This is a genomic window from Chryseobacterium gotjawalense, assembly GCF_030012525.1.
In the GTDB taxonomy this organism is placed as follows: Bacteria; Bacteroidota; Bacteroidia; order Flavobacteriales; family Weeksellaceae; genus Kaistella; species Kaistella gotjawalense.
The window spans coordinates 3,056,239-3,113,909 of record NZ_CP124855.1 but is presented as its reverse complement, the minus strand read 5'-3'; the positions used below and the strand labels follow the sequence as shown (position 1 = coordinate 3,113,909).

The 57,671-nt window shown below is 37.7% G+C and carries 45 protein-coding genes and 1 CRISPR repeat array (2 of these 46 only partly in view); of the genes, 28 read left to right on the top strand and 17 right to left on the bottom strand.

Annotation, left to right across the window (positions count from 1 at the left end; all coding sequences use genetic code 11):
* Both asnB and QGN23_RS14145 read right to left on the bottom strand, forming a co-directional pair.
* Window positions 1–1,091, bottom strand: partial view of an asparagine synthase B gene (gene asnB, locus QGN23_RS14150; RefSeq protein WP_282904888.1) — the 5' portion only. The gene continues 580 nt to the left of window position 1, outside the view; the window shows 1,091 of its 1,671 coding nt (coding positions 1–1,091); its start codon is at window positions 1,089–1,091; its stop codon lies beyond the left edge, outside the window.
* A 408-nt stretch (window positions 1,092–1,499) separates the two neighbouring features.
* Entirely contained in the window at window positions 1,500–2,705 is a 1,206-nt protein-coding gene (locus tag QGN23_RS14145) for an RsmB/NOP family class I SAM-dependent RNA methyltransferase (RefSeq protein ID WP_282904887.1), read from the bottom strand.
* A 363-nt stretch (window positions 2,706–3,068) separates the two neighbouring features.
* On the opposite strand from QGN23_RS14145, the gene QGN23_RS14140 reads away from it, so the two are divergent.
* From QGN23_RS14140 to QGN23_RS14110, 7 genes are all read left to right on the top strand, one after another.
* Window positions 3,069–4,535: an MFS transporter gene (locus QGN23_RS14140; protein ID WP_282904886.1), complete on the top strand. Its 1,467-nt coding sequence runs from the start codon at window positions 3,069–3,071 to the stop codon at window positions 4,533–4,535.
* A 119-nt stretch (window positions 4,536–4,654) separates the two neighbouring features.
* On the top strand, window positions 4,655–5,530 hold the full coding sequence (locus tag QGN23_RS14135; protein WP_282904885.1) for a pirin family protein: 876 nt from the start codon (window positions 4,655–4,657) through the stop codon (window positions 5,528–5,530).
* 89 nt (window positions 5,531–5,619) lie between these two features.
* On the top strand, window positions 5,620–6,276 hold the full coding sequence (locus tag QGN23_RS14130) for an NAD(P)-dependent oxidoreductase (protein ID WP_282904884.1): 657 nt from the start codon (window positions 5,620–5,622) through the stop codon (window positions 6,274–6,276).
* Between the two features lie 89 nt (window positions 6,277–6,365).
* Window positions 6,366–7,274 carry a pirin family protein gene (locus tag QGN23_RS14125; protein ID WP_282904883.1) on the top strand — a complete coding sequence of 303 codons (909 nt, stop codon included), beginning with the start codon at window positions 6,366–6,368 and terminating at the stop codon, window positions 7,272–7,274.
* A gap of 380 nt (window positions 7,275–7,654) precedes the next feature.
* Window positions 7,655–9,163, top strand: a complete 1,509-nt coding sequence (locus QGN23_RS14120) for a catalase (protein WP_282904882.1) — start codon at window positions 7,655–7,657, stop codon at window positions 9,161–9,163.
* An 87-nt stretch (window positions 9,164–9,250) separates the two neighbouring features.
* A complete protein-coding gene (locus tag QGN23_RS14115; RefSeq protein WP_282906411.1) occupies window positions 9,251–9,823 on the top strand; it encodes a TMEM175 family protein in 573 nt (190 codons plus the stop codon).
* A 6-nt stretch (window positions 9,824–9,829) separates the two neighbouring features.
* Window positions 9,830–10,123, top strand: a complete 294-nt coding sequence (locus QGN23_RS14110) for a GNAT family N-acetyltransferase (RefSeq protein WP_282904881.1) — start codon at window positions 9,830–9,832, stop codon at window positions 10,121–10,123.
* A gap of 289 nt (window positions 10,124–10,412) precedes the next feature.
* On the opposite strand, the gene QGN23_RS14105 is transcribed toward QGN23_RS14110, so the two are convergent.
* Window positions 10,413–10,559 (bottom strand): hypothetical protein, encoded by a 147-nt coding sequence (locus QGN23_RS14105; RefSeq protein ID WP_282904880.1) that lies wholly within the window; start codon window positions 10,557–10,559, stop codon window positions 10,413–10,415.
* 159 nt (window positions 10,560–10,718) lie between these two features.
* Between QGN23_RS14105 and QGN23_RS14100 the strand changes: the two genes are divergently transcribed.
* The 8 genes from QGN23_RS14100 to QGN23_RS14070 all read left to right on the top strand — a co-directional run bounded on the left by QGN23_RS14100 (window position 10,719) and on the right by QGN23_RS14070 (window position 16,769).
* Window positions 10,719–12,155 carry a sodium:solute symporter gene (locus QGN23_RS14100; RefSeq protein WP_282904879.1) on the top strand — a complete coding sequence of 479 codons (1,437 nt, stop codon included), beginning with the start codon at window positions 10,719–10,721 and terminating at the stop codon, window positions 12,153–12,155.
* A 69-nt stretch (window positions 12,156–12,224) separates the two neighbouring features.
* Window positions 12,225–12,542, top strand: a complete 318-nt coding sequence (locus tag QGN23_RS14875) for a hypothetical protein (RefSeq protein ID WP_317622308.1) — start codon at window positions 12,225–12,227, stop codon at window positions 12,540–12,542.
* Window positions 12,467–13,282, top strand: a complete 816-nt coding sequence (locus QGN23_RS14095) for a restriction endonuclease (protein ID WP_317622307.1) — start codon at window positions 12,467–12,469, stop codon at window positions 13,280–13,282. Before QGN23_RS14875 ends, QGN23_RS14095 begins: the two co-directional genes overlap by 76 nt.
* Before the next feature lie 79 nt (window positions 13,283–13,361).
* Window positions 13,362–13,598: a type II toxin-antitoxin system HicA family toxin gene (locus QGN23_RS14090; RefSeq protein ID WP_282904878.1), complete on the top strand. Its 237-nt coding sequence runs from the start codon at window positions 13,362–13,364 to the stop codon at window positions 13,596–13,598.
* Window positions 13,599–13,612: 14 nt separating this feature from the next.
* Window positions 13,613–14,005 carry a type II toxin-antitoxin system HicB family antitoxin gene (locus QGN23_RS14085; protein WP_282904877.1) on the top strand — a complete coding sequence of 131 codons (393 nt, stop codon included), beginning with the start codon at window positions 13,613–13,615 and terminating at the stop codon, window positions 14,003–14,005.
* An 85-nt stretch (window positions 14,006–14,090) separates the two neighbouring features.
* On the top strand, window positions 14,091–14,942 hold the full coding sequence (locus QGN23_RS14080) for a transketolase (RefSeq protein ID WP_282904876.1): 852 nt from the start codon (window positions 14,091–14,093) through the stop codon (window positions 14,940–14,942).
* 164 nt (window positions 14,943–15,106) lie between these two features.
* Complete coding sequence (locus QGN23_RS14075) at window positions 15,107–16,054, top strand: transketolase family protein (protein WP_282904875.1); 948 nt, start codon at window positions 15,107–15,109, stop codon at window positions 16,052–16,054.
* A 250-nt stretch (window positions 16,055–16,304) separates the two neighbouring features.
* A complete protein-coding gene (locus QGN23_RS14070; RefSeq protein ID WP_282904874.1) occupies window positions 16,305–16,769 on the top strand; it encodes an acyl-CoA thioesterase in 465 nt (154 codons plus the stop codon).
* 57 nt (window positions 16,770–16,826) lie between these two features.
* Window positions 16,827–30,812: a CRISPR direct-repeat array (repeat unit 47 nt; unit sequence GTTGTGAATTGCTTTCAAATTTCATTATCTTCGTGACGAGGAACAAC).
* A gap of 188 nt (window positions 30,813–31,000) precedes the next feature.
* Here QGN23_RS14070 and QGN23_RS14065 read toward each other — a convergent pair.
* From QGN23_RS14065 to cas9, 6 genes are all read right to left on the bottom strand, one after another.
* On the bottom strand, window positions 31,001–31,291 hold the full coding sequence (locus QGN23_RS14065) for an HU family DNA-binding protein (RefSeq protein ID WP_282904873.1): 291 nt from the start codon (window positions 31,289–31,291) through the stop codon (window positions 31,001–31,003).
* 237 nt (window positions 31,292–31,528) lie between these two features.
* Window positions 31,529–31,741 carry a hypothetical protein gene (locus QGN23_RS14060; RefSeq protein ID WP_282904872.1) on the bottom strand — a complete coding sequence of 71 codons (213 nt, stop codon included), beginning with the start codon at window positions 31,739–31,741 and terminating at the stop codon, window positions 31,529–31,531.
* A 96-nt stretch (window positions 31,742–31,837) separates the two neighbouring features.
* Window positions 31,838–32,176: a CRISPR-associated endonuclease Cas2 gene (gene cas2 / locus QGN23_RS14055; RefSeq protein ID WP_282904871.1), complete on the bottom strand. Its 339-nt coding sequence runs from the start codon at window positions 32,174–32,176 to the stop codon at window positions 31,838–31,840.
* Window positions 32,173–33,066: a type II CRISPR-associated endonuclease Cas1 gene (gene cas1, locus QGN23_RS14050; protein WP_282904870.1), complete on the bottom strand. Its 894-nt coding sequence runs from the start codon at window positions 33,064–33,066 to the stop codon at window positions 32,173–32,175. The genes cas2 and cas1 overlap by 4 nt, the downstream gene beginning before the upstream one ends.
* Window positions 33,067–33,074: 8 nt before the next feature.
* The gene (locus QGN23_RS14045; protein WP_282904869.1) at window positions 33,075–33,542 is read right to left on the bottom strand and encodes an HIRAN domain-containing protein; all 468 of its coding nucleotides are present in this window, start codon (window positions 33,540–33,542) and stop codon (window positions 33,075–33,077) included.
* 3 nt (window positions 33,543–33,545) lie between these two features.
* Window positions 33,546–37,910, bottom strand: a complete 4,365-nt coding sequence (gene cas9, locus QGN23_RS14040) for a type II CRISPR RNA-guided endonuclease Cas9 (RefSeq protein WP_282904868.1) — start codon at window positions 37,908–37,910, stop codon at window positions 33,546–33,548.
* A 102-nt stretch (window positions 37,911–38,012) separates the two neighbouring features.
* On the opposite strand from cas9, the gene QGN23_RS14035 reads away from it, so the two are divergent.
* The 3 genes from QGN23_RS14035 to QGN23_RS14025 all read left to right on the top strand — a co-directional run bounded on the left by QGN23_RS14035 (window position 38,013) and on the right by QGN23_RS14025 (window position 41,061).
* Window positions 38,013–38,381 carry a hypothetical protein gene (locus QGN23_RS14035; RefSeq protein ID WP_282904867.1) on the top strand — a complete coding sequence of 123 codons (369 nt, stop codon included), beginning with the start codon at window positions 38,013–38,015 and terminating at the stop codon, window positions 38,379–38,381.
* Window positions 38,382–38,818: 437 nt separating this feature from the next.
* Window positions 38,819–39,859, top strand: a complete 1,041-nt coding sequence (locus QGN23_RS14030) for an IS110 family RNA-guided transposase (RefSeq protein WP_282904866.1) — start codon at window positions 38,819–38,821, stop codon at window positions 39,857–39,859.
* A 353-nt stretch (window positions 39,860–40,212) separates the two neighbouring features.
* The gene (locus QGN23_RS14025; protein ID WP_282904865.1) at window positions 40,213–41,061 is read left to right on the top strand and encodes a transposase; all 849 of its coding nucleotides are present in this window, start codon (window positions 40,213–40,215) and stop codon (window positions 41,059–41,061) included.
* Between the two features lie 426 nt (window positions 41,062–41,487).
* Here the strand turns inward: QGN23_RS14025 and rny are convergent, their stop codons facing one another.
* The 6 genes from rny to QGN23_RS13995 form a co-directional block, all read right to left on the bottom strand.
* Window positions 41,488–43,062 (bottom strand): ribonuclease Y, encoded by a 1,575-nt coding sequence (rny, locus tag QGN23_RS14020; RefSeq protein ID WP_282904864.1) that lies wholly within the window; start codon window positions 43,060–43,062, stop codon window positions 41,488–41,490.
* A 288-nt stretch (window positions 43,063–43,350) separates the two neighbouring features.
* Complete coding sequence (locus tag QGN23_RS14015; RefSeq protein WP_282904863.1) at window positions 43,351–43,638, bottom strand: cell division protein ZapA; 288 nt, start codon at window positions 43,636–43,638, stop codon at window positions 43,351–43,353.
* Window positions 43,638–43,940, bottom strand: a complete 303-nt coding sequence (locus QGN23_RS14010) for a V-type ATPase subunit a family protein (RefSeq protein ID WP_282904862.1) — start codon at window positions 43,938–43,940, stop codon at window positions 43,638–43,640. Before QGN23_RS14010 ends, QGN23_RS14015 begins: the two co-directional genes overlap by 1 nt.
* 151 nt (window positions 43,941–44,091) lie before the next feature.
* A complete protein-coding gene (porT, locus tag QGN23_RS14005; protein ID WP_282904861.1) occupies window positions 44,092–44,877 on the bottom strand; it encodes a type IX secretion/gliding motility protein PorT/SprT in 786 nt (261 codons plus the stop codon).
* A gap of 4 nt (window positions 44,878–44,881) precedes the next feature.
* Complete coding sequence (gene ubiE / locus QGN23_RS14000; RefSeq protein WP_282906410.1) at window positions 44,882–45,544, bottom strand: bifunctional demethylmenaquinone methyltransferase/2-methoxy-6-polyprenyl-1,4-benzoquinol methylase UbiE; 663 nt, start codon at window positions 45,542–45,544, stop codon at window positions 44,882–44,884.
* A gap of 63 nt (window positions 45,545–45,607) precedes the next feature.
* Window positions 45,608–46,180, bottom strand: coding sequence for a hypothetical protein (locus QGN23_RS13995; protein WP_282904860.1), 573 nt, complete (start codon window positions 46,178–46,180; stop codon window positions 45,608–45,610).
* A gap of 105 nt (window positions 46,181–46,285) precedes the next feature.
* Between QGN23_RS13995 and QGN23_RS13990 the strand changes: the two genes are divergently transcribed.
* The 4 genes from QGN23_RS13990 to QGN23_RS13975 all read left to right on the top strand — a co-directional run bounded on the left by QGN23_RS13990 (window position 46,286) and on the right by QGN23_RS13975 (window position 49,474).
* Window positions 46,286–47,353 (top strand): 3-oxoacyl-ACP synthase III family protein, encoded by a 1,068-nt coding sequence (locus tag QGN23_RS13990; protein ID WP_282904859.1) that lies wholly within the window; start codon window positions 46,286–46,288, stop codon window positions 47,351–47,353.
* A 66-nt stretch (window positions 47,354–47,419) separates the two neighbouring features.
* The gene (locus QGN23_RS13985) at window positions 47,420–48,625 is read left to right on the top strand and encodes a metallophosphoesterase (RefSeq protein ID WP_282904858.1); all 1,206 of its coding nucleotides are present in this window, start codon (window positions 47,420–47,422) and stop codon (window positions 48,623–48,625) included.
* 19 nt (window positions 48,626–48,644) lie between these two features.
* A complete protein-coding gene (locus QGN23_RS13980) occupies window positions 48,645–49,139 on the top strand; it encodes a GNAT family N-acetyltransferase (protein WP_282904857.1) in 495 nt (164 codons plus the stop codon).
* 92 nt (window positions 49,140–49,231) lie between these two features.
* Window positions 49,232–49,474: a hypothetical protein gene (locus QGN23_RS13975; protein WP_282904856.1), complete on the top strand. Its 243-nt coding sequence runs from the start codon at window positions 49,232–49,234 to the stop codon at window positions 49,472–49,474.
* 77 nt (window positions 49,475–49,551) lie between these two features.
* On the opposite strand, the gene alaS is transcribed toward QGN23_RS13975, so the two are convergent.
* Window positions 49,552–52,209 (bottom strand): alanine--tRNA ligase, encoded by a 2,658-nt coding sequence (alaS, locus tag QGN23_RS13970; protein WP_282904855.1) that lies wholly within the window; start codon window positions 52,207–52,209, stop codon window positions 49,552–49,554.
* A gap of 482 nt (window positions 52,210–52,691) precedes the next feature.
* Window positions 52,692–52,916: a hypothetical protein gene (locus QGN23_RS13965; RefSeq protein ID WP_282904854.1), complete on the bottom strand. Its 225-nt coding sequence runs from the start codon at window positions 52,914–52,916 to the stop codon at window positions 52,692–52,694.
* Between the two features lie 185 nt (window positions 52,917–53,101).
* On the opposite strand from QGN23_RS13965, the gene ureA reads away from it, so the two are divergent.
* From ureA to ureG, 6 genes are all read left to right on the top strand, one after another.
* Window positions 53,102–53,404, top strand: a complete 303-nt coding sequence (gene ureA / locus QGN23_RS13960; protein ID WP_282904853.1) for an urease subunit gamma — start codon at window positions 53,102–53,104, stop codon at window positions 53,402–53,404.
* Window positions 53,405–53,423: 19 nt separating this feature from the next.
* The gene (ureB, locus tag QGN23_RS13955; RefSeq protein ID WP_282904852.1) at window positions 53,424–53,792 is read left to right on the top strand and encodes an urease subunit beta; all 369 of its coding nucleotides are present in this window, start codon (window positions 53,424–53,426) and stop codon (window positions 53,790–53,792) included.
* 1 nt (window position 53,793) lies between these two features.
* Complete coding sequence (gene ureC, locus QGN23_RS13950) at window positions 53,794–55,515, top strand: urease subunit alpha (RefSeq protein ID WP_282904851.1); 1,722 nt, start codon at window positions 53,794–53,796, stop codon at window positions 55,513–55,515.
* A 482-nt stretch (window positions 55,516–55,997) separates the two neighbouring features.
* The gene (gene ureE, locus QGN23_RS13945; RefSeq protein ID WP_282904850.1) at window positions 55,998–56,513 is read left to right on the top strand and encodes an urease accessory protein UreE; all 516 of its coding nucleotides are present in this window, start codon (window positions 55,998–56,000) and stop codon (window positions 56,511–56,513) included.
* Window positions 56,506–57,195 (top strand): urease accessory protein UreF, encoded by a 690-nt coding sequence (locus tag QGN23_RS13940; RefSeq protein WP_282906409.1) that lies wholly within the window; start codon window positions 56,506–56,508, stop codon window positions 57,193–57,195. Before ureE ends, QGN23_RS13940 begins: the two co-directional genes overlap by 8 nt.
* Before the next feature lie 15 nt (window positions 57,196–57,210).
* A protein-coding gene (gene ureG / locus QGN23_RS13935) for an urease accessory protein UreG (RefSeq protein ID WP_282904849.1) crosses the window boundary here: on the top strand, window positions 57,211–57,671 show its 5' portion. The gene runs 178 nt beyond the window's last position; only the first 461 of its 639 coding nucleotides appear in the window; its start codon is at window positions 57,211–57,213; the stop codon falls past the right edge of the window.

Below are 57,671 nucleotides of genomic sequence, written 5' to 3'. Positions count from 1 at the left end.
GCTTTGTGGAAATAAAGATAACCGCCAAAAATCTCATCACTTCCCTCTCCGGAAAGCACCATTTTAATGCCCATCGATTTAATCACTCTTGCCAGCAAATACATCGGTGTAGAAGCACGAATCGTGGTAACATCATAAGTTTCCAAATGATAGATCACATCGCGAACGGCATCTAAACCTTCCTGAATGGTGAAATGAACTTCATGGTGAATGGAACCGATATGTTCAGCCGCTTTTTGAGCTGCAATTAAATCCGGACTTCCTTCCAAACCTACCGCAAAACTGTGCAAGCGTGGATACCAGGCTTCCTGAGTATCGCCACTTTCGATTCTGTTTCTCGCATATTTTGCGGTAACGGCCGAAATGATGGAGGAATCCAAACCACCAGAAAGTAAAACTCCGTACGGCACATCACTCATCAATTGGCGGTGAACGGCATCTTCAAGTGCTTTCCGCAAACCGGCAATATCGGTAGAATTGTCTTTTACGTTTTCATAATCTTCCCAATCTCTTCCGTACCATTGTTGCAGTTCGTAGCCTTCCGGGCTGAAAAGAAAATGCCCCGGCAAAAAAGTTTCAATCGTTTTGCAAACGCCTTCCAAGGCTTTCAGTTCGGAAGCCACATAATAACTTCCGTGCTGATCCCAACCCTGATAAAGCGGGCAGATTCCCATGTGGTCTCTCGCGATTAAATAAATATCGTTTTCAATATCATAAATTGCGAAAGCAAAAATTCCGTTCAGTTTGTCGACAAAAGTTTTTCCGTATTTTTGAAATAAAGGAATAATCACTTCACAATCAGATTCTGTCTGAAAATCATATTCCGGAAATTCTTTTCTTAATTCCCGGTGGTTATAAATTTCCCCATTAACGGCTAAAACAATTTTTCCATCTTTTGAAAACAAAGGCTGTTTCCCGGAAGTAGGATCTACGATCGCCAAACGCTCGTGCGAAAAAATCACTTTTTCATTCTGAAAGATACCGCTCCAGTCCGGACCGCGGTGACGGATTTTTTTCGACATTTCTAAGAGTTGCGGTCTTAAGATTTCGGTTTTTTGTTTTGCGTCAAATAGGCATACAATTCCACACATGATTCTTATATTTATTCGTTTTGTAACTTTTAATTAAAATTCTACTGCAAACATATAATAACTGTTTACAAAAAGAAACAAAAAATTTTAAGATCAGAATTATTTACTATTATTAAAATTTATATAGAAAAAAATTAAGTTTTAGTGGAAATTGTTCGGTCTGTGGTTGAAAAAAATCATTCCTCGCGAGAAACAAAATAGGTTAGGCATATCCGTTTTTTAATTGTAAGTTTAAATTACTATGCTGAATTAGCAAAGATTTAAATTTCCAAACGTCCACTTTTTGCGTTTATAAAGGTCATAACCGGAGATTCCTTTAAAAAAAATGGCAATAGCAATTCACTTCGTCGAATCGAGAAAAAATATGATACAAAAAAAAGGAGCAAAAATTTTGCTCCTTTTAATTTCTTACGCTTTTCTCTCGATCAGCGCCATATAGAATCCGTCGTAGCCTTCGCTCGGCATCACTTTTTCTTCTTTTAATAAAGTAAATCCTTCATTGTTTTTAAGGAATTTTGCGACTTGTTCATCATTTTCACTTGGCAAAATAGAACAGGTTGCGTAAATCATTTTTCCTCCTTTCTTCAAGATTTTAGAATAATCCTGTAGAATTTTCTCCTGCTCTTTTTTGATTCTGTCGATAAATTCCTGGTCGATTTTCCATTTGGAATCGGGGTTTCTTTTCAGAACTCCCAAACCGGAACAAGGGGAATCGATCAACAAACGGTCTGCTTTTTCATGCAGTCTTTTGATCACTTTATTATCGTCGATATATCTCGTTTCGATATTGTGAGCGCCGGCTCTTTTGGCCCGACGTTTCAGTTCTGCTAATTTCCATTCGTAAATATCGAGGGCGATAATCTGACCTTTATTTTTCATTAAAGCCGCCAAATGCAAGGTTTTCCCACCTGCTCCGGCGCAAACATCCACCACACGCATTCCTTCTTTTACGTCCAAAAGTTCACCAATTTTTTGGGAACTTGCATCCTGAACTTCAAATAAACCATCTTTAAAGGCCGAGGTTAAAAAAACGTTTTTCTTTAACTCTAATTGTACGGCATCCGGATAATTCGGAATCAGGAAACTTTCTACATTCTCGTCCCGCAAGTCAGAAACCAATTCTTTAGCGGTGGTTTTCAAAGTATTGGCACGAAGAATGGTAGGAGCCTGCTCGTTCAGCGCCACCATTTCTCTTTCCCAGCTGTTGCCGAGTTCTTTTTCCAAAGTTTCTGCCAACCAGTCGGGGATTGAATATTCAATCGCTTTGGTAGGAACGGTATGTTTCTTTAGTTTAATAAGAATATCAGCGTTTTTCACGCCATCAAATTCTTCAAATTTTTTATAGTGCGTTTTGGTCCAGAGACAATACGCCAAAATCATTTTGTAAATATTGTTCGGTTTCACACCTTCGCCCATGTAATATTCAAGGCGTTTTTTCCAACGGATGATATCGTAAAAAATCTGCGCAACTACTTTTCGGTCTTCGCTGCCCCATTGTTTATGTGATTTCAAAAGCCGTTCGATTACTTTATCAGCATATTTTCGGTCTTCGAAAAAGGTTTCCTGCAGTGCGTCGTGAATTCCTATGAGTAAGTTTCTGTGTATGAGTTCCATTTCGGATATTTTTTAGGTTCAATTCAATCTCGAATCTTCGGATTAAATTTTTGCAAAAATAAGGTTTTTAAACCAAAAAGCAGCAGGAATATTTTGGGCGCACATTTCCGTCTTCCACTCCCAAAACAGGACTGCGTTTCAGCGGATCAAATAAAAAATCATAGAGTCAATCTTTTTTAGCCAGCGCTTTTTCCACCGGAAACAAAGGATTTCCTTTCCGGCTGGGGCGCAGATTTTTGCGGAAAACACGATCAGTGATCCCATTACAAATGATCCGTTTTTAGAATAAAGAGTTTTTCGCTACCTTTATTTTTCTCCCGGCGGAGCGTCTGTAAGTTTCTGATCACTCAATAGGGAGAATCTATGATAGATTTTTATAAAGTTTCTAATGGGATGGCAGAACCTTTGCTGCAATCAATTTTAATTTATGTCATGCCTATGAACCAGGACACTTCTGTTAAAAAATTCCTTCCCTTAATTTTGGCAACGGCCATTTTTATGCAGATGTTGGATTCCACCATTCTGAATACTTCATTACCTTCCATCGCAAAAGACTTACACGAATCTCCTTTGAACATGCAGAATGCGATTATCAGTTATGTGTTAACGCTGGCTTTGTTCATGCCTGTAAGTGGATTTTTGGCCGACAAATTTGGAACGCGGAAAGTCTTCATCACTTCTTTGATAATTTTCAGTTTGGGTTCGTTGCTTTGCGCCCTTTCTCAAAACCTCAACCATTTGGTACTTTCGAGAGTTATTCAAGGCGTTGGTGGAAGTTTGATGACGCCAGTCGGCCGCTTAGCTTTAATTAAGACCTTTAAAAAAAATGAACTGATGAAGGCGATGAATTATGCGATTATTCCAGCGCTGATCGGCCCTATCCTTGGTCCACTTGTCGGTGGATATATGGTCGATTATTTATCCTGGCACTGGATTTTCCTCATTAATCTTCCCATTGGACTCCTTGGACTTTTGCTCAGTTTAAAATACATGCCTGATTACCGGTCCCAAACGATTACGTTTGATTTAAAGGGTTTTTTAATATTTGCCTCGGCTTCGCTGCTACTTTCCATTTCGCTGGAAATGTTTGGCTCCGCAAAGCCCACGACTTTAATTTTGCTCATTTTCACGTTGGGATTTTTAATGATTTATTATTATTACGTTCACGCCAAAAAAACAGAAAACCCTATTTTTCCTTTAAATTTATTTCAGGTAAGAACGTTTCGCGTAGGGATTTTAGGAAACTTAGCAACCCGATTGGGAATCAGTTCTATTCCACTTTTAGTGCCACTGATGATCCAAATTGCTTACGGACAATCCGCTGTAATTTCCGGTTGGATTGTCGCACCAATGGCTTTAACAGCCATGCTGGGAAAATCTTTTGTCATTAAAATTCTCGACCGGTTCGGCTACCGAAGAACCTTGATGATCAATACGTTTATCATCGGCTTCTTAATTGCCTGTTTAGGTTTGCCCGGAATTAACACTTCCCTATTTTGGTTTGTTCCCATCATCGCGATTCTCGGATTTTTCAACTCCATTCAGTTTACATCGATGAACACCATTGCAATTGCAGATTTACGGGATTCTCATACGAGCAGTGGAAATTCACTCTTAGCAGTCAATCAGCAACTTGCCGTAGGATTTGGTATTGCGATTGGCTTAATCATCTTAAAACTATTTGAAGACAGCCCAGCCATAACCTCTGGAAAAATACACGTTGCATTCCGGTACACCTTTTTTCTGGTCGGGATTCTGACCATAATTACGGGATTCGTTTTCAGAAGGCTTCATTCTACAGATGGCAACAATATGAAATCACAGGTATAATTTTAGTGTAAATTAAGAAAAACGGGGTTTAATAAATTCCATATTTTTTTAACTTATCCTATATCAATGTATTTGCTTTTTTTCTGGTGTACATTTGTATCTGTAAATAAGAAAAGAAAATGGCAACTAAAAAAGTAGAAATAATCGTTTCGCCAAGACCGGCACATTTTGTGGGTGACGGTTTTAGAGTGCATAATTTTATTCCAAGCGGACTCCGTTTGGATATGAAAAGAATGGATCCATTCATTATGTTGGATTATAATTCTAAATATAATTTTGGCCCGACTAATGTTCCAAGAGGGGTTGGCGTTCATCCTCACCGCGGTTTTGAAACGGTGACCATTGCGTATCAGGGAAAAGTGGAGCATCATGATTCCGCAGGTGGCGGTGGTATTATTGGCGAAGGCGATGTACAGTGGATGACGGCAGCTTCCGGCGTTTTGCATAAAGAATTCCACGAATCTGAATGGTCAAAAAAAGGCGGTATTTTTCAGATGGTTCAACTTTGGGTGAATCTTCCGGCGAAATACAAAATGAGTACACCACAATATCAAGCGATTGCTAATTCAGATATGTCAAAAATAGATTTGGCTGAAAACGGATTTATTGAATTGATTGCGGGTGATTATCAGGGTCAGACAGGTCCGGCAACTACTTTCAGTCCGGTTCATATGATGAACGCCAAATTGAAAAAAGGTGGAAAAGCAGAATTTAATTTCCCCGCCCATTTCAATACTGCAGCTTTGGTAATTGAGGGAAATATTATCGTCAATGGCGAAGATAAAGTTGCTACCGATCATTTTGTATTATTCAAAAATGAAGGAGAAACCTTTACCATAGAAGCCATCGAAGACAGCATTATTTTAATCGTAAGCGGTGAACCTTTAAATGAACCTATTGCGCCTCACGGCCCTTTCGTAATGAATACCCGCGAAGAAATCCTTCAGGCTTTCGATGATTATAATAATGGAAAATTTGGGTACCTGGAAGATTAGATTTCCGGTAAAACTTTGCCTTATTTTTAAAAACAGATTTACATCATCCTAAAGATTCACTCAGTTATTAATTTATAATTCTAAAAAAAATGAAAATCTCACTTATCGGCGCTACAGGCTATGTAGGAAATGCCATTCTCAAAGAACTTCTAGGAAGAAATCATCAGGTAACCGCCATCGCAAGAAATACGGATAAACTGACTATTGAACACGAAAATCTTCAAAAAAAGAATATCGATATCTTCAACCCAACCGATTTATCGCAGGCTATAAAAGGCAGTGATGCCGTCATCAGCGCTTATAATCCGGGCTGGGCCAATCCCAATATTCATGAGGAGTATCTGAAAGGAGCGACATCTATTCAGAATACGGTAGAAATTTCCGGTGTAAAAAAACTCATCGTGATTGGTGGCGCAGGAACTTTGAAAATTGATGGCAATTATATTGTTGACGGACCGGATTTTCCGAAGCAACTGTACCCCGCCTCAAGCGCCGTAAAAAAATATTTCGCAGAAAATCTAAGTAAGAATAAAACCCTCGACTGGGAATTTTTCAGTCCGGCAATCGAAATGAGCAGTGAGAGTGACGCTCAAATAAAAACAGGGAAATACCGTCTCGGAACAGAATCACCGGTTTTTGACCAAGATGGCCGCTCCAGACTTTCCGTTCAGGATTTAGCGCTAGCCATCGCTGATGAACTTGAAAACAAAAAATTCAACCATCAGATTTTCACCGCCGCTTATTAATGTCAAAATATCTTGAATTCTTAAAACCCTTTTGAAAGTAGATGAGGTAGATCATTAAATATTAATTTCATAAGCTAACCTAAAAAATCATGTCAAACATCGGAATAATTATTGAAGAAAAAGCTGCCGATATCGGGAACTTTTTAGTGGGAAGACTGCTTCCGTTTCGTGAAAAACGGGCAGTCGGTCCTTTCGTTTTCATCGATCATATGGGTCCTATTGCTTTAAAAGATTATCAAAACTTCGACGTGCCGCCCCATCCGCATATTGGGATTTCCACGCTGACTTATCTTTTGGAAGGTTCTATTCAGCACAAAGACAGTTTGGGCAGCGACATTGAAATAAAACCCGGCGCGGTGAACTGGATGACCGCCGGAAAAGGCGTTGTCCATTCTGAAAGAACGCCGGACTATTTAAGACATAGCGAAAAACATCTTCACGGATTTCAAATCTGGGTCGGTTTGCCGAAAAATTTAGAACAAAGCGAACCTGCTTTTCATCATACCGAAGCAGATGAAATCCCCGTTTGGAATGATGGCGATCTACAGTTTAAATTAATTGCCGGTGAACTTTTCGGAAGAAAATCCCCGGTTCCGGTTCACTCTCCATTATTTTTTATCGAAATCAAAAGCAAAACCGCACGGAAACTCAGCATCGGAAAGGATTTATTTGGCGAAGTAGCGATGTATATTCTGGAAGGAAATGTGAACATCGAAGGAAATACTTTCGGCGGAAAACAATTACTGGTTGCAAAAAATGCCACCTTATGTGAATTCGAAACCGGTGAAAACGCCACCCTGTATCTTTTTGGCGGTGAACCTTTCGGGGAAGAGCGGTTTATCTTCTGGAATTTTGTCAACTCTGACAAAGAAGTCATCGAGCAGGCAAAACTCAATTGGCATGAGCAAAACCACGAGGCTTTCCCACTGGTTATCGGCGATGAAAATGATTTCGTTCCCCTTCCGAAAGCAGTTCTGAACGGGAAATTATCAAAGTAAATTTACACGGTAATTTCCTTAAAGCAAATCATGGATTCAATTTATCTTAAATGAGCCCCTGCTGTTTTCTTCCGGCAGAAGAACATCTCAGTGGGAAAATAACAGATTTTCAATTTTTTTCAAATAATTAATTCTGTATTTAAAAATAAAAAACGCCTTAAACTCAAACAATCTTTTATTATTTACAGAAGAAAAAATTCAGTTTAAAAGAACAGTCAACCGGATGGCTGTTCTTTTTATTTCGCATCATTTAAATAATTTAGATATAGAATTAATAAAAATTAATACTGAAAATTAAAACAAATAACCGTTTTAGATAAAATAAATGATGACCGTGGGTATTAATCCTTAACTTTATTCCTTCAAAAAACAATTCAATCATGGAAGAAAAGAAAAAACTCACGAGACAAACGGGAGCGCCGGTTCCTGACAATCAGAATGTGCAAACCGCAGGGCCAAGAGGTCCGATGCTGATGCAGGATTTTTGGTATTTAGAAAAGATGGCCAACTTCGACAGAGAAGTAATCCCCGAAAGACGAATGCACGCGAAAGGTTCCGGTGCTTTTGGAACGTTTACCGCAACCCACGATATTTCGCAATATACCAAAGCCAATATTTTCAATGAAATCGGAAAAAAAACAGAAATGTTTGCGCGATTTTCTACGGTCGCAGGAGAACGTGGTGCCGCCGACGCAGAAAGAGACATTCGGGGTTTTGCCCTGAAATTTTATACCGATGAAGGCATCTGGGATTTGGTGGGCAACAATACGCCTGTTTTCTTTTTCCGCGATCCGATGAAATTTCCTGATCTGAATCATGCCGTAAAACGCGATCCGAAAACCAATATGCGAAGTGCCCAAAACAACTGGGATTTCTGGACTTTGCTGCCGGAAGCGCTGCATCAGATAACCATTATCATGAGTGACCGTGGAATCCCAAACGGTTTCCGTCACATGCATGGTTTTGGAAGCCACACTTACAGTTTCATCAACAAAGATAATGTTCGCCATTGGGTAAAATTCCATTTCAGAACCCAGCAGGGAATCGATAATTTAACCGATGAGGAAGCAGCAAAAATAGTAGGAATGGATCGCGAATCTTCGCAGCGCGACTTATTCGACAATATCGAGAAAGGCAATTTCCCGAAATGGAAACTGTTTATTCAGATTATGACTGAAGAGGAAGCCAAAACCTACCGTTTTCATCCGTTTGATTTAACGAAAGTCTGGTCGAAAAAAGACTTCCCTTTAATTGAAGTAGGAGAATTTGAACTGAACAAAAATGCAGAAAATTACTTTGCAGATGTAGAACAAGCCGCCTTTAATCCAACGAATATTGTTCCGGGAATTGGCTTCTCACCCGACAAAATGCTTCAGGGAAGATTATTTTCTTACGGTGATGCACAGCGTTACCGATTGGGCGTGAATCATTATCAGATTCCGGTGAATAAACCGAGATGTCCGTATCATGCTTATCACCGCGATGGTCAAATGCGCGTTGACGGGAATTATGGCGGCACGAAACATTATGAACCAAACAGCTACGGTGAATGGCAGGAACAGCCGTCCGCCAAAGAGCCGCCTCTGGAATTGTACGGCGATGCGTACGCGTATAACTTCCGTGATGACGATGAAGATTATTTTACCCAGCCCGGTAATTTATTCCGCATTATTAAAGCAGAGGGAAAAGCCGAAGTGCTGTTTAAAAATACCGCAGCACAGGTTGGCGGCGCAGAAAAGTTCGTTCAGATCCGCCACATCAGAAATTGCGGGAAAGCCGATCCGGAATACGGACAAGGCGTTGCAAATGCTCTGGGAATGAGTATGGATGAAGTCAACAGTTTTGATATGAGCCCTTATGACCAATGGGCTCCCTCGAAAACGAAATAGCATTAAATGAAATAAGACTGGAAAGTGGAATGTTTTTATAAAACGTTCCATTTTTTGTCTGTAAATTTATTCTTTAAAATAAAAACCGTGACCAAAGGCAGATTAGAAGCGTTCAGCGATGGTGTTCTCGCCATTATCATCACCATTATGGTATTAGGATTACAAATACCTGATGGGAATACTTTCGACGCATTGAAACCTCTGCTTTTCAAATTTCTGTCTTATCTTTTCAGTTTTATTTATGTTGGAATTTACTGGAATAACCATCATCATTTATTTCAAGCGGTTAATCATGTGAACGGTAAAGTTCTTTGGGCCAATCTTCATCTGCTGTTCTGGCTTTCGATACTGCCTTTTGCCACTGCCTGGATGGGAGAAAATAATTTTACCGAAAATCCCGTTGCCCTATATGGATTTATTTTGCTGATGTGCGCACTGGCTTTTAACATTTTAGAAAAATTCTGCCTGGATATCGAAGGTAAAGATTCCGCCATTGCAAAAGCGCTGAAATCTACTTTAAAGGAAAAACTTTCAGCAGGACTTTATATTTCAGGAATTATACTTTCCTTTTTTTACCCTATTATTTCTGTTATTTTATATTATACTGTGGCATTATTATGGATCATTCCTGATGTAAGAATTGAAAAAACTTTAAAATAAAATAAGATGATATCACCACATTACGATATGATCAATATCGAACAAAACGACAAAACTTTCGACCTTTTTTACGACGCAGAAAAAGCCGGATTCATGGAGTATAACGTGAACGGAAATATTTTGGAAATCATCCACACCGAAGTATTCAAAGAATTTGGCGGAAAAGATTTGGGACTGGAGCTGGTAAAAGCTGCGGTGGAATTGGCAGAAAAAAATAATTACAAAATCGTTGCTTCGTGTCCTTATGCTAAGAAAATCATTGATGCGACGCCCGAATTTAAAGTTTTATTGGCGAAGTGATTTTTCACTGTTTTAAACATTGTTTATCTTTATTGTAAACAATAATAAAATCTTTTTTTCACCATCAAGATCAATTTTCCTTAATTGCTGAATGACTGTATTTTTTTACCATTAAGATCAGGAATAAATTAAGGAAAAGTCTTAATAATAAGGCGAAACTAAAATTTTTTTTTATCATGAAGAAATTAAGAAGCAGTAAGAAATAACGAAAGATTGTATTAAGGTGAAAGAAATTTGAGAAATAAGCTTTTAAGTCATCTTTGATGAATCTTAATTTTCCTTAATCGCTTCATGACCTTAATGTTTGAATTTTCAGATTTTCAAAGATTTTGACAAACTCTACATTTGACTCAAAAACCTTTTGGCGAAAAACTAAAAGGTTTTTTTTATCCAAAATTTCAGGAGCAACGAAAATTTCATCCCCGATTTTTCTCATTATTTCCTGTTTTTATTTGAATAGGTGAACCGTCATGCGGTTTGAACGGAGTTTCTTTTCGCAAAACAAAGTGTCGTAAAAAAAGCGGTAACGGGAGACGGATAAAGCGCCCAAATCATAACAAAAAACTATATTTGTGAAAATTTTAATTCAAATTCTATGAATCCGATTGTGTTGCTGTTGATTATCATTGCGTATTTTGGACTTTTACTTTGGGTCGCCTACCGAACAGGAAAAGGCAGTAACAACGAAAGTTTTTTTATCGGAAACCGAAAAAGCAACTGGATGCTCGTAGCGTTTGGCATGATCGGAACCTCGCTTTCGGGCGTGACTTTTGTGTCGGTTCCAGGCGCAGTTGGCGCAGATAAATTCCATTATTTGCAGATTACCATTGGATATCTGATTGGGTATATTGTCATCGCTTACGTTCTTCTCCCACTCTATTACCGCCTGAAACTCACCTCGATTTACGGATATCTTCAGCAGCGGATGGGAAATCTTTCTTATAAATCCGGCGCCTGGATTTTCATCGTTTCAAGATTAGTTGGCGCAACGGCAAGGTTATATTTGGTCGTGAATATTTTGCAGATGACGATTCTCGACAGTTTAGGCGTGCCTTTTATCGTGACGACTTTGATCATCTTGATCATGATTATCCTTTATACCTACGAAGGAGGCGTGAAGACGATTGTGTGGACCGATACTTTGCAAACGACGTGTATGCTTTTGGGACTGATTATCTGTTCGGTTTACATGATGAATCACCTGGATTTAAACTTTACAGAAAGTATTTCTCAAATGAATAAACTCGGGTATACAGAAGTGTTCAACACGGATACAAACAGCAAAGCTTTCTTTTTTAAACAAATTTTAGCAGGTGCTTTTATCACGATTACCATGACGGGAATTGATCAGGAAATGATGCAGAAATCACTTTCGGTAACCCGATTGAAAGATTCGCAAAAAAACATGGTCGTTCTTGGAATTATTTTAGTGGGTGTGATTTCGTTATTTTTATTCATGGGCGGACTTTTGCATCTGTACGGGAATACGGAACATGTCTTAAGTTCGGGCGACCAACTTTTCCCGGATATTGCTCTGAATCATATGCCACCGTTTATTTCGATCATCTTTATTGTCGCTCTCATTTCGGCGCTTTTCCCGAGTGCAGACGGTGCGATGACGGCTTTAACATCATCATTGTGTATTGATATTTTTGGCCTGAGAGAAAAACCGATTTCCCAAAAAGAACAGGAAAAATTCCGGAAAAGAGTTCACCTGATTGTAGCGTTTGCATTTTTGGTAATGGTCATTATTTTTAAATTAATCAATGACAATTCGATGATCGGTTTGATTCTAAAAATGGCAGGATTTACTTACGGGCCGTTGTTGGGACTCTTCGCCTTCGGAATCTTCACTAAGTTTAAGGTGATCGACAAATGGGTTCCTTACGTTTGTGTCGCCGCTCCGGTTATTTCATTTTTGATTGACAAATACCAGGAAAACTTTTTCGGCGATTTCAAAATCGGTCTGGAGCTGTTGATTATTAATGGATTGATCACGTTCTTTGGATTGTGGCTGATTCGGAAGAAATAGAGACTTTACAATGTAAATAACAAAGAATGTACATTTCTTTTGCTACATTTGTTTTAAACACCAAATAAAATGATGGATTTAAAAATCAAATTACAGCAATTGTATGAAAGAGTAGATTCTTTAAAGGATCAAATTAATACAGAAGAAGCAACAAAAAACGCTTTCGTTTTACCATTTATTCAGATTTTAGGCTACGATATCTTTAACCCAACTGAAGTTATTCCAGAATTCATTTGTGATATTGGAACAAAGAAAGGAGAAAAAGTGGACTATGTCATCAAGAACAATGATCATCCGATTCTAATTATTGAATGCAAAACGCAGATGCACATAACTCACAACTTCATCGGTATTATCATGTTGCCAAAGCAAGATTCGGCGTTTTAACGAACGGCCATATTTATAATTTCTACACCGATTTAGAGCAGCCAAATATTATGGACGAAAAGCCATTTTTCACTTTAAATCTAAATGACATCAAGGATTCTTCAGTTAAAATTTTAGGAAAATTTACCAAAACTGATTATAATTTAGAAAGCATTCTTGATTCTGCAGAAGCTTTAAAATACATTAAAGCAATAAGAAAAGAATTCGAGAAGGAAGTTGCAGAAGCATCAGATGAATTTGTAAAACTGTTAGTTAATAAGTTTTTTGACAAGCCTTTGACCGCCTCCAGAATGGTTACCTTTAGAGAATACACTAAAAAAGCAGTCAGTAATTCGATCAATGATTCTATCAGTTTACGGTTAAAATCAGCTTTAAACATTAATGAAAATATTACAAAAGATAAAATCCCTGCAATAGAGAATCCAATAGACTTAAACAATGAAATTCCCAAATATATAACCACCGACGAAGAACTTGAAGGTTTTCAAATTGTAAAAGCCATTTTAAGAGAAAAAATCGCTACCGAAAGAATTGCATTCAGAGATACACAATCCTATTTTGGGATTCTATTAGATGACAATAACCGAAAGCCATTAGCAAGGTTACATTTTAATTCTTCAAATAAATACATTGAATTATTTCACAATGGGAAAGACTTGGGAGAAAAAATCCTTTTAAATTCTCTTGATGGCATTTATAATTACCGCGAACAACTGCATACCACTTTTGAAAATTACTAAAATATCATCCGGGCCAAAAACCCGGATTTTTCATTTCCAAAACGCAACATTCTTATAAACAGTTTTTAAAAAATTTTATTTGATAGTATTTTCACTATCTTTGATTCATCATTTGCGATATATAAAACGATTAAAAGTCGGCGAAATTATTAAAATGCTGGAGAAAGACAATTGGTTTCTCCACCGGCAAAAGGGAAGTCACAGACAATACAAACATCCCGATAAAAAAGGAACAGTAACTGTAAATGGCAAGCCGGGTGAAGTTTTATCACAAATGCTTTTAAACAGTATTTTCAAACAAGCTGGCTGGAAATAATTTAAGATATAGAAATGAAAAAGATAAAAGTAATTATAGACTGGGACCAAAATTTTGGCGCAGTCTCCGATTTAGTTGATGGTTGTGTTGCAACCGGAAAAACTTTTGAGCAGGTAAAAGAAAATTATGCATCTGCTTTGGAATTTCATTTAGAAGATTTAGCAAAAGAAGAAATCCCAAAAGAACTTTTAGGGAAATACGAACTGGAGTTCGAGCTTACAGCTCAGGCATTACTGCACCGTTTTGATAAAATCCTTACGCGCGCTGCACTATCCCGCATCACAGGAATTAATGAAAGACAACTGGGGCATTATGTTTCGGGATACCGAAATCCAAAATCAGAACAAAGAAAAAAAATCGTGGAGGCTTTCCATCGGTTGGGAGAAGAATTTCTTTCAGTGTCATAAATTAAATCCCTCACAAAAACCCGGATTTTTTCATTTCCAAAACCAATCAAAAATTTGTAAATTCGCCTGCAAATAAATCTATATAATGAGTAAATCGATTGAAGAGCTGAAATCTCTTACCACACAAATTAGAAGAGACATTTTGAGAATGGTTCACGCTGTAAATTCCGGTCACCCCGGCGGAAGTTTGGGTTGCACCGAATACTTTACCGCATTGTACGGAAAAGTAATGAACTATAAATTCCCTTTCACCATGGAAGGAAAAAACGAAGATCTTTTCTTCCTTTCCAACGGACACATTTCACCCGTCTTCTACTCCACTTTAGCAAGATTCGATTTTTTCCCGGTTGCAGAACTGGCGACTTTCAGAAAACTGGGAACCAGATTACAGGGGCATCCAACCACGCATGACGGACTTCCCGGAATCAGAATCGCTTCCGGTTCTTTGGGCCAAGGTCTTTCCGTGGCAATCGGTGCTGCTTTAGCTAAAAAATTAGACGGTGACAAAAGCTTAGTATACGTTTTACAGGGCGATGGCGAATTACAGGAAGGCCAGAACTGGGAAGCATTCATGTATGCGGCCGCAAAAAAAGTAGATAATATCATTACCACCATCGACTATAATGGAAGACAGATCGATGGCGATACCGAAGATGTTTTAGACCTCGGAGATTTACACGCAAAAATGGAAGCTTTCGGTTGGACCGTTCTGAACGAAAAAAACGGTAATGATCTTGAAGCCGTAATCGCAATTCTTGAAAAAGCAAAATCGGAGACAGGCAAAGGAAAACCGGTTTGTATTCTGCTGCATACCGAAATGGGATACGGCGTTGATTTCATGACAGGAACGCACGCGTGGCACGGAAAAGCACCGAATGACGAGCAACTTGATAATGCCTTTAAACAATTGTATTTAGAAGGTCCGGCTGATTATTAATTTTATTTGGGCAGACATTTCCGTCCTCCGCTCCCGCTTTTTTTATGGCTGTCTTCGCTCCCGCTCAGACACCCATAAAAAAGAGCTCCGTTCAGGCCGGGCTGCAGATCAGTTATCCTTAGAAAATTCCTTTATTAAAATTCGAGAAATCAAAAAAGTAAATCATGAAATATACCTATACAGAAAAAAAAGATACAAGAAGCGGATTCGGTGCCGGACTGGCAGAATTGGCAGATAAAAACCCAAATGTAGTCGCGCTTTGCGCCGACCTCATCGGTTCTTTGAAAATGGAGAAATTCATCGAAAAAGCACCGGAACGTTTTTTCCAGATCGGGATTGCAGAAGCCAATATGATGGGCATCGCAGCCGGCTTAACCATCAACGGAAAAATTCCTTTCACCGGAACTTTTGCGAACTTTTCAACTTCCAGAGTGTATGACCAGATCCGTCAGTCGATCGCCTATTCCAACAAAAACGTAAAGATCTGTGCTTCCCACGCAGGCTTAACTTTGGGTGAAGATGGCGCAACCCACCAGGTTTTAGAAGATATCGGAATGATGAAAATGCTTCCCGGAATGACCGTGATCAACACTTGCGATTACAACCAGACCAAAGCAGCAACTTTAGCCATCGCAGATTTCGACGGACCGGTTTATTTAAGATTCGGACGACCGGTTGTTCCCGTATTTATTCCGGAAGATATGCCGTTTGAAATCGGAAAAGGAATTGTGCTTCAGGAAGGAACCGACGTGACCATCGTAGCAACCGGACATTTGGTTTGGGAATCTTTATTGGCTGCAGATGAACTGGAAAAAGAAGGGATTTCCTGTGAAGTCATTAATATTCACACGATTAAACCTTTAGACGAAGAGATCATTCTGAAATCCGTGGAGAAAACAGGAAGACTCGTCACTGCAGAAGAGCACAATTACATCGGCGGTTTAGGAGAATCCGTTGCCGGAATGTTGTCCAGAAAAAGACCGACCATTCAGGAATATGTTGCGGTAAACGATACTTTTGGAGAATCTGCCACGCCGGCAGAATTGATGAAAAAATACAAAATCGACGCTGCCGCAGTAAAAGAAGCAGTGAAGAGAATTTTGGAAAGATAAAAAATACACTTTGATATCATAGAGTGATTTACCGACCGCTCATCTTTACTATTATTTTTGGTGAAGAACGTTATTATTCACACCAATCCACTGAAAATTTCAGTGGATTTTTTTTTTAAATAAAAACAGTTCTGCTAAACCAAAAACTGAATTGAAAATTTAAATCCATTCTTTTATAAAAGGCAATCTTGCTATTTTTCATTAATAAAAAATTAAAACGGATATTTGCTTTATTCAAATAATCAAACAAATGCAGAACAAAACAGTTTTTCAGTTTATCTCGGAACCCAGTGATGTTAACTATGGCGGCAATGTTCACGGCGGAAGTGTAATGAAATGGATTGACCAGGCGGGTTACGCCTGTGGGAGTTCCTGGTCCTCCAGTTATTGTGTTACGGTTTATGTGGGCGGAATCCGGTTCTATTCTCCCATAAAGATCGGACATATCATAAAAGTGGAAGCTGAAGTTATTTACACCGGAAAAACCAGTATGCATATCGCTATCAATGTTTTCTCACGCAACATTAAGAGGAAAGATTTCGAAAAGAAAACGCACTGTATTATAGTTTTCGTTGCGGTTGATGATGAAGGCCATTCGGTAGAAGTTCCGAAATTCATCCCCACTACCGAACAGGATAGGCAAATGGAAAAATACGCAATCAAACTGATGGATCTTCGTAAAAAGATTGAAGATGAGATGAAGCCTTTCATGTAAAAAACCTCTAAAACAAAATTTCAATAATTTAAACGAAGAAATTTGCATGTTTACGCCGTTGTGAATTGCTTTCAAATTTCATTATCTTCGTGACGAGGAACAACGTTTTTAGTAAATTCACTTCTTCTGCCTGTGTTGTGAATTGCTTTCAAATTTCATTATCTTCGTGACGAGGAACAACAATGATTTTAAATTCAGTTGCAAGTGCCGGGTTGTGAATTGCTTTCAAATTTCATTATCTTCGTGACGAGGAACAACAGCATTTGAGAAAATCGCTTTAAATAGAACGTTGTGAATTGCTTTCAAATTTCATTATCTTCGTGACGAGGAACAACTTTCATTTGATTGTGATCTGCATTTAATCCGTTGTGAATTGCTTTCAAATTTCATTATCTTCGTGACGAGGAACAACCAATGCCGAAAACATCGATTTATCCTGCTTGTTGTGAATTGCTTTCAAATTTCATTATCTTCGTGACGAGGAACAACGACGAACTGAAAATCATAAAATGCATTGATGTTGTGAATTGCTTTCAAATTTCATTATCTTCGTGACGAGGAACAACTTAAAACAATATGATAACATACAAGAAGCAGTTGTGAATTGCTTTCAAATTTCATTATCTTCGTGACGAGGAACAACGGCTGATTTTCGCAATCAATAACAATGCTAGTTGTGAATTGCTTTCAAATTTCATTATCTTCGTGACGAGGAACAACCTATAAATAAGCCTTATTACATTATACAGAGTTGTGAATTGCTTTCAAATTTCATTATCTTCGTGACGAGGAACAACGGAATGATAACACATCCGCACCGCAAACTGGTTGTGAATTGCTTTCAAATTTCATTATCTTCGTGACGAGGAACAACCGCCGGCTTCTTCTCCAGGGAACTGGCCAAGTTGTGAATTGCTTTCAAATTTCATTATCTTCGTGACGAGGAACAACATTGCTAGAAAGGAAACAAATAACTGAAGCGTTGTGAATTGCTTTCAAATTTCATTATCTTCGTGACGAGGAACAACATCCAGTGAAGGATATAAACGCAGCATCGAGTTGTGAATTGCTTTCAAATTTCATTATCTTCGTGACGAGGAACAACCGATTAAAAATTGATAATACACCGTCTGCAGTTGTGAATTGCTTTCAAATTTCATTATCTTCGTGACGAGGAACAACAGTTTTCCACGGCTCACAATTTCTCACAGTGTTGTGAATTGCTTTCAAATTTCATTATCTTCGTGACGAGGAACAACATTAATTCCTCACTTCATTCTTCTAACTGAGTTGTGAATTGCTTTCAAATTTCATTATCTTCGTGACGAGGAACAACAAATTCATCAATGATTTGCCGATTGATGCAGTTGTGAATTGCTTTCAAATTTCATTATCTTCGTGACGAGGAACAACCGAAGTATCAAAATTTGAGACTGATTGGTTGTTGTGAATTGCTTTCAAATTTCATTATCTTCGTGACGAGGAACAACCTACGGCTTCCATAATTGAAAGTTTTCCTTGTTGTGAATTGCTTTCAAATTTCATTATCTTCGTGACGAGGAACAACTGTACTTACTGATGTGCGTTTTATAGTTCCGTTGTGAATTGCTTTCAAATTTCATTATCTTCGTGACGAGGAACAACTTTTTATGCCTTTAAATATATGTTTTTGGAGTTGTGAATTGCTTTCAAATTTCATTATCTTCGTGACGAGGAACAACCAACCAGACCAAAGGATATTTGTCGGAGTTGTTGTGAATTGCTTTCAAATTTCATTATCTTCGTGACGAGGAACAACTTTCGAGAATATGAGATTGTTTTAGGTGGAGTTGTGAATTGCTTTCAAATTTCATTATCTTCGTGACGAGGAACAACCATTGCTATTGTTTTAGAAAATTGTTATTAGTTGTGAATTGCTTTCAAATTTCATTATCTTCGTGACGAGGAACAACGTCGCTTATTTCCTTTGCGAAAGTTTGATAGTTGTGAATTGCTTTCAAATTTCATTATCTTCGTGACGAGGAACAACGGGATTCGCTCCAGGAAACCAGTTCATGTAGTTGTGAATTGCTTTCAAATTTCATTATCTTCGTGACGAGGAACAACAATTTGATTTTTTTTAGATTTCCGATTCCAGTTGTGAATTGCTTTCAAATTTCATTATCTTCGTGACGAGGAACAACTTCTATGATGTAACGTTGATGCAGGCACCGGTTGTGAATTGCTTTCAAATTTCATTATCTTCGTGACGAGGAACAACGCCAACTTCAAACTACAATAAATATTACAAGTTGTGAATTGCTTTCAAATTTCATTATCTTCGTGACGAGGAACAACTGTTTTCGATTTCGGATTCCTGGAAAGCCGGTTGTGAATTGCTTTCAAATTTCATTATCTTCGTGACGAGGAACAACCGAAGGTGGTTCTGGAGCCTCCAACTTGAAGTTGTGAATTGCTTTCAAATTTCATTATCTTCGTGACGAGGAACAACAATAAAAGATTTTACTTTGTTGAGGTCTTCGTTGTGAATTGCTTTCAAATTTCATTATCTTCGTGACGAGGAACAACAACGCCATAAGATTTACCTTGCATCATATAGTTGTGAATTGCTTTCAAATTTCATTATCTTCGTGACGAGGAACAACACACCGTTATTACGTCAGAAAACCCATCTGGTTGTGAATTGCTTTCAAATTTCATTATCTTCGTGACGAGGAACAACAAAACGGCATGGGATTCAAGGAAATGAGCGGTTGTGAATTGCTTTCAAATTTCATTATCTTCGTGACGAGGAACAACCAAATTAACAGATGGAAACACTCCATTTAGGTTGTGAATTGCTTTCAAATTTCATTATCTTCGTGACGAGGAACAACCGTAAGCCTTAATAGAAGCCCCTCCAAGGGGTTGTGAATTGCTTTCAAATTTCATTATCTTCGTGACGAGGAACAACTCTTGAAAAAGATGTTGCGTTAAAGCAAAAGTTGTGAATTGCTTTCAAATTTCATTATCTTCGTGACGAGGAACAACCGTTGAATCCGGGTTGCACACCCGCTTGCTGTTGTGAATTGCTTTCAAATTTCATTATCTTCGTGACGAGGAACAACAATCCTCATCAAAGGATAATACCGCAAACCGTTGTGAATTGCTTTCAAATTTCATTATCTTCGTGACGAGGAACAACGTTTGAAGATTATTACAATGCGGTTTTAGAGTTGTGAATTGCTTTCAAATTTCATTATCTTCGTGACGAGGAACAACTACGAAAAGTTTATTTCCTTCATTCAACAAGTTGTGAATTGCTTTCAAATTTCATTATCTTCGTGACGAGGAACAACACGAATGTCTTTAATGTTGATTCTCTAACAGTTGTGAATTGCTTTCAAATTTCATTATCTTCGTGACGAGGAACAACGTAATCATTAACGCGACTCTTTCCTCTGCTGTTGTGAATTGCTTTCAAATTTCATTATCTTCGTGACGAGGAACAACTCCACTTCCTCACTTTTGAAAGCCTTCGTTGTTGTGAATTGCTTTCAAATTTCATTATCTTCGTGACGAGGAACAACCCCGATTTACCGCTAACCACGTGGAAGTGTGTTGTGAATTGCTTTCAAATTTCATTATCTTCGTGACGAGGAACAACATCACTCTCTTAACCTTAACTAAATAAATTGTTGTGAATTGCTTTCAAATTTCATTATCTTCGTGACGAGGAACAACTTTGAGATTGACAAAGAATTTTATCCACTCGTTGTGAATTGCTTTCAAATTTCATTATCTTCGTGACGAGGAACAACAGATGCCGAGTCAAGTTTCCTGATGATGTAGTTGTGAATTGCTTTCAAATTTCATTATCTTCGTGACGAGGAACAACATGGATTATTACTTTACCGTGAAAAGCTTCGTTGTGAATTGCTTTCAAATTTCATTATCTTCGTGACGAGGAACAACAATATCCCCCGTATATACAGTGGGATAGTCGTTGTGAATTGCTTTCAAATTTCATTATCTTCGTGACGAGGAACAACTGAGTTTCATAATTCTGTTATTTGATTCTGGTTGTGAATTGCTTTCAAATTTCATTATCTTCGTGACGAGGAACAACGAAGCCCACAACGGAATGAATTTCATTAATGTTGTGAATTGCTTTCAAATTTCATTATCTTCGTGACGAGGAACAACTCAAGAATGATAAATAGTGCCGTAAATGTAGTTGTGAATTGCTTTCAAATTTCATTATCTTCGTGACGAGGAACAACTATAATTAGGAAATATATACTTATCTTTGTGTTGTGAATTGCTTTCAAATTTCATTATCTTCGTGACGAGGAACAACTTATCCGCTTGTATTAATCTCCATTCATCAGTTGTGAATTGCTTTCAAATTTCATTATCTTCGTGACGAGGAACAACTCCGGTTTCAGCATTTTAGAACAGAAATGCGTTGTGAATTGCTTTCAAATTTCATTATCTTCGTGACGAGGAACAACGAAATTATTCAAAGAAGGCCTGAATAATAAGTTGTGAATTGCTTTCAAATTTCATTATCTTCGTGACGAGGAACAACTAAATCTGTTTAGTAATGACAAATATAGGTGTTGTGAATTGCTTTCAAATTTCATTATCTTCGTGACGAGGAACAACGCTGTTGGCTGTATGAACATTTGACCCAAAGTTGTGAATTGCTTTCAAATTTCATTATCTTCGTGACGAGGAACAACTAAAAAAGACAATACTTTAAGCGGAGAAACGTTGTGAATTGCTTTCAAATTTCATTATCTTCGTGACGAGGAACAACCGGATCAATTACCACTTCATTTTCATCTGTGTTGTGAATTGCTTTCAAATTTCATTATCTTCGTGACGAGGAACAACAGAGACAGACCTTTATACAGAGGTTTAATCGTTGTGAATTGCTTTCAAATTTCATTATCTTCGTGACGAGGAACAACCAATCATTTAGCAGGTGATTTTACAGACGTGTTGTGAATTGCTTTCAAATTTCATTATCTTCGTGACGAGGAACAACATGTTGTCAATTATGACAATGATGGAACACGTTGTGAATTGCTTTCAAATTTCATTATCTTCGTGACGAGGAACAACTTCAAAAAAAGATTCGAAACCAAAGCAGTAGTTGTGAATTGCTTTCAAATTTCATTATCTTCGTGACGAGGAACAACAGCTTTTTGGTATGGAGCAGAAGCTTAATGGTTGTGAATTGCTTTCAAATTTCATTATCTTCGTGACGAGGAACAACTTTTGAAAGTTTCGGAGGTCGTGTAATTCCGTTGTGAATTGCTTTCAAATTTCATTATCTTCGTGACGAGGAACAACATTTCAAATCCGATAAAAGAGAGTTGTGTTGTTGTGAATTGCTTTCAAATTTCATTATCTTCGTGACGAGGAACAACTATAATTAGGAAATATATACTTATCTTTGTGTTGTGAATTGCTTTCAAATTTCATTATCTTCGTGACGAGGAACAACCGTACACGATTTTAATTGTCGGTTTAGTCTGTTGTGAATTGCTTTCAAATTTCATTATCTTCGTGACGAGGAACAACTGATATTAACGATAAATATGGGAAATAACCGTTGTGAATTGCTTTCAAATTTCATTATCTTCGTGACGAGGAACAACTACAGCGAATCTATCTTCTTTCAACATATCGTTGTGAATTGCTTTCAAATTTCATTATCTTCGTGACGAGGAACAACTCAATCGCTTCTCTGAATGATTCAGCCTTAGTTGTGAATTGCTTTCAAATTTCATTATCTTCGTGACGAGGAACAACTATAAGAATTTTGGTGCCGTTGCTGCATCAGTTGTGAATTGCTTTCAAATTTCATTATCTTCGTGACGAGGAACAACTTCTTATCTTTTCTTCCTTCGCCAACAGGTGTTGTGAATTGCTTTCAAATTTCATTATCTTCGTGACGAGGAACAACTGATATTAATGATAGGTATGGGAAATAACCGTTGTGAATTGCTTTCAAATTTCATTATCTTCGTGACGAGGAACAACAACAATCACATTATAAAACTCAATAAAATGGTTGTGAATTGCTTTCAAATTTCATTATCTTCGTGACGAGGAACAACTTTTTATCCTTTATTTCCTTTATTGCTGTGGTTGTGAATTGCTTTCAAATTTCATTATCTTCGTGACGAGGAACAACTATCAACTGGCGCACTTCTTTCCAATGCGGGTTGTGAATTGCTTTCAAATTTCATTATCTTCGTGACGAGGAACAACCCTTTACCTACATTATTCCATTCATAATTAGTTGTGAATTGCTTTCAAATTTCATTATCTTCGTGACGAGGAACAACGTCGGCTAATTCCTGCGCTTCTTCTGGAGTGTTGTGAATTGCTTTCAAATTTCATTATCTTCGTGACGAGGAACAACAATAAACCCATGATAATCACCATAGAAACCGGTTGTGAATTGCTTTCAAATTTCATTATCTTCGTGACGAGGAACAACTGCCGCGCGTGTTATTATTCCGGAATTACAGTTGTGAATTGCTTTCAAATTTCATTATCTTCGTGACGAGGAACAACTCAGGGATATTATTTCCAGTGAAGCGTATCGTTGTGAATTGCTTTCAAATTTCATTATCTTCGTGACGAGGAACAACATTTCTTTTCTCATGAACGTAACGATTTAAGTTGTGAATTGCTTTCAAATTTCATTATCTTCGTGACGAGGAACAACTCTTGAAAAAGATGTTGCGTTAAAGCAAAAGTTGTGAATTGCTTTCAAATTTCATTATCTTCGTGACGAGGAACAACGAAGGTATAAATTTCTTACTTATGTCACCGGTTGTGAATTGCTTTCAAATTTCATTATCTTCGTGACGAGGAACAACTGCAGGTGAATTTATGTATCATATTAATGTGTTGTGAATTGCTTTCAAATTTCATTATCTTCGTGACGAGGAACAACTGAGTTTAGCCCCTTATAAGGCTCCGTTCTGTTGTGAATTGCTTTCAAATTTCATTATCTTCGTGACGAGGAACAACCGCAAAAAAATAAATGTTCACTTCCGATCTGTTGTGAATTGCTTTCAAATTTCATTATCTTCGTGATGAGGAACAACCCAACGGGTATATCTGTACCCAAGAAATCGGTTGTGAATTGCTTTCAAATTTCATTATCTTCGTGACGAGGAACAACTTGAGAGAAGAACAAATCATTGCGAATAGGGTTGTGAATTGCTTTCAAATTTCATTATCTTCGTGACGAGGAACAACCTTTTTTGAATGCTTCGGGAATGATTTCTTGTTGTGAATTGCTTTCAAATTTCATTATCTTCGTGACGAGGAACAACTGATGATATCCTTTTCCGTTAGTTGTCCCTGTTGTGAATTGCTTTCAAATTTCATTATCTTCGTGACGAGGAACAACAATAGATTAGTTGTTAATGATGGTCTTCCAGTTGTGAATTGCTTTCAAATTTCATTATCTTCGTGACGAGGAACAACACGCCGAAAAACAGCGGAAAACATGGGAAGGTTGTGAATTGCTTTCAAATTTCATTATCTTCGTGACGAGGAACAACACTAATTAAAATTACATAAATGTGTAATCAGTTGTGAATTGCTTTCAAATTTCATTATCTTCGTGACGAGGAACAACTTTACTTTTTAGCTTCAATTATGCCTTTATGTTGTGAATTGCTTTCAAATTTCATTATCTTCGTGACGAGGAACAACTATAATTTTCATTTTCAAAAACAAAAACCTGTTGTGAATTGCTTTCAAATTTCATTATCTTCGTGACGAGGAACAACATGACTAACGAAGAATACAGACTATTCAGGGTTGTGAATTGCTTTCAAATTTCATTATCTTCGTGACGAGGAACAACATTATCCTTTGATGAGGATTGAAGTCCACGGTTGTGAATTGCTTTCAAATTTCATTATCTTCGTGACGAGGAACAACGTAAGCCTTAATAGAAGCCCCTCCAAGGGCGTTGTGAATTGCTTTCAAATTTCATTATCTTCGTGACGAGGAACAACTGTCAATTGGTTTTTCCCAATTGTGATTATGTTGTGAATTGCTTTCAAATTTCATTATCTTCGTGACGAGGAACAACCAGGCGAATAATAACCTACTTTCCAACCATAGTTGTGAATTGCTTTCAAATTTCATTATCTTCGTGACGAGGAACAACAATACGCCACCACGGCCAAAGCCATATCCAGTTGTGAATTGCTTTCAAATTTCATTATCTTCGTGACGAGGAACAACAATTCTGGAATATACACCTCCAAAGATTTAGTTGTGAATTGCTTTCAAATTTCATTATCTTCGTGACGAGGAACAACGATAAACGTCACCTTCAATTCCTTTGTATGGTTGTGAATTGCTTTCAAATTTCATTATCTTCGTGACGAGGAACAACGATAAACGTCACCTTCAATTCCTTTGTATGGTTGTGAATTGCTTTCAAATTTCATTATCTTCGTGACGAGGAACAACAAACTTTATGTTGGGTATTTCGCACTGATAGTTGTGAATTGCTTTCAAATTTCATTATCTTCGTGACGAGGAACAACCCTTCTAAAAGAGTTTATATCGGTCAAAGTGTTGTGAATTGCTTTCAAATTTCATTATCTTCGTGACGAGGAACAACTCTTGAAAAAGATGTTGCGTTAAAGCAAAAGTTGTGAATTGCTTTCAAATTTCATTATCTTCGTGACGAGGAACAACGATGAAATATTTCTGTCAACTTCAGTCGTTGTTGTGAATTGCTTTCAAATTTCATTATCTTCGTGACGAGGAACAACCCAAACCCGTCATTAATAGCGGCGTTTTTGGTTGTGAATTGCTTTCAAATTTCATTATCTTCGTGACGAGGAACAACTATTTTAAGTTCCGCTGCCATTCGTTTGTTGTTGTGAATTGCTTTCAAATTTCATTATCTTCGTGACGAGGAACAACAAACCGTTAAATCAGCAGTTGAAAAGGCTAGTTGTGAATTGCTTTCAAATTTCATTATCTTCGTGACGAGGAACAACCGTAAAAATATTTAAATGAAAACAACTATTGTTGTGAATTGCTTTCAAATTTCATTATCTTCGTGACGAGGAACAACCGTACACGATTTTAATAGTCGGTTTAGTCTGTTGTGAATTGCTTTCAAATTTCATTATCTTCGTGACGAGGAACAACTTTTAAGATTTTGCAAGGCTCGTCTAAGTGGTTGTGAATTGCTTTCAAATTTCATTATCTTCGTGACGAGGAACAACGCAGGTGAATTTATGTATCATATTAATGTTGTTGTGAATTGCTTTCAAATTTCATTATCTTCGTGACGAGGAACAACTTTTAAGATTTTGCAAGGCTCGTCTAAGTGGTTGTGAATTGCTTTCAAATTTCATTATCTTCGTGACGAGGAACAACCGATGGAGCGACCACCAAGAGGAAGCGCGCGTTGTGAATTGCTTTCAAATTTCATTATCTTCGTGACGAGGAACAACATTTCTTTTCTCATGAACGTAACGATTTAAGTTGTGAATTGCTTTCAAATTTCATTATCTTCGTGACGAGGAACAACCCTGCAAAAGATTTACCAACGGGCAATCCAGTTGTGAATTGCTTTCAAATTTCATTATCTTCGTGACGAGGAACAACCGATGGAGCGACCACCAAGAGGAAGCGCGCGTTGTGAATTGCTTTCAAATTTCATTATCTTCGTGACGAGGAACAACGGTTTGCCGATTATCATTCCGCAATAAATAGTTGTGAATTGCTTTCAAATTTCATTATCTTCGTGACGAGGAACAACGCCAGAACCGAAAGACCTCGCTCACCTGGAGTTGTGAATTGCTTTCAAATTTCATTATCTTCGTGACGAGGAACAACTTCAAATCAACTAGAATTGTTTAACATTACGTTGTGAATTGCTTTCAAATTTCATTATCTTCGTGACGAGGAACAACATCCAAGTGCGCAGGCTTTCCGGGTGAATTGTTGTGAATTGCTTTCAAATTTCATTATCTTCGTGACGAGGAACAACGGAAGAAAAATATGACAAAATGATTTCGGTGTTGTGAATTGCTTTCAAATTTCATTATCTTCGTGACGAGGAACAACTGAAAGAATTTACCCCGTTATTCTCTCAAAGTTGTGAATTGCTTTCAAATTTCATTATCTTCGTGACGAGGAACAACTGCCGCGCGTGTTATTATTCCGGAATTACAGTTGTGAATTGCTTTCAAATTTCATTATCTTCGTGACGAGGAACAACGACAAAATAAAAGGGTACGCGTTGGGTGTTGTTGTGAATTGCTTTCAAATTTCATTATCTTCGTGACGAGGAACAACGATCCCGTTTGTTTTCATCTAAGATCCTTTGTTGTGAATTGCTTTCAAATTTCATTATCTTCGTGACGAGGAACAACATTTTTTATGAATCTGTAATCCACTCATTTGTTGTGAATTGCTTTCAAATTTCATTATCTTCGTGACGAGGAACAACATTCCGAAGGTTGGGGCTACTACTCTACCAGTTGTGAATTGCTTTCAAATTTCATTATCTTCGTGACGAGGAACAACATTAAACCTGTTGCAATGACAAATATACGTGTTGTGAATTGCTTTCAAATTTCATTATCTTCGTGACGAGGAACAACTTAGGCACAGATTCAGAGCATATAGTAGCGGTTGTGAATTGCTTTCAAATTTCATTATCTTCGTGACGAGGAACAACATCTTACGCGCTCGATGATGACGGGAAACTGTTGTGAATTGCTTTCAAATTTCATTATCTTCGTGACGAGGAACAACACACCGTTATTACGTCAGAAAACCCATCTGGTTGTGAATTGCTTTCAAATTTCATTATCTTCGTGACGAGGAACAACTTCATCGTCAATTGACAGAACGGCTTCGAGGTTGTGAATTGCTTTCAAATTTCATTATCTTCGTGACGAGGAACAACCTTAATAATTATTATATGATAACTTTATGTGTTGTGAATTGCTTTCAAATTTCATTATCTTCGTGACGAGGAACAACCTCGTCATCGGGTGGTGGTGGTGAAGAACCGTTGTGAATTGCTTTCAAATTTCATTATCTTCGTGACGAGGAACAACCTCCGATATTGAAAATAGTTGCTGGCTTTTGTTGTGAATTGCTTTCAAATTTCATTATCTTCGTGACGAGGAACAACGGTGGCTTCATCGATCTCACTCAAGATTTTGTTGTGAATTGCTTTCAAATTTCATTATCTTCGTGACGAGGAACAACGGTTTGCTACGTGCCTTCTTTACAGGAATGGTTGTGAATTGCTTTCAAATTTCATTATCTTCGTGACGAGGAACAACGATATTTCTCTACTGTCATGGTACAAAGATGTTGTGAATTGCTTTCAAATTTCATTATCTTCGTGACGAGGAACAACTGCATATCCAAAAGGTTCTCCATGTCCTCTGTTGTGAATTGCTTTCAAATTTCATTATCTTCGTGACGAGGAACAACGGAAAAGTAGTGATGTCAACGAGCGCGGTTGTTGTGAATTGCTTTCAAATTTCATTATCTTCGTGACGAGGAACAACAAAATGTTTTGATCTGAGTAGCCTTTGCCTGTTGTGAATTGCTTTCAAATTTCATTATCTTCGTGACGAGGAACAACGTTCTTCTTTGATTGTAGCTATCATCGTCGGTTGTGAATTGCTTTCAAATTTCATTATCTTCGTGACGAGGAACAACTTTTTATTGTTATAGTAAACTAATAATTTAGTTGTGAATTGCTTTCAAATTTCATTATCTTCGTGACGAGGAACAACGCAGCGCTTAACATGGTACGCAAAGGCGGTGTTGTGAATTGCTTTCAAATTTCATTATCTTCGTGACGAGGAACAACTACTATCGGTTGTGGGTATTGCTCATCCGTGTTGTGAATTGCTTTCAAATTTCATTATCTTCGTGACGAGGAACAACAGACTTTTTTGAGGTCACAACGCGTATAAGGTTGTGAATTGCTTTCAAATTTCATTATCTTCGTGACGAGGAACAACTCATGGACTAAATTTCTTGACAGCACCGCCGTTGTGAATTGCTTTCAAATTTCATTATCTTCGTGACGAGGAACAACTATATTAATCGCCAACGCTTTCAATTCTTAGTTGTGAATTGCTTTCAAATTTCATTATCTTCGTGACGAGGAACAACATCTGCCATATTTAGGAAATCGGCTGATCCGTTGTGAATTGCTTTCAAATTTCATTATCTTCGTGACGAGGAACAACCTGATTGCGTTCAGTATGTTGAGAATTACAGTTGTGAATTGCTTTCAAATTTCATTATCTTCGTGACGAGGAACAACAGAAGACTTTACTACCAATTACAATTTATCGTTGTGAATTGCTTTCAAATTTCATTATCTTCGTGACGAGGAACAACAAATTCCAGAAGAGTATTGCGCCATCGTAAGTTGTGAATTGCTTTCAAATTTCATTATCTTCGTGACGAGGAACAACTATTACTCGCTCTATGAGATTGTTTTAACGGTTGTGAATTGCTTTCAAATTTCATTATCTTCGTGACGAGGAACAACGACTATCTTATTCAGGTTTTCGATAAGGTGGTTGTGAATTGCTTTCAAATTTCATTATCTTCGTGACGAGGAACAACTCCAACTGCTATATTCACTGGTGTGCTTTTGTTGTGAATTGCTTTCAAATTTCATTATCTTCGTGACGAGGAACAACAGATGTCATATTAGTAACTCCAGAAGTGTTGTTGTGAATTGCTTTCAAATTTCATTATCTTCGTGACGAGGAACAACCTCAACTGTTGAGAAAACAACTGTAAATACGTTGTGAATTGCTTTCAAATTTCATTATCTTCGTGACGAGGAACAACTCATGAAGCTGCCGACTGGTGGTATCATTAGTTGTGAATTGCTTTCAAATTTCATTATCTTCGTGACGAGGAACAACTTGTTCTCCTAATGGAGTATGGATTTGGGCGTTGTGAATTGCTTTCAAATTTCATTATCTTCGTGACGAGGAACAACAGATGTCATATCAGTAACTCCAGAAGTGTTGTTGTGAATTGCTTTCAAATTTCATTATCTTCGTGACGAGGAACAACACAGCTCCAGGAGTCCTCTGCTTTGCCTCAGTTGTGAATTGCTTTCAAATTTCATTATCTTCGTGACGAGGAACAACTAGCTTAAAATATTTGAATAAGCTGTTTCCGTTGTGAATTGCTTTCAAATTTCATTATCTTCGTGACGAGGAACAACAGATTAAGAATAATCCGCCCGGCTTCCTGCGTTGTGAATTGCTTTCAAATTTCATTATCTTCGTGACGAGGAACAACATAGATGGAAATGAGCAGGCATACAGAGAGGTTGTGAATTGCTTTCAAATTTCATTATCTTCGTGACGAGGAACAACCACTCCAAACATCATGGATGCTGATGCCTCGTTGTGAATTGCTTTCAAATTTCATTATCTTCGTGACGAGGAACAACATGAAATGAATCTCACCAATTCGGTCTATAGTTGTGAATTGCTTTCAAATTTCATTATCTTCGTGACGAGGAACAACTTTATTTGATTTTGGTTGGTCATGGATTTTGTTGTGAATTGCTTTCAAATTTCATTATCTTCGTGACGAGGAACAACTTGGCAGTGATACTGTCACCTGCAGGCATTGTTGTGAATTGCTTTCAAATTTCATTATCTTCGTGACGAGGAACAACGCGGGCTCGCAATCGTCCACAGTTCGCCTTGTTGTGAATTGCTTTCAAATTTCATTATCTTCGTGACGAGGAACAACGAGTCACAGAGCATGGGCTGGAGCAGATGCGTTGTGAATTGCTTTCAAATTTCATTATCTTCGTGACGAGGAACAACCATCTGCTGTGCTGCTCCCAGGCTGAGATCGTTGTGAATTGCTTTCAAATTTCATTATCTTCGTGACGAGGAACAACGTTTGAGTCTTTTGCCTATGGAGCAGATCCGTTGTGAATTGCTTTCAAATTTCATTATCTTCGTGACGAGGAACAACCTCAAACAATAATCTACTGGCTTTCAGTAGATTATTTGTTTTTATAGCATTTGAAATGTGAGGCATTCCTCCTTGCTAAAGTTTTATTTTAGCTTGTTATTCTTTCCTAGGTTTTAAAATCGAAAGGCAGCATTTCTATTTTCCTGTAAAACTTGGGAATATCAAACAGACGGTTATTGGGAAATAATCTATTTTTTAGGTACGAACTGTGTTTTGGAAATCCGCTGTTTCATCAGGACAGAGGGGCGGAAGTTGACCGAGGGTTTACCAATCGTTTTTTCGGAGACCAGTTCCGGAGATTCCACCGCAGTGGATTTGGCCCTGATCCTGAAAGTGCCTAGAAATTCAATGTTCACGACATTTCCCTCCTGCTGGTGTTTTGCAATCTGCGCGGCCATGCCTACCATCACCCCGTAACAGTCCACTGGGTTCAGGGTGCTGCTTTCGGACAGGGCCTCGGCGATTTCGTGGAGGTTCACTTCCCGGTTTTTCACCAGGTGGCACAATACAGTTCCTTCATTTCCGGTCCGGAAGGAACCGTCTTCTTGGTGGTAATAAATTTTGCAGGCATATCAATTTATTTTTTAAAACCTAAAATTAATAAACACCGCGGTCTTTTCCAAAGGTTACTATAAAATATAAAGAGTATAATAAGAGCCTGTTTAAATTTTATCGCGGATAATTTGACCCTATTTTCAGAGGTTTCCATTACGAGTTCATAATGCTACCCCATCTTGTTTTCCCATTTTACATGCTGGCTGTCCATCATTTCTAAACTTGGCTCCGTGTTTTGGTTTCTCTTTAATCTGATTTTTTTCCGCAATTTGGAAAGAAGAAGATCGAAATTTTCCACATTTGCCCATTTGCTCTAATAATAGTGAACCAATTGCCATTGATGGTAAGAAATGTTTGTGGAGTATTTTTTTCATTGTAACTTATTAAGTTAGCTACCAATAAGTTACGAAAAACAATCAATATAAATAACTGACAGTCAATTTTTTATGTTATTTTTCCATATGAATAAATCAGAATAATTCGAGTTGCTGGTACATTGGCGGCGGTTCTTCTTTATTTCTGGCAAAAAAGATTTCAATATCACCAAACTGCTTATCGGTAATGCACATAATGGCAACTTTACCGGCTTTTGGAAGCATAAATTTTACCCTTTTAATATGTACCTCAGCATTTTCACGGCTCGGGCAATGCCTCATATACATGGAAAACTGAAAGAGCGCAAAACCATCATCCAGCAAACCTTTACGAAAGCGGTTCGCGTCTTTCATATTGGCTTTGGTTTCGGTCGGTAAATCGTATAAAACTAAAACCCACATAATTCGGTAGGCATTAAACCTCTCGGCATTCATATTAATTCCGGATAAGCAATCACCCGTTTTTCTCCCGTATAGCATTTGTAAAGCGAGGTAACGGTTGTTTTTACGGCGATCATTAATGGCCTTCTGTTCCCGTCGATCAACACATCTTTGGTTGCAATCTGCAGGAGATGCGCTTTAAATTCTTTGGTCAACTTTTCTGAATCGGGATTTTTCGTCAGCCAATCCATCACCAACAGATCTACAAAAGGACGGTAAGGCTCCATCAAATCATCTGCTAAACAATAGGGATTGTATTTATTTTTGTGAAAAATCCCTAAAACCGGAAGCAAACCCGTTTCTACAATCGCACGTGCTACAATACTGCGCAAAACCGCATATCCGAAATTGAAAAACGGGTTCGGCGACTCACCAAACCGCTGGCGAAGAAAATCTAAACTGATGAGGTATTTCCAGTAATGTTGTGCGGCGATGCCTTCCATATTGGTAATATCGCCGCTTTTGACATTGTTTTGATAACCGGTCATGGGTTCATGATAATTTCCTAAACGGACTAAAACTTCCTTTTGGTTTTCAATTTTGCATTCTACGGTTTGCTTCCAGAGTTGTTTTTTCAGCGGTTCACTGGCTTCCAGCTGATCTTTGACCCGGTCTGAATGTTGGGAATGTCCGTACAGTGGTAACATGATGCCGTGGGGCAAATGGTGCGCATCGCAACTGATGATCACCACATTATTTCCCATCATTTTCTGAATAAGCTGATGGGAAATGGTAATCTGAAAGTGATCTAACATCAGCAAACCCAAATCCTCCACCGGAATTTTGCCTTTCACTTCTTTGGTTTCTGGACAAAGAATATACATCTGCTCGTCTTTGAGTTTGAGGTATGCGGAATTGCCGATGTAGATGGAGCGGGTGATCATAATTAGGTTTAATAATTATTTCGGTATAAATCTATCGCATCATCAGATCTATTTTCAGAACCCATCATTGTAATTAGTTTCTCTGATGGAATTACCACTTCAGCATATATTTCAATTGCAACTTTATTATCATAAGAATTCAAATCAATTCTACTGATTTTGCCAATCAAACTAATATTTTGATTCAGCATATTGGCTAAAACAACATTTTCATAAGCTGCGATGTAACCTAATTTATATTCTTTAAAACGTACTTCTGTAGCAAAAGCATCGTGAATATTTTCTGAATCTCTTTTTAGAACAGCCTCGTCTCCTTCCCTTATTAATTCTGCAATTTTCTTAAAATCATAGAACTGAATGCCGCGAATATAGTTATCATATATTTTAACCAACTGTGTAGTAAAAAAGGAGGTTTTGGGAAGTATGATACCTCCCATTCCTAAGCCTAATGATTTTATGAAGTCTGAACGGTTCATTTTTTAAGCTTTTGAAATGTTTCCCAAACGGTCGATATTCAGTTTGATACAATTGTCTTTAATCATTGTCCCATCAATAGCTCTTTCCATTTTGTTTAAAGTTGAAAACTCTGCTTTATTTACGATGGATGAAGCAACATCTTGCTTCACAAAAAATATTTGAGAGCCTGAAAAGCTTACAGTCTTATAAATGTTTTTTGATTTCTCCTTTGAAATATTTTGAAAGTCAATATTGATAACATTTTCTATTTCGTCCTCTGTAGGAATATAAACTAAATCATTTGGAGAAAGATTAAATAGCAAAGAATCACCTTTTTCATTGGTCGCAAGAACAGAACTTAATCCTTGCTTCTGTCTTTCGATCACTTCATTCAAAGGAATTGTTGTGTAAGACCTTTTCCCATTTTTATCTTGATAAACGGCAAAAAACAAATTGGTACCTTTTGCTGCTTCAACATATTTATCCTTTTTATTTCCCGTTTGTCCAAGAGAAAATTTACTTCCCATTTCAAAAACTCTTACTTTGTAAATAGGTTGATGTGGTTTCCCATCATTGAACTTTTCGATATTTTTATTCATATCTTCAATTCCTTCAGGTGAAAAAGCCAATTCAGGATTGTTTTCTTTGTATACGAGATAGTTTGTAAGAATTTTCTGAATTCCGGTATCTGTTATTGAGTTAATACTTTTTAAATCAAATGATGCATCCAGATTTTTTCTTGTCGCTGTAAGAATCTTTCCTTTCGGAACTTTCACCCAAGGTAAATCCACTTTTCCAGAAACAGTTTCTTTATGCATTGATTTTCTGATTGCCCAGTTCGTTCCCGTCTGCTCTACTCTTTCTTTGGCTTTAACGTTTTCTTTTTCCACATATTTCTCATAATAATTGGTAGCTTTATTGATAACACGAAGATTTTGTTTGAAACTTACAGTAATGGTTTCTAAGTGGTGTTTTGTATCTATTGTGAAATCATCCCAAGGTTTATTAAATATCCATTTATAGTTTTCTTTTGACTCACCATTATATTTTTTATAACAAAGATTTTTTCGCAGATCATAGCGAATATTTTGCTTCTCATCTTTAGTTTTTCCTTTCCTTAATGCGTGCTCATTATTCATAAAATTCACATGCTCTTTCGTCGCGCAAGCAATTACCAAAGCATCAATTGCGTGATGGCGATGATCGATCCTTTTCTTTGAAAATCCTTTGGAAAGTTCAATCGGAACGGTTGGCAAAAATTTCTGATGGTTTTCATTCCAAGCCGTAAAATCAGTTGAATTGGTTAGTTGGTTCATTCGTTCAAAACGCGGCAAAATTAATTCATTCCAAACATCATTTAATCCCCAATCCTGCTTTAACTGCGTTGTTATTTTTCCGTTTCCGGGAACAATATTTATAGAATTTACTTCATCATCGTTATTTTCACCTCTAACGATATTAGAAAGAACTCCCGAAATATATTTACTGATATATCGAGTGTCATTCAACTGTCTTTCAATGAATTTTTCAGGAATATCTTCCATCAAAAGTTTCGTTCTTTTGCCACGGTTTTTGTCGTAATGTTTTTTAACAAAATCCTCGTATTCTTCTACCTCAAAAATTTTCACATTTTTCCCAAACCCGCATTCAACGATTTGCCCGTGGAATTGTTTAATAAAACCAAGCCCGATGTAATTATCTTTCAACTTATTTACCGCCGATTCGCAAATCACTTTATTGCTGAAACTATCATCAAAATAGCGACTTTGAGGAATAATGTGTTCAATTTCATATTCCGTTGTGAAAAGCTTGTTCAATGGAATAACTTGCCCTGTATAAGGTGATTTGTATCGCTGTTCCAACCAAAGTTTATATCTTTTTAAATCTGAAGGCGCAGGTTGCGCAGTTTTGCTGATTTTCAATATATCATCTTCAATTTCAATATCAGAATTCAATATACCGTCTTCATAAATTTTTAAAATCTCTTGCTGCATCGGGGAATAAGGGCGAACATTTTCAACTTCCCCATCATTCATCATTTCTGCTAACAATGCTTTAATCCGGAGATTGGTATTTTCGTTTGTGGTAACAAGATTGGTTATTTTCAGCCGGTCTTCTGCAGTATTTTTCATCTCTCTACCCAGTTCGATATGAATTTCACTAAAGAAATCTTTTGCGCCGTTCCCATATTTCGCCCAAATGTCTTTTACGACACGAAGTGTTTCTGTAATTACCTGTTCAACAATCGGATTACGAAGTGAGTGTTGCTTGAATTCTTTTAAAAACTCTTCTAATTCATCTGCAGAGTTACATTTTCCAGTTATCGATGCTTCAGAATGTCTTCCGTAAACCAAATATTGAGCAATATGAAGTCGTAATCCTTGAAACGATTCTACTTCTCCATCTAAAAACATTTCCAACTCATCGCGAAGTTTTATATTAATGGTCTTTTTCCATTTATCTCTGTCGTTTTTAGAAATTTCCGTATCCTTTCGGTTCAAGTTTCCTAATAATTCATCAATATTTTCTTTATAAGTGGAAGCGTTTTTTGTACTTTCATTTGCGTCCCAATATTTTCCCAAACGCATTAATGGCAATAATTTTTTAATCGCTTTTTCTGAAAACGCTCCGTATTCACTTTTAAATGGTGGAAACTTTCTAAATGCTTCAAAAAATGAAATCTCATGCAGATTATTTTTTTGAGCAAATGATTTCAGTGCTTTTTCGTATTCTATTTTATCATTAACAGAATAAATGAGATGCCATAATTTCTGTTCGATTTCTTTTGTTAAAAAACCTTCAGAAATACTTTCTACTTTTTCTAATCTACTAGTAATAAGCGTTTTGGTTTCATTACAAGGATACTTTTTGTCTTCTACATAATTCCATCGATGTGTTTTTTCATTTAATTTAAAATATTTCAACAAAGCTTTTTGGTCAATTTCTTTTCTAGTATTTAAGAATTCAAAAAGGTTTTCATAATCTTCATTAGAATTCAGAAATTCTATTGTTATAGGATTTCCCTCATCATCTTTTTTATAAATGGAAAGATTGTACATCCATTGCCAAATTCGGAATTCCTGATAATACGGATTCGATTTCGAAATAACTTTTAAATATCGTGTTTGCTCTACTCCATTTTCGTCTTTATGTTTTCTAAATTCTAAAGTACAATTGGAAATGGAAGATTTCTGGCTTCTCAAAGGACGCTGGTAGAAAATCAGATCATCTAAAAATAAATGAACAAAATCTTTTTTGCTTAAAACCAATTGATGCGCATCATTGTTTTTGTATAAATCACGCGTACAATCCAAATACAAATCATCATTTTGAAATTCAGAATGAAACTCTTTTTGTTTTATTAAAATTTGTTTTAATTCTTCTTTATAAAATTTACGTTCAATCGTACGAACCAATTTCCCTTTGATTTTCTGTTTCGGATTTTGAAGAAGTGCTTCATAAATATAAGTTCCGACCGTTTTATGCGAATTGTAGATTTCTTGCTCGGTTTTCTTTTTCACCAAAGTCCAGTCGTTTTCACTTGGAGCGCGAAAACTTCTTTTTTCATTTCCATCTTTATCGGTTTTTATACTTCCATCATCATTCAAATCAGTTGTCACGATAAAATCTCTTATTTTGTTTTTCCATTCAAACAATGGTGTTTTACTCGAACGTCTGTAAACCCAGCCATTTTCTAATTGTAAGGAATACCAAATATCAGATTTCCCTTTTTGCGGTTCATCTGCAGTTACATCAATAATTTTTAAAGAATAGAATTCTATTAATTTATTCGGATTTTCTTCTTCCTCTTCACCGCGCAATTGATAATAACCACGTTTCTGATTAAAATTCAATAAAAGCCAAGCCAGCTCTTCTTTTTCTATTTTCTGGGAAAGTGCTTTTTTTCTGAGATAATACATCGTCCAATCATAAGGAACTTTTGTATTATTTTCTAAAAGTTGTGGTTGATGATTTTTAAAATCCGTCAACATTTCTTCGAAAGATTTCTTGAAAATAAAATCGTTTTTATAATAAACCAATTTCGGCTCAGAATCGTTTTTAAATTTCCCAAAGCGTTTTTCAAAGTCAATCTGAGCGGCATAATGTTCCGGTAAAAAATCTAAAATATTTAAAACCCGGTGAAGCCTTTCTCTTCTTAATAAAAATCTTTCCCGAAGTCTTCTTACACCTCTATAACCTGTTCTTTCAGCAGTTTGAGTTGAAGTTGGTTTTCCACCACCAAAATTATCCATCACATCCTGAGTCATCGGAATTATCCTGGCACCCATGCCGAGAATATTTCCGGTTTTATTTTCAAAATCTTGTTGTACCAACGCCCACCCTATTGAGTTCGTGCCTAAGTCTAGTCCAAGTATATTTTTCTTCATAATTGCCAATTTTATTATAGTATATAAAGCTAATACATAAAAAATTCACTACAATACGGGAAACCGTAATTGTATTAAAAAAATATTTTTTATATTTGAACTTTGAAAGCAATTCACAATAAGGATTATTCCGTTGTGAAAACATTTGGGTCGCCTCTTGTCCATAATCAGGAGGCTTTTTTATGCCCAAATATTTCGCAAACAATACTCAAAAATAAAATCCGTGAGCCAAAAAATTCAATCACTCACCTGCCTCAATGGTATTTAAATTACAACCAAACATATATTCGCGTCCATAAGGCTGTTTTTGCCGAAAACCGGTGGATTTGCCAAAAACAACCGAATATCCGATTGTCAGTAAATGCCTTTCTCATGCTTTATCGTGGGGGAAACCCAGGGGATGACCGGGGATTACCAGGAGCTGACTTGGGAATGCTGTTTTTACAAATTTCCAGACTCGTCCTGAAATAACTATACAGATTACTCAATAAATCCTGTTTTAACGATACAAGCCAAACAGTGGTAACCTGAACCTTAAAAACCCCAAACCCAACCACATGAAAACCATAATACAGCCATTTTAAAGCATCCTCTCAGCAGCGGTCTCTTTCAATACTACCTTCTCTGAGGTTGCCTCGATGCTTCATAGATGCTCCTATGTTTGCAAAGGTGTAACACTGAATAATTCGTATGATTACTTTTGCAACATAAAGTGAGTAAGAATGAGAGTGAAATTGATACTAAATAGTTCATAGAGACATATTCACATGAAGAAAACACCTCATTCTTATTTATCTTTTAGAGTCTGAACAGAATGTAAGGAATTAGGCAGAGCTTAATATCCAGAATATCCAACCAGGAGAAAAGACGAAGGAAGATTCATCACTTTTAAAATAAGTTAAAAAATAATGATGAAAAAAGTATTGAAACAAGTGGCAGGGATTGATGTCGCACAGAAAGAATTAGTGGTTACTTTCGGATGTTTATTTGAAGATTTTTCAATTGATTTATCTGCATACAAAGTTTTTAAAAATACTGATAATGGTATGAGATTGTTGGTTGAGTGGATTAATAAATTAAGAAACCAAGATGTCGTAGTTAATTATGTGATGGAAGCGACAGGAGTTTATCACCAAAAATTCGCCTATTATCTTGAAGAAAACAAGTACAATGTTAGTGTTGTTTTACCCAACAAGATTAGCAATTACATGAGAACTTTGGAGGTGAAAACGATAACAGACAAGAGTTGTTCTCAAGCCATTTCTCAATTTGGATTGGAACGAAAATTAGAAGCGTGGAAAAGACCAGAAAAAGCCTATAAAGAACTTCAACAGTTGACTCGGGAAAGAGACCAGATCGTTCTGGAAAGAAGTATTATTAAAAATCAAATTCATGCTGAAAAGACTGAAGCAGAGCCTAATTTAAAAAGTTTAGATAGAATGCAGTTGCGTATCAGATTTTTAAATACACAAGAGAAAGAAATTAAAAATGATATTAAATCGATTGTAGATCTTCATCCGAAAATAAAACAAATTATAGGACGAGTTACAACGATTCCGGGAATCGGAGATTTAACAGCGGTAATCGTTTTAGCGGAAACAAATGGTTTTGAACTCATTAGGAACAAATCTCAATTATCGAGTTATGCAGGTCTTGATGTAATAGAAAAGCAATCAGGAACATCCGTAAAAGGCAAGCCGAGAATATCTAAAAAGGGAAATAGGAATCTGCGAAAATCACTTCACTTACCAGCTTTAGCTGCGGTAAAATGGGATGATAATTTTAGAAATATCTATGCAAGATTAGTTTCAAAACATGGTATAAAAATGAAAGCTTTGGTAACAATACAAAGAAAACTTTTAGAATTAATTTACCTATTATTTAAAAACGAAACAGAATATGACAAAGAATATCAAACAAAAAATAGCGTGCAAACACAAATGGTTTAACACGCTACAGAGTCTAGTTCTTGACTGACTTGAAAAACAAATTTACAAAAAAAAATAAATATTTTATTTGGAAATCAACACAGAATCTTCATGGATACTCCTATGTTTGCAAAGGTGTAACACTGAATAATTTGTATGATTACTTTTGCAACATAAAGTGAGTAAGAATGAGAGTGAAATTGATACTAAATAGTTCATAGAGACATATTCACATGAAGAAAACACCTCATTCTTATTTATCTTTTAGAGTCTGAACAGAATGTAAGGAATTAGGCAGAGCTTAATATCCAGAATATCCAACCAGGAGAAAAGACGAAGGAAGATTCATCACTTTTAAAATAAGTTAAAAAATAATGATGAAAAAAGTATTGAAACAAGTGGCAGGGATTGATGTCGCACAGAAAGAATTAGTGGTTACTTTCGGATGTTTATTTGAAGATTTTTCAATTGATTTATCTACATACAAAGTTTTTAAAAATACTGATAATGGTATGAGATTGTTGGTTGAGTGGATTAATAAATTAAGAAACCAAGATGTCGTAGTTAATTATGTGATGGAAGCGACAGGAGTTTATCACCAAAAATTCGCCTATTATCTTGAAGAAAACAAGTACAATGTTAGTGTTGTTTTACCCAACAAGATTAGCAATTACATGAGAACTTTGGAGGTGAAAACGATAACAGACAAGAGTTGTTCTCAAGCCATTTCTCAATTTGGATTGGAACGAAAATTAGAAGCGTGGAAAAGACCAGAAAAAGCCTATAAAGAACTTCAACAGTTGACTCGGGAAAGAGACCAGATCGTTCTGGAAAGAAGTATTATTAAAAATCAAATTCATGCTGAAAAGACTGAAGCAGAGCCTAATTTAAAAAGTTTAGATAGAATGCAGTTGCGTATCAGATTTTTAAATACACAAGAGAAAGAAATTAAAAATGATATTAAATCGATTGTAGATCTTCATCCGAAAATAAAGCAAATTATAGGACGAGTTACAACGATTCCGGGAATCGGAGATTTAACAGCGGTAATCGTTTTAGCGGAAACAAACGGTTTTGAACTCATTAGGAACAAATCTCAATTATCGAGTTATGCAGGTCTTGATGTAATAGAAAAGCAATCAGGAACATCCGTAAAAGGCAAGCCGAGAATATCTAAAAGGGAAATAGGAATCTGCGAAAATCACTTCACTTACCAGCTTTAGCTGCGGTAAAATGGGATGATAATTTTAGAAATATCTATGCAAGATTAGTTTCAAAACATGGTATAAAAATGAAAGCTTTGGTAACAATACAAAGAAAACTTTTAGAATTAATTTACCTATTATTTAAAAACGAAACAGAATATGACAAAGAATATCAAACAAAAAATAGCGTGCAAACACAAATGGTTTAACACGCTACAGAGTCTAGTTCTTGACTGACTTGAAAAACAAATTTACAAAAAAAAATAAATATTTTATTTGGAAATCAACACAGAATCTTCATGGATAGTTCATGGATAGTTCATGAGTAATGCATGAGCAGCGAATGAAAATTAATGGACAAACTCAAGGCTCTATCATAAATTTTAATCACAAAAAAACTCCTTTCATCACTGAAAGGAGTTTTGTATATCATTAATACGAAATTTATCGCGCAATATTCACCGCTCTGGTTTCACGGATTACCGTTACACGAACTTGTCCCGGATAAGTTAATTCGTTTTGAATCTTCTCTGAGATATCGTAAGAAAGCTGTGCTGATTGGTCATCGCTCACTTTTCCGCTTTCTACCATTACCCGAAGTTCTCTACCCGCCTGGATTGCATATGCGCTTGAAACACCGTCGAAACTTAGAGCTGCTGCTTCCAGGTCTTTTAGTCTTTGGATATAAGATTCCAAAACCTGTCTTCTTGCGCCCGGTCTTGCTCCGGAAATCGCATCGGCAACCTGAATGATCGGCGATAATAAGGTGGTCATTTCAACCTCATCGTGGTGAGCCCCAATGGCGTTGACAACTTCCGGATTCTCACCGTATTTCTCTGCCCACTGCATTCCCAAAAGGGCGTGTGGCAATTCTGATTCCTGTTCCGGTACTTTTCCGATATCGTGAAGCAAACCGGCTCTTTTCGCTAACTTAACGTTAAGTCCCAATTCTGCTGCCATTGTTCCGGCGATATTCGCAACTTCTCTCGAGTGCTGCAATAAATTCTGTCCGTAAGAAGAACGGAATTTCATTCTACCCACGATTTTTACCAGTTCAGGGTGAAGTCCGTGAACTCCTAAATCGATCACTGTTCTTTTACCAACTTCAATGATTTCCTCTTCAATCATTTTTTTGGTTTTATCAACTACTTCTTCAATTCTTGCAGGGTGAATCCGACCATCAGTTACCAAACGGTGAAGGGAAAGTCTTGCGATCTCTCTTCTTACCGGATCGAAGCAGGAAAGCAAAATGGCTTCCGGCGTATCATCAACAATGATTTCAACTCCTGTAGCCGCTTCTAAAGCACGGATATTTCTTCCTTCTCTACCAATAATTCTTCCTTTAACTTCATCAGATTCGATATTGAATACAGAAACCGAATTTTCGATGGCCTGTTCTGTACCGATTCTCTGAATGGTCTGAATAACGATTTTTTTAGCTTCCTGTTTCGCGTTAAGCTGAGCTTCCGCCATAATGTTCTGAACATGAGCCTGCGCTTTTGTTTTGGCTTCCGCTTTCAAAGCTTCTACCAGTTCGTTCTTCGCATCTTCGGCAGAATATCCGGAGATTCTTTCCAGGATTTCTACTTTCTGTGCAGTGACGGCGTCTAATTCCTGTTGTTTTCTTTCAAGGATTTCGTGTTTTTTACTGTAGTCAGCAATTTGACGGTCCAGGTCTTTTTCCAGTTTGCCTGTCTTGCTCAGTTCATCGCTGAGTTTTTGCTCTTTGTCTTTGATTCTTTTTTCAGAATCCTGCATTTTTCTTTCTCTGGACTGAATGTCTGCATCATGTTGCGATTTCAGTTCCATGAATTTCTCCTTGGCCTGAAAATGCTTTTCTTTCTTAATGGATTCTGCCTGTACGGTGGCTTTTTCTATAAGGTTCTCGGCGTTTTTCTTTGCATCTTCTACGATGAATTTCGCTTTCGTGTTAAGAGCACTTTTGGAAAAAACCATTCCAATTACCGCTCCTACAACCAAGCAAACAATACCGATAATAATAATGGTGATTGTTGTCATATATGTTTAGTTTAATATTAAGTTCGTTAAAAATCAAGCAGTTAGCTTCAAAATCATTTCAATTTGAAACCTCTTCGACCTTGATTATGGGTTAAAAAAAAACCTACAACAGTTCACGGATTTAGAGTAAACTCCTAATCAACACGATTTGAACTGTTTTTTATTTTCTGTAATCCGAGCATGTCGGCACGCCATTAAATAAACTTTCGTTCGGTAATAGTTTTGCGTTGAGTTTACCTGTAATGTGTTAGAACTATTGTAGGCAGTCGTTGATTGAAAAAGAAAAATCTACTTTTCCAACTCTTCCAGAAATTGGTTGATATTCTTCAGCCGATCCGTGGAATCTTTTATGTTTTTATCGTTGTTGATTTGTGCCACTTCAGCGTTGGTTCCTAATTTTAAGCAACACATCGCCAAGGCATCCTGTTTATCTCTAACGTCAAAATTCTGTTCAAAATCTTTAATCATCGCTTCAATCTGTTTCCCGACTTTGCGCAAAGTTTCTTCTTCGGCGGAGGGTACATTCAGCGGATAACTTCTACCGGCAATGGTGATGGTTATTCTTCTTACATCCATTACAATCCACTGTTTTGAAGTTCTGCAATACAATAATCCACTTCTTTGATCAACCGGTTGATATGGTTTTTCATCAATCGGTTATGGTCTGGATTTCCTGATATTGCTGAATAAAGTTTTATATCTTTTTGTTCTTCTGCTAAAACCTGGTTTCTTTTTCTTTCCTCTTCGTATTTCATCTTCAGCTCTTCATGCTCCTGATTTAATTCTGAATATTTTTCGGTAAGATTCTCGTAATTTTTTTTTACTGCCAAAATCTTCTTTTCTAAAAGCGAAAAATTATTTTCTAAATCTTTGAGCATTTCTCCAGGTTAATTTATTCTAACTCTGTAGCAAAAATATAAAAAATTAATTTGAAAGTATAACTTATTCAGTACTAATTTTAGAAATTACAAAATAAAAAAAGAGAAAGCCTTAGAACCTTCTCCCTGTTATTAAAAAACCGTCCCGTTTTTATTCAAATTTCAGTACAAACATGAACGCTCTGGTTTTTGCACTAGAAATTGCGGAGGTCCAATAAGGCGGCGTTTCGGCATTATCTGCCACAGATTCGTTATTGATCATAAAGGTTCCTCTGAAGCCCGGAGTCAGTTTAAACCTGCTGAAATAGAACTGAATTCCCACTTCTGCTGACCAGGCTAAATTACTCGCCGTTGTACGGAAAATCCCATGCTGATTGTCATCTTCTGCCTTGCTGTTGGATTGTAAATTCATCATCCAGTTGACCCCGGTGGCGGCATAAGGTCGGGAATTGTACCAACGGTCGCCGTGAACCTCTATCAATAGCGGAATATCTACATAAGTTGACTTTACAGTTCTTAATTTATCGGCATCCGTTAAAACTCTCGGCGCAAAAGCTTGGTTGGCCGGCGTTCCTGCCGCAAACTGATCGTTGGACTGGGTATCGAAATGAATTTCACGTTCCACGAACTGCAGACCCGGTTCTATTCTTAAATCAAAATAATCGCTTAACCGTAACTTTCCAATTAAACCGGCGCCGAAACTATAGGCAGATTTGGTCTGTACCAAATTCTTTTGCCCATTCATCCCGAATTTTGGATCAAGAACCAATTTGTAATCGAAATTATTCGCAGCTAGATAAAATCCATAACTGAATTTCTGCTCATCAAATCCTTCCAGATGATCCATCCTGTCTTTGGTGCGGAACAACTGCGCATTGGTAAATGTTGCAAAAAAAAGGGCAGCAACGGTGCTCGTTTTAAAAAAGTTTTTCAACATATTATTATTTAGTGGCCTTATAAATGGTTGCGATTCCTAAACTTAGTTTTTTGTATTCTACTTTTCGAAATCCAACATCTAATAAAATGGTTTTCATTTTTTCTCCAAAAGGAAAAGCATTTACAGAATCCGGCAGATAGGTGTACGCGCGATTATCTTTTGAAACCAATTTACCAATTTGAGGCAAAATGTTTTTAAAATAAAACATATAAAATGGAGCCAAAAAACCTTCTACTTTGGAAAACTCCAGGATATAAACGCTTTTATCCTCTTTCACTACCCTTTTCAATTCTGACAGCCCTTTTTCTAAATTCTCGAAATTACGCACTCCAAATGCAACGGAAACCGCATCGAATTTATTGCTTTCAAAAGGAAGATTTTCTGCATCTCCTTTGATCATTTCGATTTGTTCGGTTAAATTAATCTTTTTGATTTTTTCAATACCTACATTCAGCATTTGTTGAGATAAATCTAAACCAATCATTTTCGCGCCGGTTCCTTTCTGCACTGCGATTGCTAAATCTCCGGTTCCGGTGGCCACATCCAAAACCTCTTTCGGCTGATCAGCATTCATCCATTTCACCAGGGTATTTCTCCATAAAACATCAATTTTCATAGAGAGCACATGATTCAGCAGATCATATTTCGGTGCGATATTGTCGAACATATCTTCGACTTCTTTTTTCTTGCCGGCTTCGGTATTGTAAGGGGTAACTTGGTTCAATGTATCTTATTTAAATTGATAATATTCTTTATAATAATTCAAAAAATCTTCTTTGCGGAAAATCTTTGTTCTGGATTCTACTTTCTGGATATTTTTGATTACTTCATCGTACTTTTCGTCGATATTGTAATAAAAAGCATCGGTATATAATTTATTAAAATGAACGGGAGCGTTCAGATATAATTTCCCGTCGATATTGGTTTGTTTTCGGGCAGCGATCAAAGAATCCTTATTTAATCCATAACCATAAAACTGTTCGTTGATATAATAATCCTGGTGAGCGATATTCAGCAGGCCCCGGTTTTTATTCACTACAAAACCTGAATCATACAGCAACTTTTTCTGACCGTCAAAAACTTTAATCTCGTTTTTGCCTTTCTTTAAATCAACATGCACTTTCTGACCTGCTGAAATAATGTTTTCAGCGCCATTATTAATATTAAAATAAAAGGTGTTTACGGTGGGATTATCCACCAGGTAATAATTTTTTTTCGCTAAAAAGAAATTATAAATCCCGAAGGCGACCAATACAGTAATGACTGATATAATTAAACCTTTGGTAGATGGACTCATTTTCATATAAAATATTGTGGTGAAAAAACTTTTGCAAATTTAATAATAATTTTGTTTTACTACGGTACAATAATAATTCTTAAATTTGCACTAAATTTTTCATATCATTATATGCCCAATACAATCATAATCGGATCAGGAAGTTACATTCCTACAAAGGTAATCGGAAAAGAATACTTCATGGACTCTGTTTTTTACACGGACGAAGGTGAAAAAATCGATAAACCCAACGAAGAAGTCATTCAGAAATTTGTAGAAATTACAGAAATCGAAGAAAGACGTTACTTAGAAGAAGATGAATTTAACTCTGATTTGGGATACCACGCGGCAAAAGAAGCCATCGCTGACGCAAAAATAGACCAGGAAGATTTAGACTATATTATTTACGCCAGTAATTTTGGTGAAGTTGACCATAACGGAATGACCAACTTCATGCCCTCGATGTCTTCCAGAGTGAAAAACAAACTCAACATTAAAAACAGAAGAACCGTAAATTACGACATGATTTTTGGCTGTCCCGGTTGGGTAGAAGCCATGATTTTGGCAGATACGCTTATCAAAGCTAAAAAAGCAAAATTAATACTGGTGGTAGGATCTGAAACCCTAAGCCGGGTAACCGACGCGTTTGACCGCAACAAAATGATTTTTGCCGATGGTGCCGGAGCGGTCGTGGTACAAGCTACAGACGATGAAACCGTGGGAATTATTGCTGATTCAACCATTTGTGATAACGGACCGGAATTAAACTATCTCGAAAATGCACCTTCCTTAAAAAAAGACGAAGACCGCAAACCTTTATACATCAGAATGCACGGTAGAAAAATCTACGAATATGCCCTTAAAAATGTTCCTGATGCGATTAAAGAAACCATTGACAAAGCAAATTTAACCATCGACGATATCGATAAAATCTTAATTCACCAGGCAAATGCCAAAATGGATTATGCCATGATCTCCCGCCTGTTTAAACTCTACGGCAGAACAGATTACGATCACGCCGTGTCGCCAATGACCATTCAATATTTAGGAAATTCTTCCGTTGCGACAATTCCTACCATGTTCGATCTGATCATTAAAGGAAAAATGAAAGGTCAGTCGTTCAAAGAAAAAGGGAACATCGTCTTCACTTCGGTAGGAGCCGGAATGAACATCAACGCGATTGTTTATCGTTTTCCTTAATTAAAAACTTAAAAAAATAAAAAAAGCACAAAATTTGTTTTGTGCTTTTTTATTGATCTAAAAATTATGCAAAGAAATATTTTAATAATTACCGGAATTTTATTCGCCCTCGAATTTTATGTGTATCAGGCTTTTAAAACAGTCACAAACAACAACTATCTCCGGATTGCTTATTGGGCAATTACGGTTTTGGTGTATTTATTTTTCATTTATGAAGTCCTTAATTTCAAACGTACAGAACGAGATCATCATCGGATTCAGATTGTCGCTTCGGTATTTTTAGTTTTTTTACTTCCCAAACTTTTTGTGGTTTTCTTTCTTTTGATCGAAGATTTCGGACGGGGAATTAAATATACCGTTCAGTTATTTGGCACGGCCGAAAATCACATTCCCGAACGCAGGAAATTTTTAAGTATGGTCGGAATAGGAACTGCAGCATTGCTTTCCGGTTTATTTCTGGATGGGATTGTTTTTGGAAAATACAGGCATTCCATAAGAAAAGTGAAACTGAAAATCGCCGGGTTACCAAAAAGTTTCAAAGGGTACAAAATCGTTCAGATTTCCGATGTCCACGCCGGCAGTTTTCTCCGTCCCGAAAAATTACAGAAAGCGATCGATTTAATTAATGAGCAAAAGCCAGATTTAGTCTTGTTTACCGGCGATATGGTCAATAATTACGCCAGTGAGTTTAAGCCTTTTATCGAGTTATTCAAAAGTATACAATCAAAAGACGGGAAATTTTCAATTCTCGGAAATCATGATTACGGTGATTATGGCAGCTGGAATTCGGCGGCCGAAAAAGCACAGAATATTCCCAGTTTAATTGAATTTCAAAAACTGGCCGGCTTTGAAATGCTTAGAAATGAGCACCGTATCATTGAAAAAAACGGCGAAAAACTGTATGTACTCGGTGTAGAAAACTGGGGCGAAAAACCGTTTCCACAATATGGAGATTTAGACAAAGCGTCTTATGGAATTCCCACCGATGCTGCAAAAATATTGATGAGCCACGATCCAACACATTTTGATGCCGTCGTAAAAAATCATCCTTCGAATGTGCAGCTCACGCTTTCGGGGCACACCCACGGCATGCAGTTCGGGCTTGATTTGAAAAACGTCCGCTGGTCGCCGGTACAGTACCGTTATAAAAAGTGGGCAGATTTATATGAAAGCAATGGAAAATCGCTTTATGTAAACCGGGGGTTTGGCGTGATCGGCTATCCCGGAAGAGTCGGCATCGATCCTGAAATAACCCTTTTAGAACTGAGTTAATCTAAAAAAATAAAAACTCATGGTTGAATTTATAAAAGCAGCGGAAAAAGACATTCCTCTTCTTCAGCAACTGGCAGAAAAATCCTGGAATGCAGCCTACAGAAACATTCTCCCGCAAGATCAGATTGATTATATGTTGAAGGAAATGTATTCCCATCAGGAAATCTCTGATCAGCTCCAAAATCCAAATTATCACTATTATTTGATTTTAAATAAAGGGAGCGATGCCGGATTTATCGGGTTCGAATTTCATTATGAAAAAGACACTGCCAAACTCCACCGCATTTATCTTTTAGAAGAATTCAAAGGAAAAGGTCTCGGCAAAAAAGCCATCAATTTCTTAAAAGAAAAAGTCGCGGAAACTTCAGACAGGAGAATTATCCTGAACGTCAACAAAGATAATCCTGCAAAGAAAATATACGGATCACAAGGTTTTACCCTATTTGCAGAAGGTGTTTTTGACATTGGAAACGGTTATGTAATGGACGATTACTTAATGGAATTCCGGTTTTAAATCCTCATTTTCAGCGGATAAAAAATAAGAGTTCTTTTTATTTGGTACGATTTTAGAATTGTTAATTTTATTAACATTAAAAAATTAAAATTATGACACGTACTAATTTATTCTCAAAGATTCAGATTTTCGCCTTGGCAGTAATGGCAAACTTTGCCGTAGTTTTGGTGAAAGCTCAGGAAAAAGCTTCCGATTTAAAAGTGGATGTAGATGTGAACAAAGGAAATGACACGATGGGTGGAGACTGGATGAGCAATCCACTGGTTTGGGTAATCGGTGCCTTGGTGCTGATCGTTATTATTGCATTGGTTGCAAGAGGTGGCGGAAACAAATAAACGACAAATCATAAACAGAAATCCCGAAAACTTTAAAGTTTTCGGGATTTTTATGTTAAAGTTCCTGTTATTTTTTTTTAAAGAGCGAGTGCTTTCTGATAAGCCTTCTCAATTCCATCCAGGTTTTTTCCGCCTGCGGTAGCAAAGCCGGGATTTCCGCCGCCGCCGCCCTGGATTTCCTTAGCCAAATCTTTCACGATATTTCCGGCGTGGTATTTTGCTTCTAAATCTGAAGAAACGCCCACGGTTATCATCGGTTTTCCATCAGCATCAGAAAGGACGATGATCACCGAATTACCGATCTCTTTCTTCAGCTGGAACACAATATCTTTCACACTTCCGGCATCCAGAGAAACTTTCTTCACCAATAATTTCTTATCTTCTTTCTGAACAAAATCACTGGCCCAGTTTGACGTTTCAGATTTTGCTTTTTCTTTTTTCAAAGATTCTATTTCAGATTTTAAAGAAGTATTTTCCTCGATCAGTTTCTCCACTGATTTCGTAAGCTCTTTTGATTTTAATAAAGTGGAAATCTCTTTCAGCTGCGTTTCTAAATTTCTGAAATAAGCCGCAGACTGATCTCCGGAAATCGCTTCTATTCTGCGGATTCCGGCTGCAGTAGAACTTTCGTTCTGAATTTTAAAATGACCGATTTCTCCCGTATGTTTCACATGCGTTCCCCCACACAGTTCTTTGGAAGAACCAAACTGAATCATTCGTACCTTATCGCCATATTTCTCTCCGAAAAGTGCCATAGCTCCTTTTTCCATCGCTTCGGCAACCGGGATTTCACGGAATTCCTGAAGGGCGATATTTTCTTTGATTTTTGCGTTCACCTTTTCTTCGACCCATTTCAAATCCTCTTCACTGATTTTAGAAAAATGGGAGAAATCGAAACGCAGATAATCCGGACCTACAAAAGATCCTTTCTGTTCCACGTGCGTACCTAAAACTTCGCGCAGCGCTTCGTGCAGCAAATGCGTCACCGAGTGATTCGCCTGCGTATTTTTTCTTTCCGATTCGTTTACTTTAGCATAAAAAACTGCGCCTGCGTCTTTCGGCAAATCTTTAATTAAAGAAACGATCAGATTATTTTCTTTTCTGGTTTCCAGAACTTCGATGATTTCTGAACAGTCTGTAATATCAAAAACGCTTGGATTTGAAATGTCAAAACCTTCTGTATAACTTGGAATTAAAATTCCCTTGTCACCAACTTGTCCACCACCTTCAGGATAAAAAGGCGATTTGGAAAGCACGATCTGATAAAACTCGCCGTCTTTATTTTCAATTTTCCGGTATCTGGTAATATAAGTTTCAGTTTCTAAGACCTCATAGCCTACAAAAGATTCGGCTTTTTCCTCTAAAACAACCCAGTCATAAACTTTTTGCGCAGATGATTTTTTAGAACGCTGTTTCTGCTTGGTCATTTCTTCTTCGAAACCTTGCTCATCAACGGTCAACTGTTTTTCTTCAGCGATGATTCTTGATAAATCCGCAGGGAAACCGTAGGTATCATACAGTTCGAAAACATCCACTCCGGAAAGGGTTTTCTCCCCTTTTGAAATGGTGTCATTAATAATTAAATCAATTCTTTTTAAACCGTGTTCGATGGTTTTCAGGAAAGAAATTTCTTCTTCTTTAATGACTTCAGTTACTAATTTTTCCTGCTTCATTAACTCCGGGAAAAAGTCCCCCATTTCAGTTTTCAAAACAGCTACCAATTCAAAAAGAAACGCCTCTTTCATTCCTAAAAAACGGTACGCATACGAAATTCCGCGGCGTAAAATCCGGCGGATGACATAACCAGCGCCACCATTGGAAGGCAACTGTCCGTCGGCAATTGCAAAAGAAACCGCACGGATGTGATCCACTACTACGCGGATGGCAATATCTTTTTCGTCTTCTAAAATTCCGGTATATTTTTTCCCTGAAAGCTCTTCTACTTTTTGAATCAAAGGCGTGAACACATCGGTATCATAATTCGAAGTTTTGCCTTGCAAAGCCATACACAAACGCTCAAATCCCATTCCGGTATCCACGTGTTGCTTTGGCAGTTTTTCCAGACTTCCGTCGGCTTTTCTGTTGAATTCCATGAAAACGAGATTCCAGACTTCTACCACTTGCGGGTGATCGTTATTCACCAGCTCCAAACCGGAAACTTTGGCTTTCTCTTCCGCTGTTCTGATATCGATATGAATTTCTGAACAAGGTCCGCAAGGTCCGCTCTCCCCCATTTCCCAGAAATTATCTTTTTTATTTCCGTTAATGATCCGGTCTTCAGAAATATGAGCTTTCCAGAAATTATAAGCATCCTGGTCGCGGTCTAAGTTTTCGGAAGCATCTCCTTCAAAAACAGTAACATATAAATTTTCTTTAGGAATCTTATAAACTTCTGTCAGTAATTCCCAGGCATAACCGATGGCTTCTTTTTTAAAATAATCACCGAATGACCAGTTTCCCAACATCTCAAACATCGTGTGATGGTAAGTATCGCGGCCTACATCGTCTAAATCATTATGCTTTCCGGAAACTCTCAGACATTTTTGCGTGTCTGCAATCCGGGGTGATTTCGGCTCTTTATACCCTAAAAAGTAATCCTTAAACTGGGTCATTCCTGAATTGGAGAACATCAATGTGGGATCGTCTTTCAATACAATCGGTGCTGACGGGACAATCAGGTGATTTTTACTTTTAAAATAGTCTAAAAACTGCTGGCGTATATTTTGTGAAGTCATAGTTGATTTTGGCTTTTATCGATTGGCTTTGGGCGAATTTATAAGAATGCAAATTTAAGAAATTTTTGACTGAAAAAGCAGATTGATTTTTTGGAGCTTAAGACGGGTATTATTCTCAGTAAATATTTAATTTTTTCAACCAAGTGATTCTTTATCCTCCTTAGCCTTCCTTAATTAATCAAAGAAGAATGAATAAATTGATTTGATCAACCGGAAGCTTAGAACTAAACCTGCTGAAAGAGTTCATTCAAACCCTTCATCAATTCAGATTTTAAGCATGTGTTTTTCAGTTAACACAGATCATTGCAGGGAGGCGCAACAGAGCGGCCTCAATTAACGCGCACTATCACAAAAAAACCAATTCCACTATCCGCAAAGTTTAACACTCATGTATCAATTTTTAACATTTATTTATCTATAAATAGTTGTTAATTTGTACAACAAAGTAAAGAAAACCAAGTAATCTTCACTTATTGTTTTGATTAAATTGATACCTGCTGTTTGGCAAGATCAGCTGTTGCCATTTTTCCGTTGTATTCAGACAGTTCTGTCATTTCAAATCTCAGCATTAATGAGAATACCCAACGGTTTCTTTTCCGAAACTGATCATGATAAAGATTTTGCCGGTTATTAAGATAACGGCACGAAAAACCGGTATGTTTTCTGCGGCCGGTAAAAGTGGTGGACTGCTTTTCAGATGAAGGCACAGGAGAATGGTGTTTCGTGAACGTATTTTATTTTTTTTACCATTGCAGGCACATTCATTATAAGTCAGTGCAGACGGTGGTTTTATGAAATGATCCGTTACATTTTGTTTTCAGAGTAAGCCTTTTTAGCTTTTCTGAAAACATGGAGCAGTAGCTGTTATACTAAAACTTTTAAAAATACTGAGATGCATTTAACACCACGAGAAATCGAAAAACTGATGCTGCACACCGCTGGAGAACTTGCTCTGAAAAGAAAAGCAAGGGGTGTGAAACTGAATTACCCCGAATCTATAGCCCTGATCAGTCATTTTGTGATGGAAGGAGCAAGAGACGGAAGACGCGTTGCCGACCTCATGCACGAAGGCGCAAATATCCTTACGAGGGACGACGTGATGACTGGCGTGCCCGAAATGATCCATGACATACAGATTGAAGCAACTTTTCCAGACGGAACCAAAATGGTGAGCGTACACAACCCAATCCGATAATCTCAAAAAACAAAGCATTATGATACCTGGAGAAATATTTGTAAAAGAAGGCACGATCATCTGTAATGAAGGCAGGCCTACTGTAAAAATAAAAGTGACCAATACCGGCGACCGACCCATACAGGTAGGTTCGCATTATCATTTTTTTGAAGTAAACAAAGCGATGCTGTTTAACCGCGATGAAGCCTTCGGAAAAAGACTGAATATCATATCAAGTACTGCAGTCCGTTTTGAGCCAGGCGAAGAAAAAGAAATAGAACTGGTAGAAATCGGCGGTGACCGGAATTTCTATGGCTTCGACAATCTGACAAGCGGTTCTATCGACTCACATGAGGTGAAAGACAGAGCGCTCGCAAAAATGAAATCTTTAAACTATAAATCTTTATAAAATGAGTTTAGAAGTAGACAGAAAACAGTACGCGAATATACTTGGACCTACAACGGGTGATAAAATTCGTCTTGGAGATACCAATCTGATCATAGAAGTAGAAGACGATTTAGGAATATACGGCGATGAATCTATTTTTGGTGGCGGCAAAACCGTACGAGACGGAATGGGACAGAATTCTACATTTCTAAGATCACAGGGCGTTCTGGACCTGTGCATTACCCGCGCAATTCTGATCGATCACTGGGGAATTGTAAAAGCAGATATCGGGATTAAAGACGGCAAAATCGTCGGGATCGGTAAAGCAGGAAACCCAGATACCATGGATGGAATCACACCCGGAATGATTATCGGCGCTTCTACAGAAATCCACAACGGTGCCGGAATGATCGTTACAGCGGGTGGAATCGACACTCACGTCCACTTTATTTCTCCACAACAGATTGAAACTTCTCTTTATAGCGGAATCACTACGATGATAGGGGGCGGAACCGGGCCAAATGACGGCAGCAATGCCACAACCTCAACACCGGGAAAATTCAATATTCAGAGAATGATGGAGGCCACTGAAGCCTTCCCCATGAATCTGGGATTTTTCGGCAAAGGAAACTGCTCCACCGTGGAACCTCTGGAAGAACAGATCGAAGCCGGCGCACTGGGGCTTAAAGTACATGAAGACTGGGGCGCTACTACCGCAGTAATCGACGCATCGCTGAAAGTAGCCGATAAATACGATATTCAGATCGCCATCCATACCGACACGCTGAATGAAAGCGGATTCCTGGAAGATACCATGGCCGCCATCGACGGACGGGTGATCCACACTTTCCATACGGAAGGCGCAGGAGGAGGCCATGCTCCGGATATTATCAAGGCCGCGATGTATCCCAACGTGCTGCCGGCATCCACCAACCCTACCCGTCCGTATACCGTGAACACGATCGATGAACATTTAGACATGCTCATGGTTTGCCACCATTTGAGCAAAGAAATTCTCGAAGACGTGGCTTTTGCCGATTCCCGTATCCGTCCGGAAACCATCGCAGCCGAAGACATCCTTCATGACATGGGCGTTTTCAGCATCATGAGTTCCGATTCCCAGGCGATGGGCCGTTGCGGAGAAGTCGTTATGAGAACATGGCAGACCGCCGATAAAATGAAATTGCAGCGCAAGGAACTGGAAGAAGACAAAGGCAAAGGAAATGACAATTTCCGCGTTAAAAGATACATCGCAAAATATACCATCAACCCTGCCATCGCGCATGGAATCTCCGACCATGTAGGATCACTGGAAGTGGGCAAGATCGCCGATTTCGTCATTTGGAAACCTGCGTTTTTCGGGGTAAAACCTGAAATGATCGTAAAAAGCGGCTTTGTAAGCGCCAGTAAAATGGGCGATGCCAATGCCTCAATCCCAACCCCACAGCCAATCATTTACAAAACGATGTTCGGTGGTTTCGGCACAGCGGTTCAGAAAACGAGCATTACCTTCGTTTCCCAGGCATCCATCGAAAACGGAACAATTAGCAGCTACCAGCTCAACAGAATTTTCCTTCCGGTGAAAAACTGCCGCAACATCGGTAAAAAAGACTTGATTCACAATGACAAAACTCCGAACATTGAAGTCAATCCCGAAAATTACAAAGTGTATGTGGACGGCGAGCATATCACCTGTGATCCGGTGGAAGAACTGCCGTTGGCACAAAGATATTTCCTTTTTTAAAATTAAATTGAAACTGCGGAAGCTCTGTTCACGGTCGCTTTCTTGTTTTTTTATGAGCGAAATCGGGAACAATCAACGAGCTTATTTAAATTTCATTCAAACTGATATTTTTAACACTTAAGCTAAGTTTATTAACCACACAGTCGCAAAAGAAGAACACTTAAGTTTTGAAAATCTTTAATGTTCAACTTTTGCGGGCTTTTCTTAAACCTGATATTATTTTAAACTTCTGTGACTTTGTGGTTAAATGTGCCCCAATAATTATTAAAACATCTTGCCGGTACAGTTAACTTTTCAAACCACAAAGCCACAAAGAGGAAATATGTGAATTATTATAATGCCAACTTCATGAACTTAGGATATGCTGAAAACAAACCTTTGTGACTTTGTGGTTAAATGCCTCTTAAATAACTTAATGAACCAATTAAACCTTTGTGGTTTTATTTTAAAATGTAAACAGGCTCTAAAAAAAAATCTTCCCAATGATCATCAACCAAATTTCAGGAAATCTTTCCGAAAGACCGCTTCATGGTAAAACCGTGGATTATCTGGATCTGGAATGGTATGAAACGACCAAAAGAATTCAGCGCAAAAATACGGGACAGGGACAGGAGATCGCGATCAAATTTCTGCGCGAAGGACAGCGGCTGCGCGAAGGTGATATCCTGTTTGAAAATCATGAGAAAATAGTAGCCGTAAACATACTGGAGACCGATGCAATTGTCATCACTCCAAAATCGATGCTTGAAATGGGAACCGTGTGTTACGAAATCGGCAACAAACACATTCCACTCTTCATTCAGGACGGCGAAGTTCTGCTCCCTTTTGAAATGCCCATGTTCCGCTGGCTGGACGCGGCAGGCTATCAACCTGAAAAAAGAAAAAAGAAACTGCTCAACTTGCTTAGATCAAATGTCGAACCGCACGGACACGGCAGTTTGGGATCGTCCCTTTTTACTAAAATATTAAAAATAGCTTCCTCTAAAGATGATGAATAAACAGTTCCTGGCAACACTGCTGCATATCTCAGACCCTGCGCTTCCTATTGGGGGCTACTCGCATTCCAGCGGTCTGGAAACCTACATACAGAACAGGATCGTAAACGACCGCAAAACCGCGAAAGAATTTGTGGAAAACATGATCCGCTACAACCTGAAATACAATGACGGTGCGTTTCTAAAACTGGCCTATGATGCGGCAGAAAAAGGGAATTTACATGAAATCCTTACACTGGATCAGGAATGCCTTGCACTGAAAGCTCCTATGGAGATCAGGCAGGCGAGCCAAAAACTCGGGCTGCGGTTTATTAAAATTTTTAAACGATACCGCTCTTCCCAGCTTTTGGAAGACTACGAAGCCGAAATTAAAAAAGGAAATGCGTTCTCCAACTACTGTATCGCTTTCGGAATCTACGCGCATATACTGGAAATCCCACTGCATGATGCGCTCTTCGGGTTTTATTACAATTCCGCTGCAGGAATGATCACCAATGCGGTGAAACTCGTTCCATTGGGACAACTTGATGGGCAGGATATTCTTTTCGAAATGTACCCCGTCATTGAAAAAACAGCCAGCGAAACCATGGAACTGGACCGCAGTTATGTGGGGCTTTGCAACACCTCGTTCGATATCCGCTGCATGCAGCACGAAAGGTTATATTCAAGACTTTATATGTCTTAACATTAAAACAAAGAAATGGAAAACAGGAAATATATTAAAGTTGGCGTAGCCGGTCCCGTAGGATCAGGTAAAACTGCACTGCTGGAAAAATTAAGCCGTAAACTTTATGGCCTTTACGATCTGGGCGTCATCACCAATGATATTTACACCAAAGAAGACGCCGAATTCATGACCCACAACAGCCTTCTGCCGCGCGACCGGATCATAGGCGTGGAAACCGGCGGGTGTCCCCACACCGCAATCCGCGAAGACGCAAGTATGAATCTGGAAGCGGTCGACGAACTGGCCAACCGGTTCCCGGATATCGAGCTGATCTTTATCGAAAGCGGTGGCGATAATCTTTCTGCCACTTTCAGCCCTGATCTCGCAGATGTCACCATCTTTATCATTGATGTTGCTGAAGGCGAAAAGATCCCGCGAAAAGGCGGTCCCGGAATCACACGGTCCGATCTTTTAGTGATCAACAAGATCGACCT

Excerpts from the sequence above, each read along its gene's own strand:
- QGN23_RS14145 (WP_282904887.1), bottom strand. The coding sequence starts at position 2,705 with ATGGAACTCATACACAGAAACTTACTCATAGGAATTCACGACGCACTG.
- QGN23_RS14140 (WP_282904886.1), top strand. The coding sequence starts at position 3,069 with ATGATAGATTTTTATAAAGTTTCTAATGGGATGGCAGAACCTTTGCTG.
- QGN23_RS14135 (WP_282904885.1), top strand. The coding sequence starts at position 4,655 with ATGGCAACTAAAAAAGTAGAAATAATCGTTTCGCCAAGACCGGCACAT.
- QGN23_RS14130 (WP_282904884.1), top strand. The coding sequence starts at position 5,620 with ATGAAAATCTCACTTATCGGCGCTACAGGCTATGTAGGAAATGCCATT.
- QGN23_RS14125 (WP_282904883.1), top strand. The coding sequence starts at position 6,366 with ATGTCAAACATCGGAATAATTATTGAAGAAAAAGCTGCCGATATCGGG.
- QGN23_RS14120 (WP_282904882.1), top strand. The coding sequence starts at position 7,655 with ATGGAAGAAAAGAAAAAACTCACGAGACAAACGGGAGCGCCGGTTCCT.
- QGN23_RS14110 (WP_282904881.1), top strand. The coding sequence starts at position 9,830 with ATGATATCACCACATTACGATATGATCAATATCGAACAAAACGACAAA.
- QGN23_RS14105 (WP_282904880.1), bottom strand. The coding sequence starts at position 10,559 with ATGAGAAAAATCGGGGATGAAATTTTCGTTGCTCCTGAAATTTTGGAT.
- QGN23_RS14100 (WP_282904879.1), top strand. The coding sequence starts at position 10,719 with ATGAATCCGATTGTGTTGCTGTTGATTATCATTGCGTATTTTGGACTT.
- QGN23_RS14875 (WP_317622308.1), top strand. The coding sequence starts at position 12,225 with ATGATGGATTTAAAAATCAAATTACAGCAATTGTATGAAAGAGTAGAT.
- QGN23_RS14095 (WP_317622307.1), top strand. The coding sequence starts at position 12,467 with ATGCAAAACGCAGATGCACATAACTCACAACTTCATCGGTATTATCAT.
- QGN23_RS14085 (WP_282904877.1), top strand. The coding sequence starts at position 13,613 with ATGAAAAAGATAAAAGTAATTATAGACTGGGACCAAAATTTTGGCGCA.
- QGN23_RS14080 (WP_282904876.1), top strand. The coding sequence starts at position 14,091 with ATGAGTAAATCGATTGAAGAGCTGAAATCTCTTACCACACAAATTAGA.
- QGN23_RS14075 (WP_282904875.1), top strand. The coding sequence starts at position 15,107 with ATGAAATATACCTATACAGAAAAAAAAGATACAAGAAGCGGATTCGGT.
- QGN23_RS14070 (WP_282904874.1), top strand. The coding sequence starts at position 16,305 with ATGCAGAACAAAACAGTTTTTCAGTTTATCTCGGAACCCAGTGATGTT.
- QGN23_RS14060 (WP_282904872.1), bottom strand. The coding sequence starts at position 31,741 with ATGAAAAAAATACTCCACAAACATTTCTTACCATCAATGGCAATTGGT.
- cas2 (WP_282904871.1), bottom strand. The coding sequence starts at position 32,176 with ATGAATGCCGAGAGGTTTAATGCCTACCGAATTATGTGGGTTTTAGTT.
- cas1 (WP_282904870.1), bottom strand. The coding sequence starts at position 33,066 with ATGATCACCCGCTCCATCTACATCGGCAATTCCGCATACCTCAAACTC.
- QGN23_RS14045 (WP_282904869.1), bottom strand. The coding sequence starts at position 33,542 with ATGAACCGTTCAGACTTCATAAAATCATTAGGCTTAGGAATGGGAGGT.
- cas9 (WP_282904868.1), bottom strand. The coding sequence starts at position 37,910 with ATGAAGAAAAATATACTTGGACTAGACTTAGGCACGAACTCAATAGGG.
- QGN23_RS14030 (WP_282904866.1), top strand. The coding sequence starts at position 38,819 with ATGATGAAAAAAGTATTGAAACAAGTGGCAGGGATTGATGTCGCACAG.
- QGN23_RS14025 (WP_282904865.1), top strand. The coding sequence starts at position 40,213 with ATGATGAAAAAAGTATTGAAACAAGTGGCAGGGATTGATGTCGCACAG.
- rny (WP_282904864.1), bottom strand. The coding sequence starts at position 43,062 with ATGACAACAATCACCATTATTATTATCGGTATTGTTTGCTTGGTTGTA.
- QGN23_RS14015 (WP_282904863.1), bottom strand. The coding sequence starts at position 43,638 with ATGGATGTAAGAAGAATAACCATCACCATTGCCGGTAGAAGTTATCCG.
- QGN23_RS14010 (WP_282904862.1), bottom strand. The coding sequence starts at position 43,940 with ATGCTCAAAGATTTAGAAAATAATTTTTCGCTTTTAGAAAAGAAGATT.
- porT (WP_282904861.1), bottom strand. The coding sequence starts at position 44,877 with ATGTTGAAAAACTTTTTTAAAACGAGCACCGTTGCTGCCCTTTTTTTT.
- ubiE (WP_282906410.1), bottom strand. The coding sequence starts at position 45,544 with ATGTTCGACAATATCGCACCGAAATATGATCTGCTGAATCATGTGCTC.
- QGN23_RS13995 (WP_282904860.1), bottom strand. The coding sequence starts at position 46,180 with ATGAAAATGAGTCCATCTACCAAAGGTTTAATTATATCAGTCATTACT.
- QGN23_RS13990 (WP_282904859.1), top strand. The coding sequence starts at position 46,286 with ATGCCCAATACAATCATAATCGGATCAGGAAGTTACATTCCTACAAAG.
- QGN23_RS13985 (WP_282904858.1), top strand. The coding sequence starts at position 47,420 with ATGCAAAGAAATATTTTAATAATTACCGGAATTTTATTCGCCCTCGAA.
- QGN23_RS13980 (WP_282904857.1), top strand. The coding sequence starts at position 48,645 with ATGGTTGAATTTATAAAAGCAGCGGAAAAAGACATTCCTCTTCTTCAG.
- QGN23_RS13975 (WP_282904856.1), top strand. The coding sequence starts at position 49,232 with ATGACACGTACTAATTTATTCTCAAAGATTCAGATTTTCGCCTTGGCA.
- alaS (WP_282904855.1), bottom strand. The coding sequence starts at position 52,209 with ATGACTTCACAAAATATACGCCAGCAGTTTTTAGACTATTTTAAAAGT.
- ureA (WP_282904853.1), top strand. The coding sequence starts at position 53,102 with ATGCATTTAACACCACGAGAAATCGAAAAACTGATGCTGCACACCGCT.
- ureB (WP_282904852.1), top strand. The coding sequence starts at position 53,424 with ATGATACCTGGAGAAATATTTGTAAAAGAAGGCACGATCATCTGTAAT.
- ureC (WP_282904851.1), top strand. The coding sequence starts at position 53,794 with ATGAGTTTAGAAGTAGACAGAAAACAGTACGCGAATATACTTGGACCT.
- ureE (WP_282904850.1), top strand. The coding sequence starts at position 55,998 with ATGATCATCAACCAAATTTCAGGAAATCTTTCCGAAAGACCGCTTCAT.
- QGN23_RS13940 (WP_282906409.1), top strand. The coding sequence starts at position 56,506 with ATGAATAAACAGTTCCTGGCAACACTGCTGCATATCTCAGACCCTGCG.